Origin of the sequence: Prescottella sp. D32, assembly GCF_037287305.1 — a bacterium.
GTDB lineage: Bacteria > Actinomycetota > Actinomycetes > Mycobacteriales > Mycobacteriaceae > Prescottella > Prescottella equi.
Genome location: NZ_JARBSW010000007.1, coordinates 169596 through 225342, shown reverse-complemented (window position 1 = coordinate 225342; position 55747 = coordinate 169596). Strand labels below are relative to the sequence as shown.

Below are 55747 nucleotides of genomic sequence, written 5' to 3'. Positions count from 1 at the left end.
CCCGCGAGGCTCCCGTGGAACGGACACGCGGGCAGTTCGACGACCTCGCGCGCGGTGCTCGGCCCGCCTTCTGGGAACAGTTGGTAGGTATGGGTATTCCGTCGCTACACCTCGCCGAGGAGTACGACGGGGCGGGCGCGGGCCTGCTCGAACTCGCGGTGGCACTGGAGCAGTCCGGGTACGGGCTGATCCCCGGACCGTTGCTGCCGACGGTCACCGCGAGCGCCGTCATCCAGTCCCACGGGACCGACGCGGCGCGCAAGGCGTTGCTTCCGCGACTGGCCGGCGGCGCCACCGCCGCGGTGGCGCTGGGGACGGGGACCGTCACCCTCGACGGCGATGGCGACGAAGTGGTCGCCGGCGGCGAGACGGTACCGGTGCTCGGTGCTCCGGGTGCCGAGATCCTCGTGCTGGCGGGGCAGTCCGGTGAGCGTCCGGTGTGGTTCGTCGTGTCGGCGAGTGACGCGGGTGTGGAGGTCCTCGCCGAAGAAGGCGTCGACCTGACCCGCGCCCTCGGCCGGGTGCGCCTGTCCGACACCCGGATCCCGGCCGAGAACGTCCTCGGCGCCGGGGCGGACGAGGTCGCGGCGATCGCCGCGGTGCTGCAGTGCGCCGAGGCCGTCGGCGTCGCCCGGTGGGCGCAGGAGACAAGCTTGGCGTACGCGAAGATCCGCGAGCAGTTCGGGCGCCCCATCGGCTCGTTCCAGGCGATCAAGCACAAGTGTGCGCAGTTGTTCATCCGGCTCGAGGTGATGACCAGTTCGGTGTGGGACGCCGTGTCGGCCGCGGACAGCGGCGACCGGAAGCAGTTGGCACTCGCGGCCGCGCGGACCGCGACGGTGGTGCGCCGCGAGGCCGTCGACGTGGTACTCGAGGCGCTCACGCTGCTCGGTGGCATCGGCAACACCTGGGAGCACGACATCCACCTGTACTGGCGACGTGTCGTGAGCCTGCTCGCGCTCGGTGGTTCGCAGGACGCGTGGGCCCGCCGCGCCGGTGAACTGGCGCTGACCACCGAACGGGAAGCGGTGCTGGGGGTTCCGGACCGGCCGGAGTTCCGGGCGGGTGTCGCGGCGACGATCGCCGAGGCCGCAGCACTCGACCCGGTGGCGGCTCGGGTGCTGCTCGCCGATCGGGGGTTGGTCGCGCCGCACTACCCCGAGCCGTACGGCCTGGGCGCCGATACCGCCGCTCAGCTGATTCTCGCGGAGGAGTTCGACCGCGCCGGAGTTCCCCAACCCAGCACCGTCATCGGTGAGTGGGCGTTGCCGTCGATCTTCGAGTACGGCACCGAGGAACAGATGGAACGACTCGTTGTTCCGACGTTGCGCGGCGAGATCATCTGGTGCCAGCTGTTCTCCGAGCCCGGCGCGGGATCCGATCTGGCGTCGTTGACGACCTCCGCCACCAAGGTCGACGGAGGCTGGCGTATCGACGGCAACAAGGTGTGGAACTCGAAGGCGTACGAGGCGCACTGGGGCATCTGCCTGGCGCGGACCGACCGTGACGCCCCCAAGCATCGGGGCATCAGCTTCTTCCTCGTCGACATGTCGGCGCCGGGCGTGGAAGTCCGGCCGCTGCGGGAGGCGAACGGCGACAGCATGTTCAACGAGGTCGTTCTCGACGGTGTCTTCGTTCCCGACGCCGACCTGGTGGGTGCGCCCGGAGAGGGCTGGAAGGTGGCCCGCACGACGCTGGCGAACGAGCGGGTCGCGATGGGAAACACCCCGGTTGCGAGCGGGTACCGCTTCGATCCGGTCGAGGTGGCGCGGACGCTGGACCCGGACACTCGGCACGACGCGCTGCCTGCGCTCGGTCGGATCACGTCTACCACCGGGGCCCTCGATGCGCTCGCGCATCGCAGCGTCCTCAAGCGGCTGTCGGGTCTGAACCCGGGTGTCGAGGCGAGTGCGCTCAAGGCGGCGTCTGCGCAGCACATCACGGATGCGACGGCGCAGGTGCTCGAATGGTTCGGGCCGGAGGCCGCCCTGGGCGGCCTGGGCCCGAACGTCACCGGTGGCGGGCGCGCGGCCAAGGCATACCTTGCCACGCCGAAGCTGCTGATCGGTGGCGGCACGCTCGAAATCCAGCTCAACGTCATCTCGGAGCAGATCCTCGGGCTGCCACGGGAACCACGATGACCGGTGGACTCCTGCGTGGTCGTACCGCGATCGTCACCGGAGCCAGCGAGGGTCTCGGTCGTGCCGAGGCCCTCGCCCTCGCGGAAGCGGGTGCCGACCTGGTGATCAACGCTCGTAGCTCCCGGATCGAAGACGTCGCTGCGGAGATCCGCAGCGACGGCGGGTCCGTCGTGACGTGTGTGGGTGACGTCGGTGAGCAGGCCACCGCGGACCGGCTCGTCGCGCTCGCGGTGGACCGTTTCGGCCGCCTCGACATCCTGGTGAACAACGCCGGCATCATTCGGGACCGGATGGTGTTCAACATGTCCGCCGACGAGTGGGACGACGTGCTGCGGGTCAATCTGCGCAGCACGTTTCTCACGACGCGCGCGGCGACCGACCACTGGCGACGTCGGGCGAAGGACAGTGGGGCGCCGGTCTACGCGCGCATCGTCAACACGTCGTCGGAGGCGTACGCGTCCGGCCCGCCGGGGGCCGCCAACTACGCCGCGTCCAAGGCAGGTGTCGTCGCCCTGACGATGTCCACCGCCCGGGGGTGCGAGGCCTTCGGTGTGCGGGCCAACGCCATCTGTCCCCGGGCACGCACGGCCATGACGAGCGACGTGTTCGGGCCGCGTCCGCAAGGGGGAGACGACCCGCTGTCGGTCGAACACGTTGCGCCGCTCGTCGTCTACCTCGCCTCACCAGCCGCCGAGTCGGTCAACGGTCGAGTACTGGTCGCGTACGGGGACCGGATCGACGTGATGACGCCGCCCGCCGTCGAGGCGAGCCTGCGCTCGGCGTCGCGGTGGAGCCAGGACGAATTGCGCGACGTGCTGGGCGGGTATCTGACGACCCCGTCGCCGGAGCCGGAGTCGGCGGTGACCGGTTGACGATTAGGCTGCCTTCGTGACCGAATCCGTGGCCGTGCCGATGAGCCCCGACGACATGACCGACGCGCAGCGTGCGCGCCGGCGGCACCTGCTCGACACCGTGATCGAGATGCTCGCCGAGACCAGCCCCGACCGGATACAGATGCGAGAGGTCTCGGAGCGGTCCGGGGTGGCCCTCGGGACGCTCTACCGGTACTTCCCGGCGAAGCAGCACCTCCTGGCGGCCGCAATGGTGGCCTGGAACGACATTCTCGCCGAACGGCTGGCGGAGGAACGCGAAACGGGTCGGCTCCGAAATGCGCACGGTTCGGTCCTCGATCGTGTCGTGGACCTCTACACGCGCCAGATGAAGGCATTCCAGCGAGGACCGAACTTCGCACGTCTCGAGGTCGAATTGCAGACCTCCGACGATCCGTACGTGCGAGACACACTCGACGAACGCTCTGCCGCGAACCGGAAGATGCTGTTCGAGCTGATGGAAGGCGTGCCCGCCGAGCGGGCACGCCTCGCGTCGTTGTCGATCGGCAGCACGATGCTCAATTCGCTCGTCCTGTGGACGACCGGCCGCATCGGATTCCCCGAGGCTTTGCGTAACGTTCAGGACGTGTCGCGGCTGGTGCTCGGCGAGTAGCCGGTACGGTTCGACTTCCAATATTGTTCTGCGACAGGACCGGCCGCGCGGGCACCGCGCGGCCGGTCCTGTCGCAGACGTCTTCCGTGTCGTCAGTTCCCGATCGCTGCGGAGGCCGCCCGGCGCTCCATGTTCTCGGCGACCTCGCGCCGCCAGGCGGCGACGGGCTTGGTGGTGTCCATCTCGAACTCGAAACGGTTGGTCATGTCCGGGCTGATGTCGGCGACGTCGACGTAGAACTGCTCGTACCAGCGGCGCAGCTGGTAGACGGGCCCGTCTTCCTCGCACAGCAGCGGGTTCTCGATGCGGGTCTTGTTCTTCCAGATCGCGACGTCCTGCTCGAACCCGATCGCGATGAACTTGGCCATCCCGGCGGCCAGTGCGTTCGCCTTCGCGCCACTGACCGACTCGCTCTGCTTGACCTTGATGCCGTACATGAGGACGAACTTGTTCGGCGAGATCGGGTAGTGGCAGTTGATCAGGATCGAGTCGATGTCGAAATCCGGGTAATGGTAGGTCAACTCGTCGATCATGAAGGACGGGCCGTAGTACGCCGCGACCGAGCTGTTGCCCGTGGAGGCCGCCTGTCCGTCCTTGGTGGGCCGGGCCATGTCCTCGCGTCCGACGCCCTCGTGGAACTGGGTGGCGATGTGGCCCTCGAAGATGTTCTCGAACTTGATCGGGAAGCCGTAGTGCACGTAGAAGAAGTGCGCCATGTCGACGACGTTGTCGATGATCTCGCGGCAGTTGGTGTCGATGGTGATCTGCTTCCACACCCAGTCGGTCCACTCCTCACCGGGGGCGGTCATCTCCGGGATGGTGACCTCGGCCGGCGGCTGGTTGCCCTCGGGGTCGTGCCAGACGAACAGCAGTCCGTCCTTCTCCATCGTGGTCCACGCGCGGGTCTTGGCGAGCGGCGGCACGCGGCGGGCGTAGGGGATGTCGGTGCAGCGGCCCTTGCCGTTCCAGCGCCAGTCGTGGAACGGACACGCCACCGAGTCGCCCTTGATCTCGCCCTGGCTCAGGTCGCCACCCATGTGCCGGCAGTACGCGTCGAGAACCTTCAGATCGCCCTCGCTGTCCGCGAACACCACCAACTTGGTGCCGAAGGCGTGGATCGGATGCGGCTTACCGTCGGTGAAATCCCTGGTGAGGCCGATGCAGTGCCAACCGCGCGCGAATCTTGTCGGCGCCTCGCCGGCCTCGATCATCCGGACCTCGCTGCTGCCTGTCGCTGATGTCGTCATGTGTTTCCCATACATTGGTGGTAATCGGTGGTACTTCCTGCAGGATCAATCGGGGACGCCGAATACACAGTGGTCCCGCGAAGGGCGCCGGCCGCTCGTGAGTCATGCATCTCTGGCGGATACGTCCGGTTCGGACCGGTAGCGATGTGGTTGCAAGGGCACTGTCGCGCGAGAGCGACTCTACAGCAGCGGAATTGGGAATCGCGAAGACCCTTGGCTCTTCCCTGACATGCAGGTGGGGTGAAACGTAATTCTATTTTGCTGGCCGGAACTCGACGTATTAGGTCATATGTCTTGCAAACCTGTGCGTTCATGGTGTTCCATGTCACTGGAACCTGATTCTTTCTTCCGCGAGCCTGCGCGGACCGCGGTCTCGCTCCCCGCCGCACGTGCTGTCACGAGAAGTCGGCGGCCGTCAGCTGCGAACGGCGAAGTCATCACATCGAGAGGACGGATATGTTGCATCGACTTTGGCGCGGTTGGCGCTCGGTAGCTGTCGTGAGCATCGGTGCTCTGGCCTTGACGGCCTGCGCTTCGGCTGACGGCCAGGGTTCCGGCGACTCCGTGAACGCCGGTGGCGCGTACGCGATCGGCTACGTCGGCGATCGTGCCGGCGAGGGCGACCCCGTCGACGGCGGCGTGGTGACCTACGGGTCGTACGGCTTCCCGGCGACGCTGGACCCGACCAAGACCCTGATGGCCGGGTCGACGGGCGGCACCGAGCTGGCCGCGATTTACGACACCCTGGTGCGCTACGACTTCGAGAAGTCGCAGTACGTACCGCAGTTGGCGGCCGGGCTCGAGTCCTCCGACGACGGGCAGGCGTGGACCGTCACGCTGCGTGACGGGGCCACGTTCAGCGACGGGACGCCGGTCGACTCGGCCGCGGTGAAGTGGAGTCTCGACCGCTATGTCGCGGCCAAGCGCGATGTGGCGCAGGTGTGGACGAACTCGGTTGCCGGTGTCGAGACTCCCGACGCGAAGACGGTGGTCATCCGGCTCCAACGCCCGTGGACCGACTTTCCGGTGCTGCTCGCGGCCGGGCCCGGTGTGATCGTGGCGCCGAGCTCGGAAGCGTCGGGTTCGTTCACGCCGATCGGCGCCGGGCCGTTCACCGTCACCCGGTTCGCTCCCAACGAGGTGCTCGAGCTGGCGCCGCGTGCCGACTACGTAGGAGGAAAGCCGCGACTCGCTGGTCTGCGCTTCGTTCCCACGGCCAACGCCCAGGGCATGTTCGAGTCCATTCGCAGTGGCGAGCTCAACGCCGGCTATCTCTACCGGAACACCGAGGTCATCGACAGCGCGATCGACGCCGGCCTCGAGGGCTATCGCGATCTCCAGGGGCTCGGCGCGATCGGAATGATCAATCAGCGCGAGGGTCGTCCGGGTGCCGACGTCCGGGTTCGTCGGGCGATCGCGCTCGGAATCGATCCGGAGGCCTTGAACCAGCGTGTGAACGGCGGAAAGGGACCGGCCGGCTCGGCGATGTTCCCGGAAGGCTCGAAGTGGCACAACGAGGACGTGCAGGGCGTCACCTACGACCCGGATCAGGCGCGGGAGTTGCTGAGCCAGGCCAAGGCTGACGGCTACAACGGCAAGCTCACGTACGTGGCCATCAACGAGGAGGCCTCGCGTCAGGGTGCTCTCGCCGCACAGGCCGCGCTGAACTCGATCGGTTTCGATGTCGAGGTCGCGTATGCCAACAGCGTCACCGACCTGACTCGCCGTGTCTACGTCGATCGGGACTTCGACATCGCCCGCAGCGGTGCGTCGCTCATCGACGCGGCACCGCTGCTCCGCCTGTACGGGTCGCTCGGCAGCACGTCGAGCAACAATGCCGCGGGCTACAACTCGCCCGAGATGGACGCTCTACTGGTGAAGCTGCAGACCGCCGGCAGCGACGACGCGAAGCAGACGGCCATCGACGACATTCAGAAGCTTGCCGACGAGACCGTTCCGTATGCGGTGTGGGCGCCGACCGCCGTGTACACGGCGTGGACGCCGAAGCTGCACGGCGCCAACGTCAGCATCGACAACGTCGTCCTCTTCGACGAGGCCTGGATGGAGCGCTGACGCACTCCCGGTACCGCGTCCACACACTGAGTGATCCACGTTTGGAGGTCTCCATGGCGCGAGTCGATCCCGCCGAGTCAACCGCCGCGACCAGGCCGCGCCGGCGGGTCGCTCCGTCCATGATCGAGCGGATGACCTTGATCATGGACGTCTTCGAAGACCGGTCGACCCGGCTCACCCTCGAGGAGGTGGGGATACGGGCCGGGCTGCCTCGTTCGACGGTGCACCGGATCCTGGACCAACTCATCGGCCTCGAATGGGTGGAGCACGCGTCGTTCGGCTACTGCCTCGGTCGGCGGGCGCGCCGCTTCGGCGGCAGCGTCGACGGTGAGATTCGCGTTGCAGCAGCGCCGTCACTGCACGAATTGCACATGCAGACCGGCATGGTCGTGCATCTTTCCGTGCTCGACGGGGCGGATGGCGTGTACCTGGACAAGAGAGGCGGCCGCTTCGCCTCGAGCCTGCCGTCGCGTGTCGGTGGTCGCGGCGCCGCCTACGCGACGGCAGGTGGCAAGGCGATGCTCGCCTGGCTCGATCCCCGGCGGGTGGACGAACTGTACGGAGAGGGCCTCGCTCGTCGCACCGACAGGACGATCACCGACATCGCGACACTGCATCAGGAACTGAACAGGATTCGCCGACGCGGCGGCGTGGCCTTCGAGCAGGGCGAGTCGGTCCGCGGTGTGGCATGCGTCGGTGCCGCGGTTCGTGGCGTCGCCGGACCGGTTGCCGCAATCTCGCTGTGTGGGGATGCCAGAGGCTCGAACCTCGAACGCGTCGCCCCACTCGTGGTCGATGCGGTTGCGGAAGTCTCGCGGATTCTGGACCCGGAGTTCGGTGACGGTCGGCGGAATCGGCGCGTGACCGGTACCCGCGTCGACACCTGGTCGGCGGATTCGCTGGACCGGCTGGCCTCGATCCAGACCGGCCGATGGGTCTGACCGGGGAGCCACACCGATCGATCCGCACGCCGGAACTTCTCGACCATCGAAGGAGAACAGCATGCCGGTGAACACCGTCCGCGGTCCCATCGACCGCTCGCAACTCGGCCAGACCCTGATCCACGAGCACATCGTCACGGCCGATTGGTCGATGCGAATGGCGTTCGGAGAGAACTACTACGAGCACGACGTGATCGTGGAACGCGCGGTTGCGCAGTTCCTGCGTGCCAGGGAGAGCGGCGTGCGAACGGTGGTCGACGGAACTCCGGTGAACATGGGCCGCGACATCGGTCTGATCCGCGAGGTGTCCGAGCGGACCGGGCTCGAGTTCGTCGTGTCCAGCGGCTTCTACTATCAGGAGGAGGTCTTCCTGAACTGGCGGAGCGAGGACGAGATCCATGCGTGGCTGAGCCGGGAATGCGAGAACGGCATCGCCGGCACCGGTGTGCGACCCGGAATCATGAAGGCGGCCTGCGCCGACGACGGCATCACCCCGATCCTCGACCGGGTGTTCCGGGCCATCGGCAGGGTGGCCGCCGAGCAGCGCCTGCCGGTCTTCTGTCATCACCACCCCGACGTCGGCAACGGCGAAGGGATCCTCGATCTGTTCGAGGATTGCGGCGTCGAGCCGCGTCAGGTCGTACTGGGGCACAGCGGCGACACGAACGATCTCGGCTATCTGGAGACGATGCTCCGTCGAGGCTGTTACCTCGGCATGGACCGGTTCGGGCACTGCGCTGTCGGCAACAGCCTCGCGGCCCGGGTGCGCACCATCGTCGAACTGTGTGCGCGTGGCCACGGCGATCGGCTCCTACTGTCCCACGACCTGGCAACCTACTTCGGAGTCTTCGGATCCTGGCAGGATTTCAAGGACGATGAATCGAACGATCCTGCAGTCGATTTCACGTTCGTCAACCGGCAGGTCGTTCCAGCTCTCGAAGCCTCCGGGCTCGATCCGGAGACCGTGCGTGCCATGCTCGAGGACAATCCGGCCGAGTTCCTGGAGGTCCGCTGATCCCGTCGGGTCGGCAGACCTCCGGAACCGCGTCAGAGACCCAGGGGAATGGCAGCGCCCGAGATCGGGGCGGAGTCGTCCGAGAGCAGGAACGCGATCACCTTGGCGATGTCGGCCGGGGCAACCCAGTTCGCGCGGTCCGAGTTCGGCATCGCCGCACGATTGGCCGGGGTGTCGATCACGCCGGGCAGCAGGGCATTCGACCGGATGTGATCGGCTTTGTACTCGACCGCGATCGACTCCGCGAGGGCGAGGACGGCAGCCTTGGACGTGCTGTAGGCGGTGCCGCCGGGAAACGGCTTCAGGGCGGCCCCGGACGACATCGACACGACCGAGCCGCGCCCGTGGGCGACCAGGTGCGGAAGCCCTTCGCGCAGCACCGCGTACGTGGTCTTCACGTTCAGATCCAGTTGACGGTCGATGGCCTCGGCGTCGGCTTCGTGGGTGCGCGGACCCGACTCGAATCCGCCGACGAGATTGACCAGTGCCGTCAGCGGCGCATCGGAATCACCGGCGGCGAGGGCGACGGCCGCGGAGAGCTCGTTCGGAACCGACACATTGGCGCGGACCAGTTCGAGGCGTTCGTGGTCGTCGAGTCGGGACGCTTCCGACGGCTCGATGAACGGCACCACCACACGCCAGCCGATCGACAGCAGGTGGTTGGTGACGGCGACGCCGAGCGCGCCGGTTCCGCCGGTGACGAATGCTGTTCCAGTCATGTCGGTCCTTCACATGTTCGAGGGGTCGATGCGGTCCGCGCAGCACCGACGAGGGGAGTGTGGACGGCGGGGTGTCAGCGGTGGTCGGAGGCGACCCAGCCGTTGAAGAGGAAGTCGACGAACTCGTCGGCGAGCTTGACGCCGTCGACGTCCGGATCGCCGTCGCACGTGTAGTTCGCGTTCAGCACCGAGCGGAAGGCGACGGCCGCCAGGGCCACGTCCATGTTGCGGAACGTGCCCTCGTCGACGCCCGCCTGGATGATCCGTTCCACCGCGTCGGCCCAGCGCTGGCGCTTTACCTGCACCTCGGCGAGCTGGGCGCCGTTGAGCCGCATCCATTCCCGCTCGAACACCTTTGCGGCGTCCGGGTTGGCCATGGACCAGCGCAGATGGATACGGGCGAGCATCCTGAGCTTGTCGATCGCGCCGACCTCGGAGGCCTCGACCCGTTGCAGTGCGGCCTCGCCGCTCTCCGCGATCTCGCCGACGATCTGGTAGAGCAGGTCTTCCTTGCTCTTGATGTGGACGTACAGGCTGCCGGCATGTACGCCGACGAGAGAACCGATGTCCCGCATCGACGTCCCGTCGTAGCCGCTCTCGGCGAACTGACGCAGCGCGGCCTGGCGGATCCTGGTCAGGAAGGCGGTCTTGGCATCGCTGGGGCGATTGCTCGCCGACTCCCGATCGAGCTTCGACGGCATTCGCACGGCCCTTCTGCGGCGGGGAGCGCGAACGATCGCGCTCGGGTTCCTGTTCGCCAATCATGGCAGGAGAATCGGGCCGCTGCAACAAGCGTTTGGTGTGCACTGTGTCCGGACCCGGTCAGTGAATCGCGTCCACGAGACCCCAGTCCAACGCTGTGCACGAGTCCAATCGGGCTCCCGTCACGAACAGGTGCATCGCACGCCAGCGCCCGATCCGCCGCGGAATGCTCACCGTGCCGCCCGCTCCCGGGATCAACCCCATCTCGACCTCGGGGAGGCGGAACCAGGCGTCGGTACTCGCCACGACACGGCCGGCGAACGCAGGAATCTCGATGCCGCCGCCGACGCAGGCGCCGTGGACGTGCACCTCGATGCGGTCGGCCAACTCGTGGACGAGCAGCCCCGCGCCCGCGCGCGTACGGATCAGATGCGCCAGTGCGAGATCCGGCGTCGTTCCGAACTCGTCGAGGTCGCCGCCGGCACAGAATGCGGGACCGGCACCGTCGAGCACTACTTCGGTGATCGACGGATCCGACATCGCGACGCTCAGCGCCGAGGTGAGCGTGTCCCGGAGCCGGGCGCCGTACGCATTGCGGCGTTCGGGCCGGTTGAGCGTGATCCGCAGACGGTCGCCGTCGCGGGACATCAGGACGGGTTCGCGATCCGGTGCCGGTGGCGGTGGTCGGTCTCCGCGCTCCCCGAGCCAGCGGCCGAACTCGGGGCCGCCCAGCAGCGTCGAATAGGCGAGCGATTCGACGTCGACGGCCGCACGGGTGTCGAGGCCGCCGCTGCTGCGGAGAACCTGTCGCAGGACGACCGCGGCCTGAGGATTCGCGGAGACGCGCGCCGCGAGGTCGTCGACGGCTCGGTCGACGTCGGGAACCGCGACCTCGCATCGGGGGGTGCGGCTGTCGACGTGGTCGGAGTACGTGACGTCGAGCTCGTCCGTGAGCACGGTCCGTGCGTCCGGACGTCCTCCGCTCACCCCGACCAGGATCCGATCCGCGGCACGGGCGCGGCGTGCTGCGGCGGCCAGCACTGCCGCGTCGTCGGACCCTTCCGCGCCGGGACTCAGGTCGACGACCATCATCGGTGTGTCGACGGCCCCGCAGTCGTCGAGCAGCGGCACATCCGCGGCGCCACGGGCGAGCTGGCGGGCCGTGATGCGAGGAGGGTGGAATTCCATTCGGTCCTCGTAGTTCGAAAAGCTTTGTGCAAGTGTTGGGTGCGTGAAGTCTAGAACGAGGTTCTCTGTGGTGACGCCCCTGGCTGCGTCGCGGCAGGTGGACCGGACCCGGGACTGGGCGGAGAGCGGCCTCGTCGCGTTGACCGGTCCCGCCGACGGGCCACCGGTCGTACCGCCGGGGCGGGCCGCGTCGTACGCCCGTGAACTGTCGAGTTGGATCGGTGCGGCCACGGCGGACACCGCGCACCCGGTACGGGTCGACGGCGGCCGTCTGCTGTCCGAGCGCGCCGCGTACACGGGAGGCGTTCGCGGCGGGAACATCTCGGTGGGGCGTCGTTGCCGATTGCTCCCGACCGCTGACGGGTGGGCAGCCGTCTCGTGTGCTCGCCCCGACGACGCCGCACTGCTCGGCGCCCTGGTCGGCCACGACGTCGGCGGTGATCCGTGGCCGGCCGTCGAAATGTGGCTGCGCGAACACTCCGGCTCGGAACTCGCCGACGGCGCGGAGATGCTGGGTATCGCCGCAGCACCGGTGGTCCGCCGTGCATCTGCGCCGACGGCCCCGGCCGAGGCTCGCCCCCGGTCGGTGGAGGGTCTGCTCGTGGTGGACTTCAGCGCGTTGTGGGCGGGACCGCTGTGCTCACACCTGCTCGGTGCGGCGGGAGCGCGGGTGATCAAGGTCGAGACACCGAATCGACCGGACGGCGCGCGATTCGGGGATCGTGGGTTCTACGACCTGCTGCATTCGGGTCACGAGTCGGTGGTCCTGGACCCGGACACCGAGTTCGGACGCCGTGCCCTGGCGCTGCTCGTGGATGCCGCGGACATCGTCGTCGAGGCGTCACGGCCGCGCGCGCTGGAACGCTTCGGGCTCGACGCGACGGCGGCCTGTGCGGCCGGGACCACGTGGGTCTCGATCACCGCGCGTGGACGCGACTCGCCGACAGTCGGATTCGGCGACGACGTCGCCGCGTCGAGTGGCTTGGTGGCCGCTGACGCCGCCGGGGCGCCGATGTTCGTCGGTGACGCGATCGCCGATCCGCTCACCGGGCTCACCGCCGCCGTCCGCGCGATGAGCGAACCGCCCGGTGGCGGCCCCGGCCACCTGTGGGAGGTCGCGATGTCGGAGGTGGTCGCCTCGACGCTCGTCGACGTCGCGGAACCGCAGCCCCGGGTCCGCCGTCGGGGCGACCGCTGGGTGGTCGACGGCGCTTCCGGTGAAGTCGACATCGCCGAACCCCGGCGGCGGGCCGGAGCTTTCGCGCCCGCACCGGCAGCCGGACGGGACACCGAGCGGGTGCTGCGTGAACTGGAGAAGCGTGCATGACGGCCGAGTTCGTCATCCGTAATGCGGAGGTGGAGGGTCGGCCCGGCGTCGACGTGAGACTCCGGGCGGGCCGCATCTGCGAGGTGGGGACGCATCTGTGGCGCCGCGGCGTGGACTGGCTCGATGCTCGCGGAGGAGCCGTACTGCCCGGGTTGGCCGACCACCATCTGCACCTGCATGCGTTGGCGGCGGCCCGGGCCTCGGTTCGGTGTGGTCCGCCGGATGTCCGGACGCCGGATGGGCTACGGCAGGTACTGGGCGGTTTCGACTCTGCGCAGGACTGGGTTCGCGGCGTCGGCTATGTCGAAACCGTCGCAGGGGACCTGGACGCGAACGCCCTGGACCGGTTCCACGCCCGCAGGCCGGTGCGCATCCAGCATCGCAGCGGTGCGATGTGGATCCTCAACAGCGCCGCGATCCGCGCAACGGGTCTGGCCTCGGTGGAGCACCCTGGGATCGAGCGCGGCCCGGAGGGGCGACCAACCGGCCGCATCTTTCGCGCTGACGACCTGCTCAGAACCCTGCTCCCCGCAACGGGCCCGCCTCGACTGCACGGCGTCGGTGCGGATCTCGCGCGGCTGGGTCTCACGGCGGTCACCGACGCCACCCCCGACCTGGGCGCCGACTCGCTGACGGCACTGGTGGACGCGTCGAGATCGGGTCACATTCCCCAACGGTTGCACCTGCTGGGCGTGCCACTCGGCGACGACGTGAGTGGTGGCGACGGCGAGCGGGTCACGGTGGGGCCGTACAAGATCGTGTTGGCCGATTCCGGGATGCCCGACCTCGACGGTTTGGCCGAGACGATCAGGCGCGTGCGGACCGCCGGACGGGCCTTCGCGGCGCACAGCGTCAGCCGGGAATCGTTGGCGGTGCTGCTCGCGGTCCTGAGCGACGTCGGTTGCGTTCCGGGGGACCGGATCGAGCACGCCTCCATCGTCCCCGCGGAGGTCGTGGCCGATCTGCGACGTCACGGGCTGACCGTCGTGACCCAACCCGGCTTCGTCGCGGACCGCGGCGAGGACTACCGCGCCCGGGTGGACGAGCGCGACCACCCGGATCTCTACCGATGCCGCACGCTTTTGGAGGCCGGGGTGCCGGTGGCGTTGTCAAGCGATGCGCCCTACGGCCCGCTCGATCCGTGGGCGGTGATCCGAGCCGCCGCCACCCGGAGAACCGATTCCGGAGCGGTGTTCGGTGCCGCGGAGCGGGTCGGTACGGCGGCGGCACTCGCGGCGTATCTGGGTCCCGCGGAGCAGCCCGGTGGCCCGCCACGGCGGGTGCGCCCGGGCGCTGTGGCGGACCTCGTGGTCCTCGACGTTCCGCTTCGCACGATGCTCGATACGCCCGATTCCGGTGCTGTCGGAACGGTTCTCGTCGACGGTCTCGTGGTGCATGCGAAATGACCTGGGCTGCGACGCGCATCGCCGCGGTGTTTGACGTAGCTCACATCGGGCTGCAATAGTGCTTGCAACAAACGTTTGCTCGGATTCTCGCCCGGGCTGATCCACGCGGGCAACGACGTCGTCACCGTGTGCCCGAAAGCATCGCTCTCGAACAGAACATCAAGGAGTCAATCTCATGCAGTTGCGTGTCGGAGCCCGGTTGCGGAGCACCACCTCGGCGGCCGAACTGATCGTGATCCGGATTCCCGCAGAGGATGTCGACATCCGCTGCGACGGTGCGCCGATGGTCACCCCGGAGCAGGCGGCAGACCCGGTGGGGACCACGAGCGGCGAGCTCCAACTCGGCAAGCGCTACTGCAACGCCGACGGCACCGTCGAACTGCTGTGCACGAAGCCCGGGAGCGGCGTGCTCACGGTCGACGGCGAAACGCTGGGTGTCAAGGCGCCCAAGGCGATGCCCGCCTCGGACTGAGGAAGACGATGAACATCCTGACACTGCTGGAGATCGCCGCCGATGCGGACGGCGACCGAATCGCCATCGGGGACAAGCGCGACGGGCTCAGCTACAGCCGCCTGCTCGAGCTGGCCCGCAGGTTCGCAGCCGACCGTGCCGATACCACCGCGCAGACGGTGCTGTACGGCGCGACCGCCGGGGCGGCCTTCCCGATCGCACTGTTCGGCGCGGCATGGGCCGGAATCCCGTTCGCACCGATCAGCTACCGACTGGCCGACGAGCCTCTCCGTGGGCTCGTGGCGGGTCGGGCGCCGGCCCTCCTGGTCGCGGACGGCGCCGTCGCCCGGATCGGAGGCCTGGTGGACGGCGTCGAGACCGTCGAGCCCGGGGTGCTGGTCGAGAGGCTCGGCGCCGCGGTCGCGGCCGAGATTCCGCCGGCCGACCAGGACCCGGAGGCCCCGGCAGTCCTCCTGCACACCAGTGGGACCACCGGCCCGCCGAAGATCGCCATCCTGCGTCACCGGCACCTGGTGTCGTACGTACTCGGCGGCACCGAGCTGTTCGGCGCGGGGCCCGACGAGGCCGCCCTCGTCAGCGTCCCGCCCTACCACATCGCAGGTGTCGCAGGACTGCTCACAGGTCTCTACAGCGGCCGCCGGATCGTGCAGATGCCGAACTTCGACCCACGCGAATGGGTGCGCCTCGTGCGCGAGCAGGAGATCACCCACGCAATGGTCGTGCCGACGATGCTCGCCCGCATCGTGGACGTGCTGACCGAGGACGGGGGCGGCCTCCCGTCGCTGCGTCACCTGTCCTACGGCGGAGGCCGCATGCCGCTGCCCGTCATCGAGCGGGCCCTCGGACTGCTGCCGGACGTCGACTTCGTCAACGGCTACGGTCTCACCGAAACCTCCTCCTCCGTAGCCGTTCTCGGACCTGCCGAGCACCGTGCCGCAGTCTCGTCCTCGGACCCTGACGTCCAGCGACGGCTGGGGTCGGTCGGCCTACCGGTTCCGGACGTCGAGATCGTGGTGCGCGACGACGCCGGACGCGACGTTGCGCCGGGTGAGCGCGGCGAGCTGTGGGTGCGGGGCGCGCAGGTGTCGGGGGAGTACTCCGGTGCCTCGCTACTCGACTCCGACGGATGGTTCCGTACCCGCGACGGCGGCTGGATCGACGACGGGGGATACGTCTACGTCGAGGGGCGCCTCGACGACGTGATCGTCCGTGGCGGGGAGAACCTGTCACCCGGCGAGATCGAGGACGTGATCGGCGAGCATCCCTCGGTCGAGGACGTCGTCGTGTACGGCGTTCCGGACGACCAGTGGGGCGAGATCGTCGTCGCCGCCGTCGTGCCGCGTCCGGAAGGTGTGCTCACCGCGGACGAGATTCGCGCCTGGGTGGGCGCCAGACTGCGGTCGTCCCGCGTACCGGCGTTCGTCGAGTTCCGAACGGACGTGCCGCGCAACGACTTGGGCAAGGTCCTGCGACGCGTCCTGCGCGACGAGTTCGTGCCCGCCACTGTCTGACCGAGATCGAGAGGAGCCACAGTGCAACAGCCGAAGACAGTGCAACAGCAGAACGCACCGCAATCGTTGCTCGCCGATTTCCGGGTGGTCGACTTCACGACGGGACTCGCGGGACCGTACTGCACCAAGATGCTCGTCGACGCGGGCGCCGATGTCGTCAAGATCGAGAGCGATCCGGCCGGGGATTCGTTCCGGCGCAGGAACCGCTACCGCGGACAGACCGACGGCGCGCTGTTCCAGTACCTCGCCGCCGGTAAGCGTTCGATCCGGGGGACGGTACGGGACGAGTATGTGCGCGCGTTCGTCGCGGGCGCCGATCTCGTGGTCGAGTCCGGCGAGCTGACGATCGACGACATCGAGCTGATCCGCTCGACCACGCCCGGAGTGGACATCTTGTCGATCACACCGTTCGGGAGAACCGGACCGTGGGCCGGCTTGCCCGCCACCGACTTCACACTCCAGGCCCTCGCGGGTTCACTGGCGATTCGTGGGCCGGAGGGGCGGGAACCGCTGCAGGCCGGTGGCCGCCTCGGTGAGTGGATCGCCGGATCGTACGCGGCGGCGACGGCACTCGGCCTGTGCGTCGGAACGCGACGTCGTGGCCGCGGCGGTGAGTGGGCCGATCTGTCGATGCTCGAATCCATGTGCATCGCAATGGCTCTCTACCACCCGGTGACGGCGACGTTGTCCGGAGCGCCGGGCCGCCGCACGGCCCGGACGGTGGAGATCCCTTCTGTCGAGCGATGTCTCGACGGTTACATCGGCTTCTGCACGATCACCGCTCAGATGTTCCAGGACTTCCTGATCATGATCGACCGGGCCGAGTTACTGGCCGACGACTCGATCGTCGATGTGCGCCGACGCCAGGAACGCTACGCGGACTTCCAGTCGATGATCGAGTCCTGGACGTCGACCATGCCGGCCGACGCGATCCACGAGATAGCCGGTGCCATGCGAATTCCCGTGTCGCCGATCGAAACGCCGGAGACTGTCACCGAGAACGCGCACTTCGCCGAGCGCGGCGTGTTCGTCGAGAACCCCGCGGGTTTCGTCCAGCCGCGACGGCCGTACCTCGTCGACTCCGTGGTGCCCGGTGCTGTCGGCCGCGCGCCACTCGTGGGCGAGCACGACGGCGCAGAGCCGTGGACGCCACGGGTACAGCCGGACAGGCCGCTCGGCGACGCGGACGCTGCACCACTGGCCGGCATCAGGATTCTCGATCTCACCGCGTTCTGGGCGGGCCCCGCCGCGACCCAGGTACTCGCCGGGATGGGCGCCGAGGTGATCAAGGTCGAGTCGGTACAACGGCCGGACGGCATGCGGTTCACCTCGACCAGATCCCCGGGCGAGGCGGCCTGGTGGGAGGCGGGCGGCGTGTACCAGGGCGCGAATGCCGGCAAACTCGGTGTGACACTCGACCTGAGCCGCCCCGAGGGCGTCGACGTCCTGCTGGAGATGGTTCGCCACGCGGACGTCGTGATCGAGAACTTCTCGCCCCGCGTGCTCGACAATTTCGGGCTCACGTGGGATCGGCTGCGCGAGACGAATCCGGCCGTGGTGTTCGTGCGGATGCCGGCCTTCGGTCTGTCCGGTCCGTGGCGGGATCGCACCGGGTTCGCGCAGACGATGGAGCAGGCGACGGGCCTGTCGTGGATGACCGGCTACCGCGACGGCAGCCCGATGGTCCTCAAGGGTCCGTGCGATCCGGTCGCGGGGCTGCACGCCGTGGTCGCGACCCTGTCGGCCCTCGAATACGCGCGGGCCGAGGGCCGGGGCTGTTTCGTCGAGGTGCCGATGGTCGAGAGCGCGTTGAACGTGGCCGCCGAGATGGTGATCGAGTACAGCGCCAACGGAAAATCGCTCTCCCGTGACGGCAACCGCGGTCCGGACTCCGCGCCTCAGGGCGTGTACCGGTGTGCGGGCGGAGCGGACGACTGGCTCGCGCTCGCAGCCCACGACGACGCGCAGTGGACCGCGATCACCGCCGTGCTCGACCTGCCGGACAGTGTGCTCGACGCCGACTTCGACACCGCGGACGGCCGTCGCCGGCATCACGATCGCCTCGACGAATTGCTCACCGAGTTCTGTGCAGGGCGCGACGTCGACGAACTCGCGGCTGCGCTGACTGCACGGGGCGTCCCGGCCGCGCGTGTGGTCGATCCGAGCCGGATCCTCGAGAACCCGCAGGCCCGGCACCGCGGATTCGCGGAGAAGGTCGACCATCCGGTGTTCGGGCCGCTCGAGATCCCCGGCCTTCCCGCGGTGTTCGCGGCGCGGAAGGAACCGGCGTTCACGACGGCCGCGCCGATGCTGGGACAGCACAACGACGAGGTGCTCACCGCGCTGGCCGGGCTCGATGCGGCCCACCTCGAAGATCTGCGCGACAGCAACGTGATCGGCGACCGTCCCCTACATCTCTGACACTCGACAGGAGTACTCGATGTGAGTGCACATCCCTTCCGCGACGTGGTGATCGTCGCCGCCTACAACACCGAGCAGGCCCGGGTGTTGGACGGCCACAACAGCTTCACCATCAGTCTCGACGCGGCGCGGGGCGTCATCGCCCAGTCCGGTATCGACCCCACCACGATCGACGGCGTGTACAGCAAGACCGCGCCCCAGCTCATCTACGCACTGGGCCTGGGCCCGGTGTGGAACGCGAACAACCCGGGCGGTATCACCGGCGTGCTGCATGCCGCGAGTGTCGTGGCGGCCGGGCTGTGCGAGACCGTGCTGGTCGCCGACGGGGAGGCCGGCCGGTACACCGAACGCGAATCCACCGCCCCGTGGACGCGACCGTCCAACGAGTTCGTCGCCCCCTTCGGTCTGTACACGGCCTCGGAGTTCGCCCTCATTGCTCGGCGGCACATGCATCGGCACGGTACGACGTCCGAGCAGATGGCGGCGGTGGCGGCCCGGATCCGCAACAACGGCAACATCAATCCCGATGCGATCTACTACGGGCGCGGCCCCTTCACCGTCGACGACATCCTGGCGTCGCGAATGATCGCCGACCCGTTCCACCTGCTCGACTGCGCAATGACCTCGGAGGGCGGTTGCGCACTCGTCGTCACCACCGCCGAGCGCGCGAAGGACCTGCCCGGCACGCCCGTCTACGTCCTCGGCGGCGGACTCGACCACATGGGGCCCTCGTACCAGCACGCACCCAGTTGGGATCTCGGCAGCCGCTCGTCGGACATCCCCAACGGCTACGTCGGGCGGCGGGCTGCCCGCACCTCGTTCGCGATGGCCGGCCTCACGCCCGCCGACGTCGACGTGGCCGAACTGTACGACCCGTTCTCGTTCGAGATCATCCGCCAGTTCGAGGCTTTCGGCTTCTGCGGTGACGGTGAGGGCGGTGAGTGGGTCGTCGAGAACGTCACCGGGGACGACCCGCGGCTGCCCATGACGACCGACGGCGGACTGATGTCCTACAGCCACGGCGGCGGCATCGTGCAGCTCACCCAACGCATCGCGCGGGGCGTGCACCAACTCCAGGGCGTCTGCGAGACCAATCAGGTCGACGACGCCCAGGTGGTGCTCTGCAGCAACGGCGGAGCCGGCGCCTTCTTCACCGACGTCCTGCTACTGGGAAGTGAACGACCATGAGCGAGAACACCATCACGACCTTACTGGCGCCCCAGCGGGCGGGAATTCCACTGCCCGAGCCCACCGTCCTGTCGAAGCCGTTCTGGGACGGATGCGTCGCGGGAGAGTTGCGGTACCAGCGCTGCACGGCGTGTGGACACGCCGAGTTCGACCCGAACAAGCTGTGCCGCGGCTGCGGGGCGGACAGCCTCGAGTGGCAGGTCGGCTCCGGTCGCGGCACCGTCTACAGCTACACCGAGGTGACCAGGCCGCAGACGCCGGCCTTCACGAGCCCCTACGTGGTGGTCATCGTCGAGCTCGACGAGGGCTACCACATGGTGTCGAACATCATCGGGTGCGCGCCCGCCGACGTCCGGATCGACATGCCTGTCGCGGTGGTGTTCCACGAGATCGAAGAGGGCGTCGTACTGCCGTACTTCGCGCCCGCTCACTCGGGGATGAACGGATGAGCGACAACGATATTCCGCACGTCGCCGTCGTCACCGGCGCCAGTCGCGGCATCGGCCGGGCCATCGCACGGCGGTTCGCCGCCGACGGCATCCGCGTGCTGGCCGTGTCACGTTCCATGCGCGCCGGCGACGGTCGTCTGCAGGGGTCGCTCGAGGAGACCGTCGCGCAGATCCGAGCCGACGGCGGCACCGCGCAGCCTCTGGTGTTCGACCTCGGCGATCCGGACGGCGACCGCGCGTCGGTGATTGCCCACGCCGAAAAGGTTTTCGGTGCGCCGGTCGACATCCTCGTCAACAACGCCGCGGCCACACGGCACTTCGACCAGTTGTACGGCGAGATGACTCGGGAGTCCTTCTACGATTCCGTGGAGACGAACGTCTGGGCCGGGTGGGACCTGGCGACCGCGGCGGTGCCCGGCATGCGGCAGCGGGGGGCCGGGTGGATCCTGAGCATCTCGTCGACCCAGGCGGGGCCGCGCAAGGGTCCGCCGTTCGCCCCGAACTCGACGTTCGGTGCGTGCCTGTACGGCGGCACCAAGGCGATGATCGACCGGATCACCACCGGCGCCGCGATGGATCTCTACGACGACAACATCGCGGTCAACACGCTGGCCCCGGAGTATTCGATCGCCACCGAGAACGCGCTCACCGTGCCCGGCGTCACCACCGGCAACTCCGAACCGGAGGAGACCATCGCGGAGGCGGCACTGGCCCTGTGCACCGGAGACCCGAAGGTGCTGACGGGGAGGATCACTCGCAACCTCGGCCTGCTGGTGGAGCTCGACCGTCCGGTCCGCACGCTCGACGGCGCCTCGCTCCTACCGGGATGGCAGCCCGCCGACATCGACAAGACTCGCATCCGCCCGGGCTACCTGTCGGCCGTCCTCTGACCCGAAGACCCATCCGCTCGTTCCGCGGACACCACGCACATCTCTTGCAACAATCGTTTGTTACAGACTTCTACAGGAGGCACCCCCATGCCACTCCAGCCTTGGATGAAGCTCGTCTCGGTCGACGACCACCTCATCGAGCACCCCACCGTGTGGGCCGATCGCCTACCGACCAGATACCTCGAGGCCGGCCCGCGCATCGTCGAGGAGCCCTCACCGTCGGGCGGTGCGCCCATGCAGGTATGGAACTACCAGGGCAAGCGCTTCCCGGCGATTGGACTCAACGCGGTGGCGGGCAAGGATCCCGAGGACTTCGGGATGGAACCGGTCCGCTACTCGGACATGATCCCGGGTTGCTACGACCCCAAGGCGCGTCTGGCCGACATGGACCTCGACGGCGTGTGGGCGCAGACCTGTTTCCCGTCCTTCCCGCGTTTCGCGGGTGCTCTCTTCACCGTGGAGAGCACCGACATGGAGTTGGCGCTGCTGAGCGTCAAGGCCTACAACGACTACGTCCTCGACGAGTGGTGCGCCGCCGCGCCGGACCGCTTCATCCCGGTGATCATCTTGCCGCTGTGGGACATCGCGGAGTGCGTCGACGAGATCCACCGGACCGCGGCGAAGGGTGCCAAGGGCATCACGTTCCCGGAGGATCCGGTCCCGCTGGGGCTCCCGTCGTACTACACCGACCACTGGGACCCGGTCTTCGCGGCCGCGCAGGAGACCGGGATGCCGCTGTGCATGCACTTCGGTTCCTCGGGCCGCCCGCCTGCCACGGCGGAGGAGGCGCCGTACGCCGTGACCATCTCGCTGTACGCGACCAACATGATGTCGTCGACCTCGCACCTGCTGTTCTCGCCGGTGTTCCACAAGTTTCCGAATCTCAAGGTGGCGCTGTCCGAGGGCAACATCGGCTGGGTGCCCTACATGCTCGAGCGCATCGACGCGGTGTGGGAGCGCCATCGCCACTACCAGAACGTCGTGCAGGATGTGGTGCCGTCGACGCTGTGGTTCCGGAACATGTACGGCTGCTTCATCGACGACGACTTCGGGCTGAAGAACCGGCATGTCGTCGGCATCGACAACATCACGTGGGAATGCGACTACCCGCACTCGGACTCGTACTGGCCCAACAGCCGCAAGCACGCCGAATTCCGGTTTCAGGACGTGCCGGACGACGAGGTCGTCAAGATCGTCGAGACCAACGCTCGCCGGCTGTTCAACTTCTACGACGACGGGGCGAAGGCGTGAGCTCGCCCGACCCGTTCGGGTGGCAGCAGCCGCCGATCACGCCGATGACGGCGGAGGAGCGGATCGAGGCCGACGACTGGGTCGAGCAGGATCTGCTCACACGGGACCTCGCGTCCGAACGCCTCGACGCGGTCGTCACGCAGGCCACCGCCGAGTTGGCGTATCTGGAGACGTCGGGGGCATCGACCGAGGCGATCGATCTGGTGCGCCGGCGCATCGCGGCGGCGGCCGCGTCCCGCAAGTTCGTGGAGGAGGGCTGACCATGGCGTCCACGCCGTCGAGGGCAACCGCGCTGGTGCAGACCGGTCCGCGGGAGGTGCGTTTCGAGCAGTTCCCGCTTCCGGTCCTCGAGCCCGGTGCGGCGCTACTGCGGGTCGAGGCGAACGGGCTGTGCGCCAGCGACATCGATTCGTGGGAGGTGAAGCACTCGGCATACGAACCCGGGGTGTCGCCGTTCCCGCGGATCAACGGTCACGAGATCGTCGGCATCGTCGAGGACGTCGGCGTCGGCGCGCGCTCGGACGGGGTGCGAGTCGGTGACCGGGTGGCGGTCAACCCGTTCCTCGGGTGCGGCCGGTGCGATGCCTGCCGGGAGGGCGCGATCATCCGCTGCGCCGGTTGGCCGTTCCGCCCGAATGCGTACGGATACATCCCCACCCGGCACGCGCCGGCGCTGTGGGGCGGGTATTCGACGCACGTCTACATCCACCCGAACACGATTCTGCACCCGTTCCCGGAGAGCACCGACCCGTTGGACGCCACGCTGTGGAATCCGTTGGCTGCCGCGATCGACTGGGCGGTGACGACCCCCGGTACGACGATCGGGACGAGCATCGCGATCCTCGGCTGCGGCCAGCGTGGGTTGGCGGCCGTCGTCGCGGCCAAGGCCGCCGGCGCCGACACGATCCTCGCGACCGGACTGTCACGGGATCGGCACAAGCTGGATCTCGCAAAGGAGTTCGGTGCCGACGTCGTCGTCGACGTGGAGACCGAGGACCTGCGGGACGCGGCGCACCTGACGACCGGTGGGCGCGGATTCGACGTCGTGCTCGACACGTCGCCGCACGCGACCGGCCCGTTGCTCGACGCCCTCGACATCGTCCGCACCGGTGGCACGGTGGTGTCGGCAGGACTGAAGACCCGGCCGATCGAGAACTTCCCGATCGATCTGCTGACACTCAAGAACATCCGTCTGATCGGGTGCGGGGGGTCGAGCGTCCAGTCATACCAGCAGGCGGCCGGTATCGTCGCGTCCGGCCGCTTCCCGCTCGGCCGCATGCGGACCCACGTCCTCGGGTTCGATCGCCTCGAGTACGGCATCGAACTGCTCCGCGGCGATCACCCCGAGGAACGGCCGATCAACATCGTGATCACCCCGACCATGAGCGACGCCTGACAGTTCCGGTTCCGTCCCGCGCGCGAATTCGTCTCCCGCGCGCGCAATCGAGCGCGCGACGGGTCAGTTTGCGCGCGGGACGAGCGGTGCTACTCGCAGGCGATCCCGTCGTTGTCGCGATCGAGGTGCGGTGCGTATCCGGTCTGCCCGCGGTAGATCGGCGTGACGCCGGCGTTGCGTGCCTCGGTGCAGTTCTTGTAGCCGACCTGCGGGCGCGGCGTCTGCGGGGCAGGCGCTGCCTGGGGAGCCGGGGCCGGGGCCGGGGCGGGAGCCGGGGCCGGAGCCGGAGCAGGGGCCGGGGCGGGAGCCGGCGCTGCGAGCGGCGGTGCGGCGACCGGAGGAAGCATCGGACCGAGCGCGTCGGCGGATCCCGTGGGGATCAGACCGACGATCTCGCGCGGCAGGAAGTCCTGGATCGTTCCGGCGCGCATGACGGGTGCCGGCGGAAGCAGCGGCTGAACAGCATCGGCGACGAACTGCGGGATTGCATTGGCGACTGCGGGCGGCAGGAAGTCGTGAACTGTCGATGCCGACGCGATCGCCGGTGCAGCGACGGAAACCGCGGCGCAGCCGACGAGAGAGATCGTGAGCGTGCGAATACGCATGGGAACTCGATTCGTGGAAGATGCCGCGGGAGTCCACGGCGTCGTGATGATGTGACAGGACTGTCTACCGTAGAACCTTTCGGTTGGTTTGTTCGGGGTATTGCGACGCGTGGCCAGAACCTTGGGGTATAACTTCGGCCGTTGACCAAAACGCGCCACCGGATCGGTGGTCGGATCCGGGGGAGCTTTCGATGACAACGTCAGGTGTTCGTGTCGTGCGCGAAAATAGGAGCGTCGGGGTGGCGGTAGCGCTCGGGATCGGCGTGGCTGTCGCCGGATCGCTTTCGGCTTGCGGGTCGTCGGACGACACGACCGCGGCGGCGCAGGCAACGACGACCGCCACTGTCGCCGTGCCGGCGACATCGCTCGCCCCGCCGGTGTCCGCTTCGGTCGTCGCGCCCTCCCCGACGGTGCCTGCCCCGGCGTCTGCACCGGCGTCGGTCTCCGCCCCGACGCTCGTGCCCATGCCGAACGTGATGTGCATGAATCTCCAGGACGCGCAGGACCTCATCCAGGAGAACGGCGTCTTCTTCTCCCGGAGCGCAGACGCCTCGGGTAAGGGGCGCAACCAGGTCGTCGACTCGAACTGGATCGTCGTCGGTCAGACCCCCGCCGTGGGTGCGCTGATCGGTGAGGGTGATGCCGTGCTGTCCGTGGTGAAGATCGGCGAACCGAACCCCTGCTGACGGCAGCGGATCCCTACTGGTCGTCGAGATCGTCGAACAGTGACGGTTGGATGGGCTCCTCGACCGGCCGAGGACGCTCGGTCTTGTTGTCGGGCAACTCGTCTCGACGCGGATCCGGAGCCTCGGCCGGAGTTTCGGCCGGCGTCGGCGGCGGATCGCCGACGGTCGCCGGTGACGGCGCCGCCGGGAAGTGCAGGACGCCTCCGAAGTGCGACGCGAACTCCTCGTCGACCCCGTTCAGGAAGTCGCCGAGGTGTTCGATCATGTCGGCGAGATGCTGCGGTACGAACGGGTCGGCGAGCATGTCGATCATCACCCGGAGCCGGTCCTCGTACAGTGCGAAGCGCAGGTACGGCCAGCGGCGGTTGAGGTCGGTGACGAGTTCCGCGGCGCGGGTCCGCCCGCTGATGTCGCGCACCAGGGGTGCCCACAGCTGGATCTCGGGCGCGGCCTCGTTCGCGATCACCAACGCGAGGGCCGCGCCGAACCGGAGCACGATGTCGCCGTCCTGATCGCGTTCGGGTTCGTGGCCGAGGATGTCCGCCACGGTCCGGGCGATCACCTCGCGCAGATGGTCCGTGTCGCGCGGCCGGATCGCCAGGTAGCGATCGAGGGGAGCGGGGCGCGGCGTCGGATCGGGCGTCTCCCCGGGCACGGGTTCGGCGTCCGCACCGAGATGATGCAGCGTCAGGAAGCTGGGGTGCGGAACGTCCCATGTGTCCCGGAAGACCGCGACGATCATCGCCGCGAGCTGATCCGCCCACCGCGACGCCTTCTCGACGAGGAGCGCGGGTTCGTCGCCGATGTCGAAGTCCTCGAACTGCAGAGGTGGTTCGACCGGGTCGGGCTGGATCCAGCCCTGGTCGAGCAGGCGTGCGCGATCGGTGCCGGACAGCCGTCGTCGCGGCGGCAACTGGAGGTCCGTCGGAATCTCGCAGCGGACGAGCGGGTCACCGGGGGCGGCCGTCACCCGGCACTGCACGAAGGGAAGGCGACCGTCGGCGTCGTCCGTCTCGGAACTGGTCTCGAGTACCAGTTGGTCGTCGACGGATGCTGTGGCAATACGGTCGGCAAGGCGTGAACGGAAGGAACCCCAAGCGTCGTCGAGTGCGCGATCGAAGTCGTTTCCGGCAGATCTGTTCGAGAACTCGGACACAGCAATACGGTATCGCGCCCGTCGAGTGGAAATCGAAGCGGCGGTCCGGGGGCCCCGTCCCGACTGATCGGAGCCGAATGTGGGTTTGTCCGCTCCTTCGCCTAGTGTGCCGAATCGAGTTCGATACTGGGAGGTATGTAATGCGCGTCGGCGTTCGAAAGTGGCGAGGAGCCCGTGCCGGTTCCGTGGCGGGGCTGGGAGCGGCGGCGATGGCGCTGGTTCTCTCCGCAGGCACCGCGACGGCGGCACCGAATGAGGGGAGCGCCTCCGGCAGTCTCGGCTCGGGAAGCCTGGGAAGCCTCGGGAGCCTCACCGGAAGCTCGGGCGCCGGCAGCGTCAGCTCGGGGTCGTCGATCCCGGAGTCGCTGCAGGAGGACCCGGGGCCGCCGCCCGCGGTGCGCGACGACATCACCACCGCCGCGATCGTCGGTGAGAAGCCGCTGTCGAACCAGGCCGTCCAGCTCACGATCGCGTCGCCGGCGCTGCGCCGGGAGGTGACGGTACAGGTGCTGCTGCCGGCGGACCGGTCGGCGCCGCGCCCCACGCTGTACATGCTCGACGGCGTGAGTGCCCGGAACAACGGCAGCGGCTGGATGAGCGCGGGACTCGGTGACGCGCCGGGGTTCTTCGCGGACAAGGACGTCAACGTCGTCCTGATCAACGGCGGACGGGCCAGCCTCTACACGGACTGGGACGAGATCGATCCCAAGCTCGGCCTGAACAGGTGGGAGACCTACCTCACGCAGGAACTGCCGGGACTGATCGACGCCAAGCTGAAGACCAACGGGGTCAATGCGATTGCCGGCAACTCCATGGGCGCGCAGTCCGCCGTCATGCTCGCTCACCGCCATCCCGAGCTCTACCGCGGTGTCGCGGCGTTCAGCGGCTGCTATTCGACGAGCGATCCGCTGGGACGGCTGGTTCTGCAGACCACGGTCACCTCGCAGGGCGGCGACCCGACCAACATGTGGTCGGATCCGGACGGACCCGAGTGGCTGTCGCACGACTCCGTTCGCAACGCCGAGCAGCTGCGTGGCAAGCCGATCTACCTGTCGGTGTCGAACGGGCTGCCCGGAGAGTTCGAGGAGGGCTCGGACGATGCCCGCCGGCTGTACCTCGGCGGAGCGATCGAGGCCGCCACCAACGTGTGCACCCGGATCTTCCAGGCGCGTCTGGAACAGCTCGACATCCCGGTGACGGTCGACTACGCGGGTGCCGGGGTCCATGCGTGGGACTACTGGCGTCTCCAGCTTCCCAAGTCGTGGCCGACGCTCGCGAAGGCGCTCGGCCTGTCCTGACGCGACCCGATCAGCCGGTGACGGCCTGGACCGAAAGCTGGTTCAGGCCGTCACCTGTCTTCGAGCACCCGGTGGACGCGTACGGGACGAAGATCGAGCCGGTGTCGTTGGGCGGGTACACGCGCAGACCCGCGACCGGGGTGGGCGCGCAGGTGTCCGCAGGGTAGTTCTGCACCTCGACCGCGCGCACCATCGCGGTGGCGGTCGCGTCCGGGGCGAGCGTGACGGCTCCGGCGGATTCTCCGGAGCGGGTCGCAGCCGCCCCCACCTGAGCGCCGTCGGCGCCGCCCTGCACGTAGGAGACACCGGGGAACCCGTCGAGCGCGCACGTCCGTCCGCCGACGTTGGTGAAGACGAGAGGGAGCTCGGTCGACCCGGCGGCACCCTGGCCCTGCCCGAGCGTCAGGCGCAGCTCGCTCACGGCACAACCGGCCAGCTGGGCCGGCGCGGTGGCGGCCGCCGCGGCAGCGGTAACCGACGCGGCAGCGGTTACCGACGCGGCGGCGGTGGGAACCGCGTCCGCGGTGCCGCCCTCGTCGCTGCCGCAGGCTGCGGTGGTGAGCAGGGCGGCGATGCCGACGGCGCCGAGGGTGCGGATCAGGACGGGGTTTCGGGACATCGCACGCACTCCTGGCAGTCGTCGGTTCGATTCCTGTGAATATCGCACGCGGGCGCAGTCCCCGCAGATCGGCTCGCGGAACGGCCGGCCGGGCCCATCACGATCGGACATCTGATCGTCACGTCGTGTAGCCCGCCTGTAACAGCAGGTCACCTAGCGTATACGGCGACGTATACATGGTTGGGCCGCCCTGCGCGGCCCGTGCGAGAAAGCGGCCAACGATGACGACATTCGACGCCAGCACCCCCACCGAACGCGCACGGGCGGCCTTCGCGCGCATCGCCGAGTGCGGCCGCCCGGAGGTGTGGATTCACCTGCGGCCCCAGTCGGACGTCCTCGCCGACGCCGCCGCGGTGGAGCGGAGAGTCGCGAAAGGGGAATCGCTGCCGCTCGCCGGCACGGTGTTCGCCGTCAAGGACAACATCGACGTGGCCGGGTTGCCCACCACGGCGGCCTGCCCCGAGTTCGCCTACGTCCCCGACGTGTCGTCACCCGCGGTGGACCGGCTCGTCGCCGCCGGCGCGGTGCTCGTCGGCAAGACGAATCTCGACCAGTTCGCGACCGGACTGGTCGGCACCCGCAGTCCGTACGGCGTCGTGCGTGCCGCGCACCACCCCGACCGGGTGTCCGGTGGTTCGAGTTCGGGGTCCGGGGCCGCGGTGGGGCTCGGACTGGTGGACTTCGCCCTCGGCACCGACACTGCGGGCTCGGGGCGCGTGCCCGCTGCGTTCAACGGTGTCGTCGGTATCAAGCCCACGCTCGGACTGGTGCCGACGCGGGGCGTGGTGCCGGCGTGCGCCGACTTCGACTGCGTCACCGTCCTGGCACCGACGGTGAGCCTCGCGGGGCTAGCGATGTCGATCATGATCGGCCCCGACGTCGACGATCCCCGCAGTCGGGCCTGGCCGGCCGACGTCGTGCTCGCGGCCCCACTCCGTCCTCGGATCGGGGTCCCGGTCGAGGACCAGCTGGACGTGCTCTCCGAGAGCTACCGCCGCAGTTTCGCGGCGACCGTGGCACAGGCCGAGGATGCCGGTCTCGACATCGTGCGAGTGGACATCGCCCCGCTGCTCGCAGCCGCGCGCCTGCTCTACGATGGCGCCCTGGTCGCGGAACGATTCGACGCGGTAGGAGAGTTCGTGACCGCGAACCCCACTGCGGCGCTGGACCCGACGGTCGCGGCGATCGTCCGGGGATCGGCCAAGCACGCGGCGCACGAATTCGTCCGCGACACGGGTGTTCTGGTGACGGCCAAGCACTTCGCCGCCGAACTGTTCGACGGCGTGGAGGCGCTGCTGCTACCCACGACGACCGAGCATCCTCTCGTCGACGACGTGCTCGCCGATCCGGTCGAGATCAATCGCAGACTCGGCACCTTCACCAATTTCTGCAACCTGCTCGACCTGGCATCCGTCGCGGTTCCGGCGCCGGGGGAGCCCGGGGAGTCGTTCGGTGTGATGACCGTGACGCCGGCGTTCGGCGACCAGGTCGCGCTCGACGTGGCCGCCCGGATCGTCGCCGGCGAGACCGCGGTCGTCGCTCCGGACGAGGGCGTGCGGCTGGCGGTGTTCGGCGCACACCTGCAGGGACAGCCGTTGCACCACCAGTTGGAGTCGTTGGGAGCGCGATTCGAGCGGGCCGTCGCCACCACGGACGACTACCTCATGGTGCGACTGGACTCCGAGCCGCCCAAGCCCGGTCTGGTGCGGGTGTCCGAGGGCGGAGCGGGACGGTCGCTTCCGGGTGAGCTGTACCGCATCTCGCGCGCCGGTCTCGGCACCTTCCTGGCTGCGCTCCCGGAACCGATGGCGCTGACGGCGATGACCCTTGCCGACGGAACCCCTGCCGTGGGCTTCACCTGCACCCCCGCGGCGGCGGCGACGGGAGCCGACATCACCGAGTTCGGCGGCTGGCGCGCGTTCCTCGCGGGCATCCCCGCGTGACGCCGAGGTAACGCGGTCGGGGCCTCCAGGGCGGATCGTTAACACTGCGAACACAATGCGGACCACACCGCGTAATCGCGCCGAACGACAGTATTCGTGAGCGGATACAGCGTCGTATACCGGCTCGCTGCAGTGCATTTCGACCCATCTCGATCCCAGGAGGCCCCCATGCCCCTTCGCCAGCCCCGGTGGTTCGCCATCGTCGCTGCCGCGATAGCGGTGCTGTTCACGACGGCATGCAGCAACATCGATTCCACGTTCGCGGCCCGGCCCGCCGGTGGCGGCGATCGAGCCGACGTCGTCAAGGTCGGGACGCTGCGGGGGCAGCCCCACCTCTTTCACCCGTTCTTCTACGAACGCTTCGCTCCCGAGGGCACTGCGGTCGATGTGGTCGTGTTCGACAGCTCGCCAGACATCAAGAACGCCCTGGTCAGTGGAGCCATCGACTTCGGCGTCGCGGGCGTTCCCGCCTTCCTGGCAGGTTCGGCTGCGGGACAGGATGTTCGACTCGTCGCGTCGGCGGCCGACGGGGGCACCGGTATCGTCGCGGCACCGGGTATCGAGTCGGTCGACGACCTGCGGGGGCAGAAGGTCGGATTCCCACTCGGTTCCTCGCAGGAGATCCTGCTCCGCCTGACGCTCGCGCGCCTCGGCCTCGACCCGGGCCGGGATGTCCAGTTGGTCAACCTCCCGTTCTCGGACATGGCGAAAGCCCTCGCCACGGGCCAGATCTCGGCGTTCGCCTCGGCGGAACTGGGACCGGCGACCGCGATCGAGGCGGGCGCGCACAGTCTCGTCTCGCCGTACGACACCCCGGTGGGCCGGGTGAACATCGGACTGGCCACGACACAGCGCACGATCGACGCGAAACCCGAACTGGTGCAGAAGATCGTCGACACCCACGTCCGGACGGCCGAGTTCATGGACGCCGATCGCGACGCGTGGCACGGCGGTGTGGTCGAGGAGTTCGGCCTGAACCCGGCCGTCGCGGCGACCGCGATCGCCAACATCTGGCCTCGATCGGATCTGTCGGCCGACTACCGCAGCCAGGTGGCCGCCCTGACCCGGCAGATGGTGGTGCTGGGACAGATTCCCGTAGAGCCCGACCTCGGCGAGTTCGTCGACGACTCGTTCCTGAAGGAGTCCGCAGATGCTTGACGCAACCACTGTGAAGAAGAAGGCCGCCGTCCTCTACGGCCTGCCAGCGCTCGTTCTGCTCGCCGGCTTCTGGAGCCTCGGCGTCCGTTTCGGATGGACTCTCCCGCTCGGCATCCAGATGCGTTTCCTGCCACCGCCCGGCGAAGTGGCCGGTCGGATGTGGGACGTGGCGGTGGGCGGCGTCCACGACGACGCCTACAGCGGATCCCTGTGGCGTCACCTCGCCGCGAGCACCCTGCGCGTTCTCAACGGGTTCCTGCTCGCGGCCGCACTCGCCATCCCGCTCGGCGTGCTGATGGGACGCTTCGGCCCGGTACGCCGGGCACTCGAGACGACCGTGAACCTGGTGCGCCCCATCCCGGTGACGGCGTGGGCCCCGCTGACGCTGCTCATCATCGGTTACGGCGACCGTTCCACGATCTTCCTCATCTTCGTCGCGGCGTTCTTCCCGATCCTGCTCAACACGACCGTCGGCGTCGCGCAGGTGCCACCGCGACTGCTCGAGGCGGCGGCCATGCTCGGCACCCCCAAGGCGAAGACGCTCTACAAGATCGTGATTCCCAGTGCCATGCAGAGCATCACGAGCGGCCTGCGAATCGCGCTCGGCCTCTCGTGGGTGGTCCTCGTCGTCGGCGAGACCGTGGGCATCTCGACCGGACTGGGCGCCATGATCACCCAGGCTCGCGACATGAGCCGCACCGACCTGATCATCGCGGGCATGGTCTTCATCGGCCTCGCCGGCTTCGTCACCGACCGTTTCATGGGGTGGCTGCTGCGGGTCGCGACCCGCGGACGCCCCGGACTGTCCTGACCGACAGCACGCTTCCCACGACGAAAGGACCATCATCATGTCGAACGCAGTAGCGGATCCCGGTACGAATCCCGCCGCGACGAGGGCCGCCGACATCGTCATCCGTGATCTCGCGAAGCAGTACGGCGAAGGCCCGGCGGCCGTGCAGGCGCTGGCCGGGGTAGACCTCACCATCGAGTCGGGTGAGTTCGTGTGTCTGGTCGGCGCGAGCGGCTGCGGCAAGAGCACGCTGCTGCGGATGCTCGCCGGGTTCGAATCGCACAGCGGGGGAGAACTTCTGGTCGGTGGCATCCCGGTCGCCGGCCCGGGACCCGATCGTGGCGTCGTCTTCCAGGACTACGGACTGTTCCCGTGGATGTCGGTCCGTGAGAACGTCGCCTACGGACCGCGGCAGCGTGGCCTCGGCCGTGCGGAGTCGAACACCCAGGCGGACAAGTACATCCGCGCAGTGCAGCTCGAGCGGTTCGCCGATCAGTACCCGCACCAGCTCTCGGGCGGCATGCAGCAGCGAGTGGCGATCGCTCGGGTGCTCGCCAACAATCCGGCCGTGATGCTCATGGACGAGCCGTTCGGCGCCCTCGACGCGTTGACCCGCACCACTCTCCAGCACGAGCTGGCCCGGATCCAGCGGGCCGAGGGGACGACGGTCATCTTCGTCACGCACAGCATCGAGGAGGCGGTGTACCTGTCGGATCGGGTCGTCGTGATGACCGGCGGCGCGTCGCACGGCGTGCCCGGCCACGTCCGCGACGTCGTCGACATCGATCTGGGCTCCGACCGCGACGTCACGTCGGTGGCGTTCAATGATCTCGAGCGTCGCATCGCGGCGATGGTCCACGAATCGATCCACTGACGGGGAGAGGTAGGCGAGAGGACATGACCACCGCCGGAGAATCTGTCATCGGTCTGGGCGAGCGGGTGTACCGGGAGTTGCGCGAGCAGGTCATGAGCGGGCAAATCCCTGCGCATGCACGCCTGGTCGAGGGGCGGCTGTGCGAGGCGCTCGGGGTGTCGCGGACGCCGTTGCGCGAGGCGCTCGTCCGGTTGCACTCGGACGGCATCGTGACCCGACGCGAGGACGGCTACTACCCGCTGTTCCCCGACCTCGACTCGATCCGGGACCTGTACGAGCTGCGGGTCACGCTGGAACTACGGGGGATAGCCCGGCATCTGGAGAAGCCGGCGAACTCCGAACTACGGATCGACCGGCCGCTACTCGAGGCGGTCCGCCGACGATGGCTGGACCTGCAAGCGGATCCTCCGGAGCCCTCACCCGACATCGTCCAACTGGACCAGCAGTTCCACGTGGACCTGTCGACCGCCGCAGGGAATCCGGCGCTCACACGGGCACTGACGACAGTGAACAGTCAGATCCGGCTGGTGCGGATGTACGACTACCAGACACCGGAGCGCGTGGACGCGACGGTCACGGAGCACCTCGCGATCGTCGAACGGATACTGGACGGGGAACTCTCCGAGGCTCTTGCGGCGCTGCACGCGCACGTGGGCGGTTCGCTGGACGTCGTCGAGCAACGGGCCGTGCGGGCGATCACCGCTCACGCACTGCACGGTCGGCGCTGACGGCCGCCGTCCGAACACAGACGAGCCGCCTTCCCTCGCGTGACGGAAGTCACGGGAGGGAAGGCGGCTCGTGGTGCGTTCGGGGTGTCTCCTACTGCGCTTCGGCGGCCGCCAGGCGAGCCAACATGCGGTCGAGGACGGATCCGTCCGGGCCCAGGTCGTCGAACCGGGACGAGCCGTCGGCCTGCGTGGTGACGGCGACCGGTGTGAGGCTGCGCGCCAGGTCGCTGCGGCGTCGAACGGATTCCAGGATCGCGGCGTCCAGGTCGAGAATCTCCTGCTCGAGGCGGTCGAGCGTGGCCGTGTCTGCATCTCCGGTCGACCCGGTGGCGTGAATGGCGAACGATTCGGTCTGAACGGACACATCGTCTCCTTTGGTCTCGTGCGCGCAGGGCCGCCGCTGCGACGCTGTACATAGTTAGTCGCGGAAGCGGTCTATACGTTACGTCCGGTACACCGCCGATGCATGGCACGAGGGGCGGCGTACAGTTGCACTGTGCAACAGGAAACGACGGCCGACGAGGTGGCGGCGGTGCACGCCGAACTGGTCCAACTGGCGCGCGAACTGGTGGCCGGAGGACGCGAAGCTCAGGGCGGTCCGTCGTTCGCCCAGCACTCGGTCCTCTCGTTCGTCGCCCGCAATCCCGGTTGCCGCGCCACCGATATCTCCGACGCGTTCGGCGTCAATCGTTCGACCGTTTCGCGTCAGCTGCGTGGGTGCCTGGACTCGGGCTGGGTGCGATCCGAGGTCGGCCCACTCCGGGCCGGCTATCCACTTCACCTGACGGACCAGGGCACCGCGGTACTGGCATCGGCGGACCGCCGGCGTCTCGACGAGGTCCGTGCCCGGGTGGACGGCTGGTCACCGACCGAAATTTCCCAGTTCGCGAGCATCCTGCGACGGTTCCGCACAGCGCAGGCACCGACGCCGCTCGCCGAGCCCTTCCAGCGAGATGGAGATGACGCACATGCGTGAGTACGGCGCCCGATCCCGATTCACCATCGGCGCAGACGAATCGATCGTCCACACCGTCTTCGAACACGCGCGCCGCAGTCCGCAGCGCGTGTTGTTCTCGCGGCCGATCGCAGACGAGTGGGTCGACGTCACCGCGGCCGAGTTCGCGGACCTGGTCACCGGCGTCGCGAAAGGGCTGGTGGCGTCCGGGGTTGCGCCGGGTGACCGCGTCGTTCTGCTCTCGGCGACCCGATTCGAGTGGACCCTGTTCGACTTCGCGATCTGGGCCGCCGGCGCGGTGTCCGTACCGATCTACGACTCCTCGTCGCCCGAACAGGTCCAGTGGATCGTGGAGGACTCCGGAGCGGTCGTGGCGATCGTCGAGCGGGCGCAGCACGCCGCGGGATTCGCGGATGCCGGACCGGATCTCACCCGAGTTCTGCAGATCGAGGATCGGGCGGTCGAGAAGCTGATCGCCGAGGGCGCCGGCCTGGCCGACGACGTCGTGCGGCAGCGGATCGCGGGGGTGAGCGCCGACGATCTCGCCTCGCTCGTCTACACCTCGGGGACCACCGGCCGGCCCAAGGGGTGCATCCTCACGCACCGGAACTTCCTGTCCGAGGTGCGGGGAATCCTCGTCGCGTCGATCGGCGAGGTGGCGCGGCCGGGGAATCGCATGCTCACCTTCCTCCCGCTCGCGCACGTCCTCGCGCGAGCGGTGTCGCTGGCCATGTTCGAGGCCGGCGGAATCCAGGCGCACTGGTCGAACTTCGGTACCGTCGCCGAGCAGTTCGAGAGGTTCCGCCCCAACGTGATCCTCGGTGTGCCAAGGGTATTCGAGAAGGTGCGGGACAGCGCGGCGCACACCGCCTCCAAGGGTGGCCCGATTGCGCGGGCGGCTTTCGCATTCGCGGAGTCCACCGCGATCGAGTACAGCGAGTCCCTCGACGCCGGTGGGCCGTCGTTCCTGCTGAAGGCACGCCACGCACTCGCGGATCGTCTGGTGTTCCGCAAGCTCCGGGCCGCGATGGGAGACGAATGCTGGTGGGCGATTTCGGGCGGCGGGGCTCTGATGCCCCGGCTCGGACACTTCTTCCGGGGCGCGGGTATTCCCATCTTCGAGGGATACGGACTCACCGAATCGACAGCGGCGCACTGTGTCAATGTGCCGGGCGAGCAGAAGATCGGCACGGTCGGACGCCCGATGAGTGGCAACTCGGTGCGGATCGCGGCGGACGGCGAGATCGAACTCGCGGGCGGCGTCGTGTTCGGGGGTTACTGGCGCAACGAAGAGGCGACGGCGGACGTCTTCGACGACGGCTGGATGCGGACCGGCGATCTGGGTGAACTCGACGACGACGGCTACCTGATTCTCACCGGACGGAAGAAGGATCTGCTGGTGACGGCGGGCGGGAAGAACGTCTCGCCGGGGCCGCTCGAGGATCGGCTCCGCTCGAACGCCCTGATCTCGCAGGCCGTGGTGGTGGGGGACGGCAGGCCGTTCATCGGGGCACTGCTCACACTCGACCCCGAGCCGTTCGAGAACTGGAAGGCGTCGAACGGCAAACCCGCGTCGGCCAGCGTGGCGGACCTCGCCGACGACCCCGATCTCCGTGGGGCCCTGCAAGCGGTGGTGGACGACGCCAACGCGAGCGTGTCCCACGCGGAGGCGATCAAACGGTTCGCGGTCCTTCCGCACGATCTCACCGAGGAGTCCGGCGAACTCACCGCCACTCTCAAGATCAAGAGGAACGTCGTCTCGGAGCGTTTCGCCGACCAGATCGCCTCCATCTACCGCTCCCGCTGAACCCGTGCGGCTAGCTCCTGGCGACCAGTGCCGGGAGTCCCTCGGCTGCGGTGGTGCGCCACGAATACTGCACGTGCGGGCTCAGATCCGTCGCCTGCGGGTTGATCTCCACGACCGTGGCGCCCGACCCGATTGCGCGCAGCGGCAGACCCGCCGCCGGATACACCACGCCGGACGTGCCCACGACCACCATCAGGTCGCACTCGTCGACGGCGTTCTCGGCCCGCTCCCACGCGTCCGTGGGCAGCGCCTCGCCGAACCAGACCGCCCCGGGGCGGACGGAACCGCCGCAGCGCGTGCATTCCGGCGGAGCCACCGGGCCGGTGGGCTCGGCGTCGAGGCCGCCGTCGGACGGGTGCGGGGCACCGCAGTCGCCGCAGCGCGGGGCGAAGAGGCTGCCGTGCAGATGCGCGGCCACCTCGCTGCCCGCCCGCTCGTGCAGGTCGTCGACGTTCTGCGTCACGATCTCCACCGGGGTGTGCCGGGCCCACTCGGCCACGGCCCGGTGGCCGGCGTTCGGTTGCACCCGGCGCACCAGGCCGGTCCGCCACTGGTACCACGCCCATACGAGGCCGCGGTCGCGCTCCCACCCCTCCGGGCTCGCGAGCTGCTCGGGTGAGAATCGCTCCCACAAGCCGGTCTGCGCGTCCCGGAACGTCGGAATGCCACTCTCCGCGGAAATTCCGGCGCCGCTGAACACCACGACCTTCCGTGCAGCGCGGGCCGCTTCGAGAATTGCCGGGTCGACAGGGGAGACAGTCATACTGCCGATTGTCCGCGTCCACGGCCGGCTCGTCCGCACCCGACTGTGCCGTGTCGCGACGATCGGGTTGAATCGACGCATGGCTACGAGCGCGTGGAACCGATGACCGGCGAGTTGCTGCCGCACCCCGGCACGGGGGAAATGTTCACGTCTCCGGTGCCGCCCGGCACCGGCTGGCCCGGCGATCCGGCGGACGAGCAGACACCCGTGGCCCACTCGGCGGCGGACGTGGTCGCGTTGGCAGCCGACGCGAAGAACCTCCTCGACATCGACGCTCGGATCAGCGTGTGCCGCGCGTGCCCGCGACTGGTGGAGTGGCGTGAGCGCGCGGCGGAAACCAAGCGCGCGTCGTTCGCGAACCAGCCGTACTGGGGCCGGCCGGTCACCGGTTTCGGCGGCGACTTCGCGAAGCTGCTGATCATGGGTCTGGCGCCGGCCGCGAACGGCGGCAACCGCACGGGCCGCATGTTCACCGGTGACCAGGCCGGCGACTGGCTGTTCCGTGCGCTGCACCGGGCGGGACTCGCGACCCGGGCCGAGGTCGACCACGCGGGTGACGGGCAGAAGCTGTTCGGCGTGCGGATGCTCTCGGCGGTACGGTGCGCGCCGCCCGAGAACAAGCCGAGTATCGAAGAGCGGGACTGCTGCGCGGGCTGGCTCGACGCCGAGTTCGCCCGGCTCCTGCCGTTCGCCCGGGCCGTCGTCGCGCTCGGCGCCTTCGGCTGGGACGCGACGCTCGGGGCCGTCCGGCGCTCCGGCGGCACCGTCCCCACCCCGAAGCCCAAGTTCGGGCACGGGCAGATCGCCGTCCTGCACACAGCGGACGGCAAGCCGCTGAACGTGATCGGCTGCTATCACCCGAGCCAGCAGAACACCTTCACCGGACGGCTGACCGAGCAGATGATCGACGACGTCCTGTCCCGGGGGCAGGAACTCGCGGGCCTCGGCTGGGCCTGCGGCGGCTCCGGGCGCTGACGGCGCTCCGAACACCCGGTGCACGACTGTGACGCATACGTCCTCTGAGTGGGACGGCAGCTTGAATCACACCCCGTAGGGGTGGCTACCATCACACACCACGTCGAATGCCGTTGGAGGTGTGCATGAGTCGCGAGGTCCCCGAACCCGCAGTTCAGATGGGTTATGTCGTGGCGGACCTCGACGCCGCCATCGACCACTGGGTGACGCACGCCCACGTCGGACCGTGGACCGTGTTCCGTGGCGTGACGCTGAACGGGCGCTACGCGGGCGCCGACACCGTCGTGACCATGGACGTCGCGATGGGTTACACCGGCGACCTCCAGATCGAGCTCATGCAGATCACGTCGTCGACGTCCTCGCCGTACGCGAACTCCGCCGGCGAACCGCTCGTCGGACCCCACCACATCGCCTGGATCACCGACGATCTCGATGCAGCGCTCGCCGACGCCCGTGGCCGCGGACTCGACGAACTCTTCGTGGCCGAGGGTCCGGGGACGCGCGTCGCATACGTGCATTCGCCCGGGCAGCCGGGCGTCGTCTTCGAATACATCCAGAGCGCCGGCATGCGCGAGATGCTCGCCTACGGCATCGAGCAGGCCCGCACCTGGGACGGATCGAACCCCGTGCGCCCGATCGGCTGATCGCGGCGCTCCTCCCCGGGGCCACCCGGCCCCAACCGACTTCCGCATCGACAAGGCGGAGAACCCAATCCGGCGGCGCCGGGAAAGGCTGAACGATGGTCAACTGGAACGAAGAATGTGACGTGTTGGTGGCCGGGTCGGGCGCCGGTGGCGTCACCGGCGCGTACACCGCGGCTCGCGAGGGCCTCGACGTGATCCTGGTCGAGGCGACGGACAAGTTCGGCGGCACCACCGCGTACTCCGGTGGCGGCGGGTTCTGGTTCCCGGCCAACCCGGTGCTCAAGCGCGCCGGCACCGATGACACGATCGAGGACGCGCTCGAGTACTACCACGCCGTCGTCGGCGACCGGACCCCGCGCGAGCTGCAGGACACCTACGTCAAGGGCGGCGCTCCGCTGGTCGAGTACCTCGAGCAGGACGAGAACCTCAAGTTCGAGATGCTGCCGTGGCCCGACTACTACGGCAAGATGCCGAAGGCCCGCAACGACGGCCAGCGCCACACGATGCCGACGCCGCTGCCGATCTCCGAGGTCGGTGACCTGCACAAGCTCGTCCGCGGACCGCTCGACTTCGACCGGCTCGGCGCCGACCTGCCCGAGATGCTGATCGGCGGCCGCGCGCTCGTCGGTCGCTTCCTCAAGGCGATCGGCAACTACCCGAACGCGAAGCTGAACCTCAACACCCCGCTCGTCGAGCTGGTGGTCGAGGACGGCGCCGTCGTCGGCGCGCTCGTCGAGCGTGACGGCGAGCAGGTCGCGATCCGCGCCCGCAAGGGCGTCATCCTGGCGGCCGGCGGCTTCGAGGGCAACGACGAGCTGCGCCAGAAGTACGGCGTCCCCGGTGTCGCGCGCGACACGATGGGTCCGTGGGGCAACGTCGGCCAGGCGCACCAGGCCGGTATCGCCGTCGGTGCCGACACCGACCTGATGGACCAGGCGTGGTGGTCGCCGGGCCTGACCCACCCGGACGGACGTTCCGCGTTCGCGCTGTGCTTCACCGGCGGCATCTTCGTCAACGACGACGGCAAGCGCTTCGTCAACGAGTACGCGCCGTACGACCGCCTCGGCCGCGACATCATCGCGGGCATGGAGGACGGCTCGGTCACGCTGCCGTACTGGATGATCTACGACGACAGGCAGGGCCAGCGGCCGCCGATCGCGGCCACCAACGTCTCGATGGTCGAGACCGAGAAGTACGTCGACGCGGGCCTGTGGCACACCGCCGACACGCTCGAGGAGCTGGCCGGAAAGATCGGCGTCCCGGCGGAGAACCTGCTGGCAACGGTAGAGCGGTTCAACGCGATGGCCGCCAACGACGTCGACGAGGACTTCGGTCGCGGCGACGAGGCGTACGACCGGGCGTTCACCGGCGGCGGCCCGGCGCTGATCCCGATCGAGCAGGGTCCGTTCCACGCTGCCGCGTTCGGCATCTCCGACCTCGGCACCAAGGGCGGTCTGCGTACCGACACCGCGGCGCGGGTGCTCGACACCTCGGGCAACCCGATCCCCGGTCTGTACGCGGCCGGCAACACCATGGCGGCCCCGAGCGGCACCACCTACCCCGGTGGCGGTAACCCGATCGGCACCTCCATGCTGTTCAGCCACATCGCCGCGATGAACATCGCCGGCAAGTAGGCCGAAACGCACTCACGCGCCCCGCTGCCGGTTTCCCGGCGGCGGGGCGCGTGGCGTTTCGACGGCTGTCGATCGTTCGGCGGCTCAGCTGTCCGTCGGCTCAGCTGTTTGTCACGGTGAATCCCTTGCCGACCGGGTTCGACTGGGCCTCGATACCACCCAGAACCGCGGCGATGTCGACGAACTCGAACGGGGCCCGGGTCATGCCCACGAGCTGTGAACCGTTGACGAACGCGGGGCCGCCGGAATCGCCGCCGTTCGCGGTGACGAACGAACTGATCCGCTGTGCTTCCTGGCCGTAGATAGGTCCGCAGGTCAGACCCGTCCGCACGCCGGCCTTGCACAGCATGCCGTCCGGATGCGCCGGCCCGAGGCTGTCGATCCGCGCCTCCGGCCCGTCCGACGAGAGCACCGCGTCCGGATTCAGCTCGATCACCACGTAGTCGATCCGTGGGTCGCGGTAGGCGACGGTTCCGATCGGATCGCCGGTGCCGGACGGCCCGAAGCGGTAGACCGTGGAGCCGTCCGGGAAATCGGTGGCGCCTCCTGCGGCCGCGGAGACGCAGTGCCCCGCCGAGATGGCGATCTTGTTGCCCAGGGCGTCGGTGCCGACGACGCCGAGGGTGCAGTACTCCTGGTTCTGCATCGGATTCGACGGGCCGGCGTCCGGCTTCGCCGTCCATCCGATGCCGTTCGACACCGTGCCGGTAGCCGTTGCCGTGTCGGTTGCCGCCGCCGCGGCGGGAGCGAACGCCGGGGCGAGCGCAGCGCATGCGGCGAGGGCGGTGAGCAGAACGCGTTTCGTCATCGTGAACTTCCCTGTCGGGTGGGCGGCACCCGGGTTATGGAGGTGAGAACCGGCGAGGGAGGCGATCGGCCTCATCCGTGCGCCATAACGGAAGCGTAACGAGGAAGTCTCGATCCGTCGAGAGTTCTGCAGTCTTTGTCTCGAACGCGCATGAACCGACCAGTTCCCTTGTGTGGGAAACTATTTCGTGGATTCGAGAGTGGCGACCGTCCGGTACCGGATCAGTCGACGGCCTCCTGCTCGGCCAGTGCCCGCCGGGATTCGTTGTGCAGGACCTCGATGAGTTCGCGTTCGACGGCCGCGAACTCCGGCGACGTCACGATCGGCAGTTCCCGCGGCCGCGGCAGGTCGACGACCACCTCGCGGCGCACGGTCGCGGGGCGCGCGGACAGCACGATCACCCGGTCCGACAGGAACACCGCCTCGCGCACGTCGTGCGTGATCATCAGGACGGTCCAGCGATACTGCTGCCAGACGTCCTGCAGCCAGGTCTGCATCTCGGTGCGGGTGAGCGAGTCCAGCGCGCCGAACGGCTCGTCGAGCAGCAGGACCGAGCGGTCCTGGACGACCGTACGCAGCAACGCCGCGCGCTGCCGCATCCCGCCCGACAGCTGGTGTGGCCGGGCGTCCTCGAAGCCCGCGAGCCCGAACCTCGGGAACAGCTCGGCGGCGCGGGCGCGGGCCTGCTTCTTCGGGAGCCGCTGGACCTCGAGTCCGAGCGCAGTGTTCTCCAGCACGGAGCGCCACGGGAACAGCAGATCCTTCTGCGGCATGTGCGCGCACGTGGGTGCGGACACCGATCCCGAATCGGGGGAGTCGAGACCTGCGACGATCCCGAACACGGTGCTCTTGCCGCAACCACTGGGGCCGATCACTGAGACGAACTCGCCCTGCCGTACGGCGAGGTCGATGCCGTCGAGCACCCGCCTGGTGCCGAACGACTTGGTGACGGTCGCCAGCTCGACGACGGGGACCTCAGCCACGACGTTCCTCCCGCCCGGGTTGCTGGATCCACGGCGCGACGACCCGTTCGATCGCGAACGTGCACAGGTACAGGGCGACACTGATGGTCGCGGTCACCAGGACGGCCGCGAGTACCAGGTCGGTGCGGAACGAGTTCTTCTGCACGCTCATGTAGATGCCGAGTCCGGAACTCGCGCCGACATACTCGGCGAACACGGCGCCGACGACCGCGTAGGTGACGCCGATGCGCAGCGCCGTGAAGAACCGGGGGAGGGCCGACGGCAACCGCACGTACCGGAACTGCTGCCACTTCGACGCGCCCATGCTGCGCAGCAGCGCGCCGGCCTCGCGATCGGCCGAGGCGAACCCCTCGATGAGCCCGATCGCCATCGGGAAGAACGTCGCGAGCGCGATGACCAGGACCTTGGGCAGCAGGCCGAAGCCGAACCAGATGATCATCAGCGGCGCGATCGCGATGATCGGCAGGGTCTGCGACACCACGAACAGTGGCACGAAAGCCCTTCGCAGCCAGGGCGAGAAGTCGACCAGGATCGCGAGCGCCCACGCCACGACCAACGAGACCGCGAACCCGATCAGCGTCACCTGCAGCGTCGCCCAGGCGTGCACGGCGATGTCGTCGCGGTGGGCCCAGCCCTGCTCGAGCACGCGGCCCGGCGACGGCAGCACCTGAGGGCGGATCCCGCTGATCGTCACGTAGATCTGCCACGCCGCGACGAGCGCGAGTGCGACCACCACCGCCGGAAGTAGCCGGCGGACCGGGCCGGCGGTGGTCGTCGCGTCGCGCTTACGGGGTCGCGAGGTACTCATCGGTGAAGTACGTCGACCAATCCGGTTCCGCCGTCAGTGGTTTGCCGTCGGGGCCGGCGAGCAGTCCGTGTTCGTACAGGAATCCCGAGTACCCGGCCCACTGCTCCCGCGTCTGAGTTCCGACCCGGCCGGATGCGTCCTTCATGTAGTCGGCCGCCAGCATCCGCTGGCTCTCGACCACCAACTCCTCGTCGCTGAAGACCCCCGGGTTCGCGTCGATGAGGGCCTTCGCGCCGCGGTCCGGATCGTCGGCGGCCACCTGGTAGCCGCGCTGGAGTGCCTGCACGAACTTGCGGGCCTGCTCGGGGTGTTCGGCGAGCCACTTCTCGTTGCCGTTCACGACGATCGCGTAGGCGTCGGGGAACCCGAAGTCGGTGTAGTGGAAGTAGCGCATCGGGGTGCCGCGGCGCGCCGCCTCGACGCCCTCCCATGCGAAGTACGACACCGTGAAGTCGGCCTGCCCGCCGTACACGGCTTCGTACGCGGAGGTCCCGAGCACGACGGTCTCGAAGTCGCCTGTGCCGCCGTCGTTCCGGATCACCTGGCGCAGCGTCTCCCGCTCGCCCGGGTCGCCGAAGCCGGCGTACGTCTTGCCGTCGAGATCCCTCGGGCTCGCGAGGTCGGCGCGGTCGGCCTTCACCCCGATGCCGGTGGCCCAGTGCTGCAGCGGCGCGAGGACCGACACGGTCTGCGCACCGGCGGCGCGGGAGAACGTGGCCGAATCCTGGAAACTGGTGCCGAATTCGGCGTTGCCGGCGTCGACGAGGGTGTCGGGCGAGGTGTTGTTGTACGGCAGCACTTCGACGTTCAGGCCCGCGTCCGCGAAGTAGCCCTCCTGCAGCGCGACGTACAGCCCGGTGTGGTTGGTGTTCGGAGTCCAGTCGAGTGCGAACCGGATGGTGTCGCCGGAATCGTCGGAGCCCCCGCACCCGGTGAGGATGCTCATCGCGGACGCGACGATCGCCGACGTGGCCAGGACGCGGCGCAGCCGCGACATCGACGTCACGACGCGGGCCAGGGCTGCGGGTTCAGGGCGGTGTCCCAGAACATGAATTCGTACCGGGTCGCGACGACGAACGCGCGGATCATCGCCTCGCGCTGTTCGGCGGTCGCGGCGTCCGCGGCCGCGTCGACGAGGCGCCGGGCGGTCGCCACGGACTCGTGGAAGGCCGGGTCGTCGTACGTGGTGACCCACTGCGCGTAGGGGTGCGAGGGGTCGGCGGCGAGCACCTCGTGCGCGTCGGCGGCCAGGCGTCGTCCCACCTCGGCGTAGATCCAGAAGCACGGCAGGACCGCCGCGGCCGCCACCGGGTACGACTCGGTGGATGCGGTCGCGGTCAGGTACGACACGTATCCCAGGCAGGCCTGCGAGTGCTCGGCCGCGGTCGCCGCCCGGGGCAGTACCCCGCTGCTCAGCAGGCCCTCGTGCAGTTCCGTCTCGACGACGGCGGCGGTTGCCGCCGACGTCGCCCAGAAGGCGGCGGTCTGCGGATCCGGTGCCTTGACCGCCAGGAGCGCCAGGGCTTTGGCGTACTCGGCGAGGTACAGCGAGTCCTGCTCGATGTACGTGCGGAACACGTCGAGCGGCAGTGTGCCGTCACCGAGTCGGCGCAGGAACTCCATGTCGTCGATCGCGGCACGCAGCACCGCGGTGCGGTCCCACAGCAGATCGGTGAACCGCGCGCCGTCGGCGGCGGAGTGGACAGTTGTGTCATGGACAGGCGTAGTCATCGCCTTGACATCCCTTCGTCAGCATTACCTGATGCAGGTTCCCGGGTGTGATCTCAGCCCCGCCCGTGCGGAGCACCCCGTGTCAGTGAACGAGCCGACCTTAGCACCGCAGGATTGGTACCTTGGCAATCGGTCGGCAGCCCCGGTCGATGGCCTGCCGGCGGTGAGGAGGGCCGCGCGATGGAAGCTGTGGAGATCGCCTCGGCGCAGGCGCCGGGAAGCCTGGTGATCGAGGCTCCGTGCGGCCCCGTTCGCGGGTATGCCGACGGTTCGGTTTTCGTGTGGAAGGGAATCCCCTACGCGGCTCCGCCCGTGGAAGACCTGCGCTTCCGTAGCCCGGTTCCCGCGTCACCCTGGAGCGATGTGCTCGATGCGGCCGCCTTCGGGGCCATGGCGCCGCAGGGCCACGACACGTCGGTGCCGCTCGACCCGACGATGCGGATCGACGAGGACTGTCTGACGGTCAACGTGTGGGCGCCCCGGCCGGACGGGACCTCGCGTCCGGTGATGGTGTGGATCCACGGCGGCGCCTACTGTCTGGGTTCGTCCGCGCAACCGATCTACGACGGCCGGCTGCTGGCCGAGCGCGGCGACGTCGTGCTGGTGACCTTCAACTACCGGCTCGGGACGCTCGGGTTCCTCGATTTGTCGTCGTTCTCGACCGCGAGCCGGACATTCGAGTCGAATCTCGGCCTGCGGGACCAGATCGCGGCGCTCGAGTGGGTGCGAGACAACATCGCCGCGTTCGGTGGCGACCCCGACGAGGTGACGGTGTTCGGCGAGTCGTCCGGCGGCGGTTCGATCACCACCCTGATGACGGTGCCACGGGCGGAAGGACTGTTCCACCGCGCGATCGCGCAGAGTCCGCCGTCGACGTCCGTCTACGGCGCCGAGCGGGCAGCTTCCGTCGCGGCCCGCTTCCTCGAGATCCTGGACCTGCCGGGCGACCGGATCGGCGACCTCGCCGCCATGCCGGTCGAACACTTGGTGAAGGCCGGCGATCTCCTGGTGAACGAGGTGCCCACGAAGGTGCCGGGCACGTTGGCAATGGCGCCGGTGGTGGACCGCGATCTCGTTCCGCACTATCCGGTCGCCGCGTTCCAGAAGGGGTACTCGCACCGGATCCCGCTCATCATCGGTTCGAACCGGGACGAGGCGTCGATCTTCAAGTTCATGCGCTCGCCGCTGTTGCCGGTGAGCCCGGAGGCGGTGCAGCAGATGTTCGCCGGTCTCGCCGAGGACAACCCGGGGCTGTCGCCGCTCCGGCTCGCGGAGATCGTCGCCGCCTACCCGGCAAGCGCGAAAGCGCGAGGAGTGCTGGCGATCTCGCGCGACGCGGCGTTTCGAATGCCCGCACTCTGGGTGGCCGACGCGCACAGCCGGCACTCGCAGACCTGGGTGTACCGCTTCGACCACGCCACTCCGCTGCTCAAGGCGGCGCGGGTCGGTGCGGCACATGCGACCGAGTTACCGTACGTGTTCGGAAATTTCGGCACACTGAACCCGGACCCCACGTTCTGGCTGGGTGGTCGCAGGGGTGCGATCGAGGTGTCGGGCCGCATACAGCGTCGCTGGCTCGCCTTCGCCCGCCACGGTGTCCCCGCCGCGCTCGACGGCTCCAAGCACTGGGCGCCGTACAGCGAGGAGAACCGGTCGACGCTCCTGATCGACGGGCACGACAGCCTCGTCGTGGACCCGGACCGTGCGATGCGGGTGGCGTGGGGCGACGAGGCGATGGGGTTCAGCTAGCAGATTACGGCGCCTCGAAGCGATTCCAACTGCGCACCTCGTCCACCGGTCGGCGCGACGCGGGCTTGAAGTCGGTGCCGAGTGTGTATGCCACGGGAAAGAGTCCCACCTGTGTGTAGCCGTCCGGGATTCCGAGCAGATCCGCCATCCGGCGCTCGCGGAGCAGGTGCACGGTCGTCCATGCCGAGCCGAGCCCGCGGGCCCGCAACGCGAGCATGAAACTCCACACCGCGGGGATCACGGAGCCCCACCGGCTGGCCTGCATGAAGACCTCCATGCCGCGGGCATCGTCCTTCAGCACCGGGACGGCGAGGGCTGGGACCTCGTGCAGATGTTCGCCGAGGTATTCGACGGACGGCCGGATCCGACCGGACTGGGCGGGATCGGGATTGCGCATGTTCGTCCGACCCATCGCGTCGGCCAGACCCTCGCGGTACAGATCGGCGACCTGCGCGCGCACCGCAGGATCGTCGACGATCACCCAGTGCCACAGTTGGCGATTGGATCCGTTGGGTGCCTGCAGGGCCAGCCGGAGGCACTCGTCGATCACCTCACGCGGCACGGGGCGGGAGAAGTCGAGGCGCTTGCGGACCGTGCGGGTGGTGGTGAGGGCAGTTTCGAGATCCACGAGAGGCAGTCCTTTCGTCCGTCCGCAACGATCGTTGCAGGCGAACGGACCATACCGCCGGGGGTCGGTCAGTGCTCGTCGGGCGCGACTCCGAGCTTCTCGCACGCCGCGCGGTACAGCGCGACCACTTCGGTGCGGATCGACGCGCGGTCGGTGACGGGGCCGAGCCACGGCACCCGCACCGTCCGGTCGACGCCGTCGACCTCGGCGACCCACTCGCCGGACCGCCCGTCCAACCCGGTCATGCGGGCGGCGGTGGCGTCGGGCTCCGCGAAGGCACGCACGATGAGCAGATTGTCCTCGGTGTGGTCGCCGTTCATGTGGCCGATCACGGCGGTGACGACTGCGGCGTCGATGGTGGTCATGACGGGGAGCCTAACCGCACCGTCGGCGGCTTCCGGTCGGCGTCGAGCTCGCGCAGCACCGGCAACGCGAAGCACACCGCCGCGACGGCGACCACCGGGATCGCGAGTGCGAAGAACGTGGTGCGGATGCCGAGCTGGTCGATGAGCGGTCCCGCCAGCAGGTAGCCGAGCGGCCCGGCCGCGTACGCGGTGGAGGTCATCACCCCGACGACGCGGCCGCGCATGTGTTCGGGACTGCGGGTCTGCATGGCCCAGTTGGCGATCGGTCCCACCGGCCCGTACACGAGACCGATCACGACGGACAGCGCCAGCAGTACCCACAGCGGTGGCAGGAACGCCATGCCGATCATCGCGAGACCGAGCCCGGTGACCGCGACGAGCATCAGGTTCCGGCGCCTGAGGTAGGGCGCCAGCGCCCCGTAGGACAGTGCGCCGACGAGCCCGCCGATGCTCATCGCCATGAGCACCCAGCCGAGCTGGGCCGGTTCGCCGCGGTCGGTGAAGTACTTGGGAAACAGCACGGATTCGATCGGCATGTACAGCGCGACGATCACCATGTCCACGAGCGCGAGGGTCCGCAGCAGGCGGTCGCGCCACACGAAACGCAGGCCCTCCAGCGTGCCCGACCACATCGACTTCGGGCGGGTCTCGTGATCGGGTCGCCCGGAGTGCTCGAGCCTGAGGAACGCGATCGTGACGATCGACAGGACGAAGCACACCGCGGTCACCCACAGTGTGCTCTCGGGTCCCACCAGCGCGATCAGTACACCGCCGATACCCGGCCCCACCAGGTACGCGACGTTGTAGTTGGCCTCGTACAGGCTGTTGACGCGGTCGAGTCGCCAGCCCGCGGCCTTCGTCGCCGCAGGCAGCATCGATTCCCGAGCGGAGATGCCGGCGGGATCGAACGTCGCCCCGAGGGCGGCCAGCGCCGCGAGCACCGGGACGGACAGCCCGACCGTGCCCGCGGCGATAGGAATCGCAGCCACCGAGAGTGCGGACAACGCGTCGGACACCAGCGAGGTGGGCCGCCGTCCGAATCGATCGACCACGGTGCCGGAGAACAGGCTCGCGAGCAGCAGTGGCAGCGTGGCGGCGCCCGCGACGATCGCCGCGTCGGTTGCGCGACCGGTCTGTTCCAGCACCAGCCACGGTAGGGCGACGATCACGATGCCGTTGCCGGTCGCCGAGAACAGCGTCGCGACGTTGAGCAGGATCAGCGGCGTGAGTCGTCGGGTCGTCGTCTGGTGGGGGGTACTCACGGCGCGGGCTTTCGGTCGATCGGGCGTCGCTGTCGAAGCTAACAGCGCGGCCGGAATCCGCGCGAGCGGTTTTCCGGCCGCGCCATCGCGCGTTCCCGCTCCTATTCGCGGGTCCCGATCGCCGTCACCGGGTCCTGGCGCATCGCGGTCCGCGTCGGAATCGCGATCGCGACGAGCCCCAGCAGGACCGTCACTCCGAGGATGAGGGCGTAGACGCGCGGGTCGACGCTCGGGATCGGACGGCCGGACACCGCGGCCGCGACACCCGCGAGCGGGGGCAGCGCGATGAGCGATCCCACCACGGCCGCGACGGTCACCACGATCACCGACTCGGCGCGCATCATGCCGCGCACCTGCCGACTGCTCGCGCCGACGAGTCGCAGCAGCGCGAACTCTCGGCCTCGCTCGGCGGTTGCGAGTACGAGGGTGTTCACCACCGCGACGGCGAGGTAGCCGAGCAGGACCGCGAGTGCCACGATGCTCACCCAGGCTTGCGTGCGGCGCTGCTCCTGCCCGGCGGCGGCGAACTCGGCGCGATCGGAGACCACGACGCCGCCCGTCGCGGTGATCGCGGCCCGGGCCTCGTCGACGCGGCCTGGTTCGGCGGCGACGAGGAGCATGTCGGTCAGTCCTGTGGTGGTGTGTGCCAGCACCTGCGGGGTAGGGAGTGTGACGTCGCCGAAGCCGAGTCCGCGGCCGTACGTCGCGATCACCGTGGGGGTGACGAGTGTGCCGTCGCCGAGTCGCAGTGGCACGGTATCTCCCACACCCGCGCTCATGGAGAATGCTGCGTCGGTGCTGAGGGCGACGGTGCCCTCGCGCAGCTGTCCGAGGTCGCCGTCGCGGACGTCCAGGTCGAGGGTGGAGTCCGTCGCTGCGGGATCGATGCCCTGGACCGGGTACGGGTCGGTGGACGGCGAATCGCCACCGGTCGTGAACAACGCCTGCGTCCGGGTGATCGGATTGGCCGCGCGCACAGCGGGTTCCGCTTCGATTGCGTCGACGAGGTCGGCAGCGAGTCCGGCGGGAGCGGTGACGACGAGATCGGCGGTGATGCCCGCGCGGGACTGGTGGTCGGCGGCCGCGGCGACGGTGTCCTGCGTGAACAGCTGGACCGAGCCGATCGCGATGGCGAGTGCCAGCGGGGTGATGGCGGCGGCGAGACGGCGGGCCCGGGCCCCGGAGTTGGCGGCGGCCAGCACGAGCGCGGGCGACGCGCTGCGGCGCAGCGGTCCGCCGAACACTCGGACCGCGCCGCCGACCAGCATCGGGCCCAGCAGCGCCACCGCGATCACCAGCAGGACGGCGGAAGCACCCGCGCCGGCCAGCGCGGCCTGTCCGGGCAGCACTGCCGGGAGCATCGACGTGGCCAGACCTCCTGCGCCGAACACGAGCCCCGTGACGAGTCGGCCCTTACCGATGGAGGACGGCTCCACAGCCGACTCCCGCAGCGCCTCGGTGGGATCCAGACGGGCCGGACGTCGGGCGGCGACCGCCGCGGCGATCCGCGCGGTGACGACGGCCAGCAGAACCCCGACCACGGCCGGGAGCGGGCTGTACGCGAGCGCGAAATCCGACGACAACACACCGGCCTCGGCGAACTGTGCCCCGAGAACCTGTGCGAGCGCATAGCCGGGACCCGCACCGAGCAGCGCGGCGATGCCGGCGACCAGCAGCACCTCGCTGCCGATCAGGCGATGCACGTGGCCCGGTGTGGCGCCCATCGCGCGGAGCAACGCGAACTCGCGTCGGCGCTGCTGGATCGACAGCGACAGCGTGCTCGCCACCACGAACATCGCGATGAGGATGGCCAGGCCCGCGAACGATCCGGACAGCATCATCAGTTCGCTGCGGGCCGCACCGGCGTCGAGATATTCGACGTCGCCGCGAGCGGTGCCGGTGTAGGTGCGCACGTCGAGGCCGGGCAGGTGGTCACGGACCCGGGCGGCCAGCGCGGCGGCATCGGTGCCCCCGTCGGCGAGCACACCCACCGCGGCGACCCGGTCGCCGTGCGGCCACAGCCCGCGGATCCGGGCATCGGACACGAACACCGCCGGTTGCCGGTCGGCCGGTTCGGCGTCGGGTGCCGCCGCGATGCCGACCACCGCGTACTCTTCGCCGATCCCACCGTGCCGCAGCGTGATCCGATCACCGACGGTGCCCGGCCCGGTCACGACGACCTCGTCCGGCGACACCGGCGCCCGGCCGGACGTCAGCGTGTACGGCGCGAGGACGCTCGATGCCCACCCGTGCGCGTCCAGCGGTGCGCCGGCGTCGGTGGTGAGGGGAACGCCGAGGTCGGCGACGGCGACGCGGACCCCCGGCATTGCGGCGAGTTCGCCGACGACGGACTCCGGCAGCAACGCCCGTTCGACGTACGGCTGGTCGATGTCCTCGCGCACGTCGAGGGCTTGCGCCGCCCCGACCACGACGTCGGCGCCCGCGTAACGGTGCGGGGCGACGCCGCCCCGGATTCCCGATTCGAACAGCACGCCGAGCGCGCACGTGAGGAGCGCGGCGCAGAACACCGCGACGAACACGGCCGCGAAGCTACCGCGTCGGGCGCGGATGTTGGCGCGCGCCAGGGTCCGCAGACGAGGCCCGGCCACGTTCACCACTCCCCGAGGTGGGTCATGTGGTCGGCGACCGCGGCGGGGGTGGGGGAGTCCATCCGTCCGACGAGCCGACCGTCTGCGAGGAACACCACTCGGTCCGCGTGGGCGGCGGCGACCGGATCGTGCGTGACCATGACGATCGTCTGCCCCAGCTCGGTGGTGGTGCGGCGCAACAGGTCCAGCACCTGACGGCCGGTGCGGCTGTCGAGCGCCCCGGTGGGCTCGTCCGCGAACACCGCGTGCGGCTGGGTGATGAGCGCGCGCGCGATGGCGACGCGCTGCTGTTGACCACCGGACATCTCGGCCGGGCGGCGGTGCCGCTTGTCGGCGAGTCCGACCGCGTCCAGGACGTGATCGAGATGCGCCCGGTCGGCGGTGCGCCCGGCGAGCAACAGCGGCAGCGTCACGTTCTGTTCGACCGTGAGCGCCGCCATGAGGTTGTACGCCTGGAATACGAACCCGATGTGATCCCGCCGGAAAACGGTGCGTGCCTTGGGTTTCAGCGCACTAATCTCGGTGTCGCCGAGCCACACCGAGCCGCGGGTGGGCTGGTCGAGGCCGGCGGCACAGTGCAAAAACGTGCTCTTGCCCGAACCGGACGGGCCCATGATCGCAGTGAAACTGCCGGGCGCGAGGGTGAGGCTGACGTCGTCGAGTGCGGTGACCCGGGTGCGCCCCGAGCCGTACGTTCGGGTGACGTCGGTGAGACGGACGGCGGCCCGTGGCGGGCTCTCGACGAAGGGTGGGCTGGAAGCGAAGGAGGACATGGAAGGAACGCTATGGAGCGGCGGCTTCCCGGAACATCCCGTGCGATACCCGATCGATGGTGTAGCTGGCTCCACCCCGGCGGTTCAGGACCTGCCGGACGCGGTCCGCGCGTTGCGGCCTGCCAGCCGGGCGAACGCGTCGACGAGTGCCGGCGGTCCGACGACGTCGATGTCGGTGTCGAAGCGGTTCAAGCCGGCCGCGAGGGCCACCCACGACCAGGATCCGAGTTCGAGGCCGCATCGGTCGGGGCCGAGATCCTCGACGACGCCGTCGCCCGCGAAGGGCACGACGTCGGACGCCGGCCGATGAAGGACGACCTTTCCGCGGCACGGCCACCCGTCCACGTGGGACGACCCCTTGAAGCCTGCGGAGACGAACGCGGCCACGTCGGCCCCGGGGACCTCGCGGGGCGTGAAGCGAGGTCCGGTGGGGATGCGTGGACTGATGCGGTCGGCTCGGAACACGCGCCAGGCCTCGCGCTCGAGATCCCACGCGACCAGGTACCAGCGCCGATTCGACGTCACCAGGTGGTGCGGCTGCACACGTCGCGGCGGTGACGGCTCGCGGGTGCGGGCGCCGTCGGCGTTCGCGTAGTCGAAGCGGAGCGTCTCGCGCGCACGGATCGCCGTGGAGATCGCCACCAGCACATCGGCGGCCACCGGGTCGTCGTCCCTCGGGCCGTTTCCCGCCGGGATCGCCGTGAAGTCGAGTACGTCGAGCCGGTGGCGCAGGCGGGTGGGGAGCACCTGTCTCACCGTGGTCAGCGCGCGGATCGCGGCCTCCTCGATCCCGACGCCGGTCTCGGCAGCAGCCTGCAGGGCCACCGCCAGCGCGACGGCCTGGTCGTCGTCGAACAGCAGTGGCGGGAGTTCGCTGCCGGCGTCCAGCCGGTAGCCGCCGGTGGGCCCCATCGTCGCGTGGATGGCGTATCCCATCTCCCGCAACCGGTCGATGTCCCGGCGCACCGTCCGGGGGCTGATGTCGAGCCGCTGGGCCAGCGTGGAACCCGGCCAGTCCCGGCGCGTCTGCAGAAGCGACAGCAACGCGAGGAGTCGGGACGTGGCCGCTGTCATGTCTTCGATCGTAAGTTCCTTGTAGGACGGAATCCGACCTATACCCCTGGGAGGGTCGGTGCGGTCAGGGGCAAGCCCGCCACGTTCTCATCCAGGAGCAGACATGAGCATCACCACGACCACTCACCTCAACTTCGGCGGCGACGCCCGCGCAGCCCTCGAGTTCTACCGGACCGTCTTCGGCGGCCATCTCACGATCGCGACCTACGGCGACCTCGGGATGCCGCGGGAGGCGCCCGGTGCCGACGCCGTGGTCTTCGGCCAGATCGAGACCGGAGACGGCTTCCGGGTGATGGCCTACGACATTCCCGGCCGCGCGGGCACCCCCGGGGCGGCCGGGGGATCCACCCGCCGGGAGAACGGGACCACCGTCACCGATCAGCCGTTCTTCGTGTCCGTGCGCGGACAGACGCTCGACGAGGTCCGGGACTACTGGGACCGGTTGGCGGTGGACGCCCGGATCGTCGAACCGCTCGCCGCGGCGGCTTGGACGCCCGGCTTCGGCATGCTCACCGACCGGTTCGGGGTCACCTGGATCCTCGACGTCGCGGCCGATCGAAGTGCCCGACCGATGGTGTAGCGGGCTGTACCGACATCGGGTGGACGGTGCGGCATGCTGGACCGATGACGTGGAGCGAACGACTGAGGGTGCGATGGGGCGCCGTCCGCTTCCTCGCGGTGGAAGCTGCCGCCGCGCTCGTGTCGTTTGCGTTCGTGTTCGTCGGTCTGGTGATCGCCGCGACGCTGATGCTCATCGTGGGCTGGCTCGCGCTGCCGTGGTACCTGCGGGCGTTGCGCTGGTGGGCCGGGTCGGCGCGCCAGCGGGCCGGCCGATATGCCGGGACGGTGGTGGGGGAGCGGTACCCGCCGATACCGAACCGGCCGGGCTTCGACGACCTGCGGCGTCTGATCGTCGCGCCGTCCACTCGACGCGACTTCGCGTGGGTCGCGGTGCACTCCATCGCGGCCCTGACGGCGGGCCTGCTGGCGATCGCGCTGCCGCTCGCGGCACTCAACACCTTGGCGATTCCCTTCTACTGGTGGGCGTTACCGCCCGACGAGCCGGTGAGCAGCATCTACCCCGTGACGTCGTGGTGGGGTGCCGCGCCGATGCCGTTGTTCGCCGTCGGCTACGCGGTACTGGCCTGGTGGTCGATCCCGGTGATGGCGCGGGGTATGTGTGCGCTCGCCTCGCGGTTGCTGTCCCCGCGGCGGGAAACCGAACTGTCCGAGCGGGTCTCGGCGCTCACCGCGAGCCGCGCCGCGGCGCTCGACGCGCATGCCGCCGAGCTGCGACGCATCGAACGCGACCTGCACGACGGTGCCCAGAACCGGCTGGTCGCGGTCGTGATGATGCTGGGGTTGGCCGAGCGCTCGTTGCGCGTTGCGCCGGAACAGGCTCTGCCGCAACTGCTTCGTGCGCAGGACGCGGCGTCGGACGCGCTGTCGGAGCTGCGCACCCTGGTGCACGACATCTACCCGCCCGTGCTCGACGAGCTCGGTCTGGGCGGTGCGGTCTCCGCGCTCGCTGGCCGTAGCGCCGTGTCGTGCGTGCTCGACGTCGACGGGCTGCGGCGTGCCCCGGCCGCCGTCGAGGCCGCGGCGTACTTCGTGGTCGCCGAGGCTCTCACCAACGTCGCCAAGCACAGCGGCGCCGAGCGGGTCCAGGTGACCATCGCGACCCGCGACGACGAGGGCGGCGCGACGATGGTGATCGACGTCGTCGACGACGGCGTCGGCGGTGCGGTGGAGCGGCCCGGTAGCGGATTGGCGGGGATCCGGCGGCGCGTGGCAGCGTTCGAGGGGACTGTGACGTTGGACAGCCCATTCGGTGGGCCGACGAGACTCGAGGTGGAACTACCGTGCGGATTCTGATCGCCGAGGACGACGCCCTGCTGCGGGAGGGGCTCGCGCTCCTGCTGGGCAGCGTCGGGATCGAGGTGACGGCGGCGGTGGACGACGCGGAGAAGTTCCTGGAATCGTTCGAGTCCGATCCGCCCGACGGCGCGGTCCTGGATGTGCGGATGCCCCCGACTTTCACCAACGAGGGACTGAAGGCGGCGATCGAGGCCCGGCGTCGGCGGCCGGGGTTCCCCGTGCTGGTGCTGTCGGCGTACGTCGAGGACCGCTACGCCGGTGATCTGCTCTCCGGAGGTGCGGGCGGGGTCGGCTATCTCCTCAAGGAACGGGTCGGCAAGGTCGAGGAGTTCGTCGACGCCCTCCGGCGCGTCGTCGGCGGCGGCACCGTGATGGATCCCGAGGTGATCTCCCAGCTGATGAGCCGGCGGCGCGCCGACGATCCGATTCGAAGCCTCACGCCGCGCGAATCCGAGGTGTTGGGACTGATGGCCGAGGGTCTCGGCAACGGCGACATCGCGCGCCGGTTGGTGGTGAGCGACACCGCGGTGAGCAAGCACATCGGCAACATCTTCGCCAAGCTCGGGCTCGCGGCGTCGGACAGCGGGCATCGCCGCGTCCTCGC

54 protein-coding genes and 1 riboswitch (2 of these 55 only partly in view) are annotated in these 55747 nt (G+C 69.2%); of the genes, 33 read left to right on the top strand and 21 right to left on the bottom strand.

All coding sequences use genetic code 11. The features are described 5' to 3' along the window. The 3 genes in view from PSS76_RS23810 to PSS76_RS23800 are tightly spaced (at most 40 nt apart) and all read left to right on the top strand, a layout consistent with a single transcriptional unit that may run on beyond the window. On the top strand, positions 1–2141 hold the 3' portion of the coding sequence (locus PSS76_RS23810; protein WP_069856047.1) for an acyl-CoA dehydrogenase family protein. 61 nt of this gene lie to the left of the window's left edge; the window shows 2141 of its 2202 coding nt (coding positions 62–2202); its start codon lies beyond the left edge, outside the window; the stop codon is at positions 2139–2141. Continuing rightward, positions 2138–3013, top strand: a complete 876-nt coding sequence (locus tag PSS76_RS23805; RefSeq protein ID WP_069856046.1) for an SDR family NAD(P)-dependent oxidoreductase — start codon at positions 2138–2140, stop codon at positions 3011–3013. The genes PSS76_RS23810 and PSS76_RS23805 overlap by 4 nt, the downstream gene beginning before the upstream one ends. Positions 3014–3053: 40 nt before the next feature. Beyond that, positions 3054–3644: a TetR family transcriptional regulator gene (locus PSS76_RS23800; RefSeq protein WP_069856351.1), complete on the top strand. Its 591-nt coding sequence runs from the start codon at positions 3054–3056 to the stop codon at positions 3642–3644. A gap of 92 nt (positions 3645–3736) precedes the next feature. On the opposite strand, the gene PSS76_RS23795 is transcribed toward PSS76_RS23800, so the two are convergent. Continuing rightward, positions 3737–4891 carry a 3-ketosteroid-9-alpha-monooxygenase, oxygenase component gene (locus PSS76_RS23795; RefSeq protein ID WP_037084432.1) on the bottom strand — a complete coding sequence of 385 codons (1155 nt, stop codon included), beginning with the start codon at positions 4889–4891 and terminating at the stop codon, positions 3737–3739. A 498-nt stretch (positions 4892–5389) separates the two neighbouring features. On the opposite strand from PSS76_RS23795, the gene PSS76_RS23790 reads away from it, so the two are divergent. From PSS76_RS23790 to PSS76_RS23780, 3 genes are all read left to right on the top strand, one after another. Then, positions 5390–6964 carry an ABC transporter substrate-binding protein gene (locus PSS76_RS23790; protein ID WP_337456727.1) on the top strand — a complete coding sequence of 525 codons (1575 nt, stop codon included), beginning with the start codon at positions 5390–5392 and terminating at the stop codon, positions 6962–6964. Positions 6965–7017: 53 nt separating this feature from the next. Next, the gene (locus PSS76_RS23785; RefSeq protein ID WP_084979082.1) at positions 7018–7905 is read left to right on the top strand and encodes an IclR family transcriptional regulator; all 888 of its coding nucleotides are present in this window, start codon (positions 7018–7020) and stop codon (positions 7903–7905) included. 61 nt (positions 7906–7966) lie between these two features. Then, positions 7967–8920, top strand: a complete 954-nt coding sequence (locus tag PSS76_RS23780; protein WP_084979081.1) for a phosphotriesterase family protein — start codon at positions 7967–7969, stop codon at positions 8918–8920. Positions 8921–8952: 32 nt separating this feature from the next. Here the strand turns inward: PSS76_RS23780 and PSS76_RS23775 are convergent, their stop codons facing one another. The 3 genes from PSS76_RS23775 to PSS76_RS23765 form a co-directional block, all read right to left on the bottom strand. After that, positions 8953–9639, bottom strand: a complete 687-nt coding sequence (locus PSS76_RS23775; protein ID WP_064058104.1) for an SDR family NAD(P)-dependent oxidoreductase — start codon at positions 9637–9639, stop codon at positions 8953–8955. A gap of 74 nt (positions 9640–9713) precedes the next feature. Further along, positions 9714–10340, bottom strand: coding sequence for a TetR/AcrR family transcriptional regulator (locus PSS76_RS23770; RefSeq protein WP_005514313.1), 627 nt, complete (start codon positions 10338–10340; stop codon positions 9714–9716). A gap of 121 nt (positions 10341–10461) precedes the next feature. Further along, a complete protein-coding gene (locus tag PSS76_RS23765; RefSeq protein ID WP_337456725.1) occupies positions 10462–11529 on the bottom strand; it encodes an enoyl-CoA hydratase/isomerase family protein in 1068 nt (355 codons plus the stop codon). Positions 11530–11596: 67 nt separating this feature from the next. Between PSS76_RS23765 and PSS76_RS23760 the strand changes: the two genes are divergently transcribed. The 11 genes from PSS76_RS23760 (at position 11597) to PSS76_RS23710 (ending at position 23840) form a co-directional block, all read left to right on the top strand. Continuing rightward, positions 11597–12856 carry a CoA transferase gene (locus PSS76_RS23760; RefSeq protein WP_084986005.1) on the top strand — a complete coding sequence of 420 codons (1260 nt, stop codon included), beginning with the start codon at positions 11597–11599 and terminating at the stop codon, positions 12854–12856. Beyond that, positions 12853–14262 carry an amidohydrolase family protein gene (locus tag PSS76_RS23755; protein WP_221278571.1) on the top strand — a complete coding sequence of 470 codons (1410 nt, stop codon included), beginning with the start codon at positions 12853–12855 and terminating at the stop codon, positions 14260–14262. Before PSS76_RS23760 ends, PSS76_RS23755 begins: the two co-directional genes overlap by 4 nt. A gap of 175 nt (positions 14263–14437) precedes the next feature. Beyond that, entirely contained in the window at positions 14438–14734 is a 297-nt protein-coding gene (locus tag PSS76_RS23750) for a hypothetical protein (protein ID WP_022594972.1), read from the top strand. A gap of 8 nt (positions 14735–14742) precedes the next feature. After that, positions 14743–16245 (top strand): class I adenylate-forming enzyme family protein, encoded by a 1503-nt coding sequence (locus tag PSS76_RS23745; protein WP_337456721.1) that lies wholly within the window; start codon positions 14743–14745, stop codon positions 16243–16245. A gap of 21 nt (positions 16246–16266) precedes the next feature. Beyond that, positions 16267–18666 (top strand): CaiB/BaiF CoA-transferase family protein, encoded by a 2400-nt coding sequence (locus PSS76_RS23740; RefSeq protein WP_337456720.1) that lies wholly within the window; start codon positions 16267–16269, stop codon positions 18664–18666. Positions 18667–18687: 21 nt separating this feature from the next. Beyond that, positions 18688–19854 (top strand): thiolase family protein, encoded by a 1167-nt coding sequence (locus PSS76_RS23735; RefSeq protein ID WP_084968952.1) that lies wholly within the window; start codon positions 18688–18690, stop codon positions 19852–19854. Beyond that, positions 19851–20303, top strand: a complete 453-nt coding sequence (locus PSS76_RS23730) for a Zn-ribbon domain-containing OB-fold protein (RefSeq protein ID WP_064058110.1) — start codon at positions 19851–19853, stop codon at positions 20301–20303. The genes PSS76_RS23735 and PSS76_RS23730 overlap by 4 nt, the downstream gene beginning before the upstream one ends. Further along, positions 20300–21193 (top strand): SDR family NAD(P)-dependent oxidoreductase, encoded by an 894-nt coding sequence (locus tag PSS76_RS23725; RefSeq protein ID WP_013415481.1) that lies wholly within the window; start codon positions 20300–20302, stop codon positions 21191–21193. Before PSS76_RS23730 ends, PSS76_RS23725 begins: the two co-directional genes overlap by 4 nt. Positions 21194–21280: 87 nt before the next feature. Next, the gene (locus PSS76_RS23720) at positions 21281–22444 is read left to right on the top strand and encodes an amidohydrolase family protein (RefSeq protein ID WP_013415482.1); all 1164 of its coding nucleotides are present in this window, start codon (positions 21281–21283) and stop codon (positions 22442–22444) included. Then, positions 22441–22704 carry a hypothetical protein gene (locus PSS76_RS23715; RefSeq protein WP_005514298.1) on the top strand — a complete coding sequence of 88 codons (264 nt, stop codon included), beginning with the start codon at positions 22441–22443 and terminating at the stop codon, positions 22702–22704. Before PSS76_RS23720 ends, PSS76_RS23715 begins: the two co-directional genes overlap by 4 nt. Positions 22705–22706: 2 nt before the next feature. After that, a complete protein-coding gene (locus tag PSS76_RS23710) occupies positions 22707–23840 on the top strand; it encodes a zinc-dependent alcohol dehydrogenase (RefSeq protein WP_084968953.1) in 1134 nt (377 codons plus the stop codon). 89 nt (positions 23841–23929) lie between these two features. Here PSS76_RS23710 and PSS76_RS23705 read toward each other — a convergent pair whose 3' ends face one another. Beyond that, complete coding sequence (locus PSS76_RS23705) at positions 23930–24445, bottom strand: excalibur calcium-binding domain-containing protein (protein WP_315850064.1); 516 nt, start codon at positions 24443–24445, stop codon at positions 23930–23932. A gap of 64 nt (positions 24446–24509) precedes the next feature. Then, positions 24510–24929, bottom strand: a complete 420-nt coding sequence (locus tag PSS76_RS23700; RefSeq protein ID WP_236733836.1) for a hypothetical protein — start codon at positions 24927–24929, stop codon at positions 24510–24512. Between PSS76_RS23700 and PSS76_RS23695 the strand changes: the two genes are divergently transcribed. Further along, a complete protein-coding gene (locus PSS76_RS23695; RefSeq protein ID WP_236723293.1) occupies positions 24928–25131 on the top strand; it encodes a calcium-binding protein in 204 nt (67 codons plus the stop codon). The two genes, PSS76_RS23700 and PSS76_RS23695, sit on opposite strands and share 2 nt — an antisense overlap. Positions 25132–25144: 13 nt before the next feature. Here PSS76_RS23695 and PSS76_RS23690 read toward each other — a convergent pair whose 3' ends face one another. Further along, complete coding sequence (locus tag PSS76_RS23690; RefSeq protein WP_064077356.1) at positions 25145–26287, bottom strand: T3SS (YopN, CesT) and YbjN peptide-binding chaperone 1; 1143 nt, start codon at positions 26285–26287, stop codon at positions 25145–25147. Between the two features lie 140 nt (positions 26288–26427). On the opposite strand from PSS76_RS23690, the gene PSS76_RS23685 reads away from it, so the two are divergent. Then, entirely contained in the window at positions 26428–27585 is a 1158-nt protein-coding gene (locus tag PSS76_RS23685; RefSeq protein ID WP_064077357.1) for an alpha/beta hydrolase, read from the top strand. A gap of 10 nt (positions 27586–27595) precedes the next feature. Here the strand turns inward: PSS76_RS23685 and PSS76_RS23680 are convergent, their stop codons facing one another. Then, a complete protein-coding gene (locus PSS76_RS23680) occupies positions 27596–28204 on the bottom strand; it encodes a DUF4232 domain-containing protein (protein ID WP_064077363.1) in 609 nt (202 codons plus the stop codon). A 221-nt stretch (positions 28205–28425) separates the two neighbouring features. On the opposite strand from PSS76_RS23680, the gene atzF reads away from it, so the two are divergent. The 5 genes from atzF (at position 28426) to PSS76_RS23655 (ending at position 33697) form a co-directional block, all read left to right on the top strand. Further along, on the top strand, positions 28426–30147 hold the full coding sequence (gene atzF, locus PSS76_RS23675; RefSeq protein ID WP_337456719.1) for an allophanate hydrolase: 1722 nt from the start codon (positions 28426–28428) through the stop codon (positions 30145–30147). A gap of 168 nt (positions 30148–30315) precedes the next feature. Next, positions 30316–31305 carry an ABC transporter substrate-binding protein gene (locus PSS76_RS23670; RefSeq protein WP_337456718.1) on the top strand — a complete coding sequence of 330 codons (990 nt, stop codon included), beginning with the start codon at positions 30316–30318 and terminating at the stop codon, positions 31303–31305. After that, positions 31298–32116, top strand: coding sequence for an ABC transporter permease (locus PSS76_RS23665; RefSeq protein WP_049799454.1), 819 nt, complete (start codon positions 31298–31300; stop codon positions 32114–32116). The genes PSS76_RS23670 and PSS76_RS23665 overlap by 8 nt, the downstream gene beginning before the upstream one ends. Positions 32117–32153: 37 nt before the next feature. Continuing rightward, the gene (locus PSS76_RS23660) at positions 32154–32969 is read left to right on the top strand and encodes an ABC transporter ATP-binding protein (RefSeq protein ID WP_064077359.1); all 816 of its coding nucleotides are present in this window, start codon (positions 32154–32156) and stop codon (positions 32967–32969) included. Between the two features lie 23 nt (positions 32970–32992). After that, positions 32993–33697, top strand: a complete 705-nt coding sequence (locus tag PSS76_RS23655) for a GntR family transcriptional regulator (protein ID WP_064077360.1) — start codon at positions 32993–32995, stop codon at positions 33695–33697. 91 nt (positions 33698–33788) lie between these two features. Here the strand turns inward: PSS76_RS23655 and PSS76_RS23650 are convergent, their stop codons facing one another. After that, positions 33789–34061 carry a chorismate mutase gene (locus PSS76_RS23650; RefSeq protein ID WP_337456717.1) on the bottom strand — a complete coding sequence of 91 codons (273 nt, stop codon included), beginning with the start codon at positions 34059–34061 and terminating at the stop codon, positions 33789–33791. Between the two features lie 102 nt (positions 34062–34163). Here PSS76_RS23650 and PSS76_RS23645 point away from each other — a divergent pair, with 102 nt between their 5' ends. After that, positions 34164–34673 (top strand): MarR family winged helix-turn-helix transcriptional regulator, encoded by a 510-nt coding sequence (locus PSS76_RS23645; RefSeq protein ID WP_005514280.1) that lies wholly within the window; start codon positions 34164–34166, stop codon positions 34671–34673. Then, positions 34666–36459, top strand: coding sequence for an AMP-dependent synthetase/ligase (locus tag PSS76_RS23640; RefSeq protein ID WP_205317376.1), 1794 nt, complete (start codon positions 34666–34668; stop codon positions 36457–36459). Before PSS76_RS23645 ends, PSS76_RS23640 begins: the two co-directional genes overlap by 8 nt. Positions 36460–36469: 10 nt before the next feature. Here the strand turns inward: PSS76_RS23640 and PSS76_RS23635 are convergent, their stop codons facing one another. Continuing rightward, positions 36470–37222 (bottom strand): NAD-dependent deacylase, encoded by a 753-nt coding sequence (locus PSS76_RS23635; RefSeq protein WP_337456716.1) that lies wholly within the window; start codon positions 37220–37222, stop codon positions 36470–36472. 102 nt (positions 37223–37324) lie between these two features. Here PSS76_RS23635 and PSS76_RS23630 point away from each other — a divergent pair, with 102 nt between their 5' ends. From PSS76_RS23630 to PSS76_RS23620, 3 genes are all read left to right on the top strand, one after another. Beyond that, complete coding sequence (locus PSS76_RS23630) at positions 37325–38197, top strand: uracil-DNA glycosylase (protein ID WP_337456733.1); 873 nt, start codon at positions 37325–37327, stop codon at positions 38195–38197. Between the two features lie 125 nt (positions 38198–38322). Beyond that, a complete protein-coding gene (locus PSS76_RS23625; RefSeq protein WP_337456715.1) occupies positions 38323–38841 on the top strand; it encodes a VOC family protein in 519 nt (172 codons plus the stop codon). A 95-nt stretch (positions 38842–38936) separates the two neighbouring features. Then, on the top strand, positions 38937–40475 hold the full coding sequence (locus PSS76_RS23620; RefSeq protein ID WP_064058119.1) for an FAD-binding protein: 1539 nt from the start codon (positions 38937–38939) through the stop codon (positions 40473–40475). 100 nt (positions 40476–40575) lie between these two features. On the opposite strand, the gene PSS76_RS23615 is transcribed toward PSS76_RS23620, so the two are convergent. From PSS76_RS23615 to PSS76_RS23595, 5 genes are all read right to left on the bottom strand, one after another. After that, a complete protein-coding gene (locus PSS76_RS23615) occupies positions 40576–41283 on the bottom strand; it encodes a chymotrypsin family serine protease (RefSeq protein ID WP_081185366.1) in 708 nt (235 codons plus the stop codon). Between the two features lie 221 nt (positions 41284–41504). Next, positions 41505–42266, bottom strand: a complete 762-nt coding sequence (locus PSS76_RS23610) for an ABC transporter ATP-binding protein (RefSeq protein ID WP_084968955.1) — start codon at positions 42264–42266, stop codon at positions 41505–41507. Continuing rightward, complete coding sequence (locus tag PSS76_RS23605) at positions 42259–43074, bottom strand: ABC transporter permease (RefSeq protein ID WP_084986011.1); 816 nt, start codon at positions 43072–43074, stop codon at positions 42259–42261. The genes PSS76_RS23610 and PSS76_RS23605 overlap by 8 nt, the downstream gene beginning before the upstream one ends. Continuing rightward, positions 43052–44080, bottom strand: a complete 1029-nt coding sequence (locus tag PSS76_RS23600; protein WP_404314210.1) for an ABC transporter substrate-binding protein — start codon at positions 44078–44080, stop codon at positions 43052–43054. Before PSS76_RS23600 ends, PSS76_RS23605 begins: the two co-directional genes overlap by 23 nt. Further along, positions 44077–44805 (bottom strand): TenA family protein, encoded by a 729-nt coding sequence (locus tag PSS76_RS23595; protein WP_005514266.1) that lies wholly within the window; start codon positions 44803–44805, stop codon positions 44077–44079. Before PSS76_RS23595 ends, PSS76_RS23600 begins: the two co-directional genes overlap by 4 nt. Further along, positions 44799–44895, bottom strand: a riboswitch (TPP riboswitch). It overlaps the preceding gene by 7 nt. Positions 44896–44985: 90 nt before the next feature. On the opposite strand from PSS76_RS23595, the gene PSS76_RS23590 reads away from it, so the two are divergent. Continuing rightward, complete coding sequence (locus tag PSS76_RS23590) at positions 44986–46554, top strand: carboxylesterase/lipase family protein (RefSeq protein WP_081122415.1); 1569 nt, start codon at positions 44986–44988, stop codon at positions 46552–46554. A 4-nt stretch (positions 46555–46558) separates the two neighbouring features. Here PSS76_RS23590 and PSS76_RS23585 read toward each other — a convergent pair whose 3' ends face one another. The 6 genes from PSS76_RS23585 to PSS76_RS23560 form a co-directional block, all read right to left on the bottom strand. Continuing rightward, positions 46559–47182: a nitroreductase family protein gene (locus PSS76_RS23585; RefSeq protein ID WP_084846379.1), complete on the bottom strand. Its 624-nt coding sequence runs from the start codon at positions 47180–47182 to the stop codon at positions 46559–46561. Between the two features lie 68 nt (positions 47183–47250). Then, positions 47251–47547, bottom strand: coding sequence for a DUF2470 domain-containing protein (locus PSS76_RS23580; RefSeq protein WP_084846380.1), 297 nt, complete (start codon positions 47545–47547; stop codon positions 47251–47253). Then, entirely contained in the window at positions 47544–48809 is a 1266-nt protein-coding gene (locus tag PSS76_RS23575; protein ID WP_145239212.1) for an MFS transporter, read from the bottom strand. Before PSS76_RS23575 ends, PSS76_RS23580 begins: the two co-directional genes overlap by 4 nt. A gap of 101 nt (positions 48810–48910) precedes the next feature. Next, positions 48911–51418 carry an FtsX-like permease family protein gene (locus PSS76_RS23570; RefSeq protein ID WP_337456713.1) on the bottom strand — a complete coding sequence of 836 codons (2508 nt, stop codon included), beginning with the start codon at positions 51416–51418 and terminating at the stop codon, positions 48911–48913. Positions 51419–51420: 2 nt separating this feature from the next. Beyond that, on the bottom strand, positions 51421–52191 hold the full coding sequence (locus PSS76_RS23565; RefSeq protein ID WP_064058126.1) for an ABC transporter ATP-binding protein: 771 nt from the start codon (positions 52189–52191) through the stop codon (positions 51421–51423). 84 nt (positions 52192–52275) lie between these two features. Next, positions 52276–53265 (bottom strand): helix-turn-helix transcriptional regulator, encoded by a 990-nt coding sequence (locus PSS76_RS23560; protein WP_337456712.1) that lies wholly within the window; start codon positions 53263–53265, stop codon positions 52276–52278. A 103-nt stretch (positions 53266–53368) separates the two neighbouring features. Here PSS76_RS23560 and PSS76_RS23555 point away from each other — a divergent pair, with 103 nt between their 5' ends. The 3 genes in view from PSS76_RS23555 to PSS76_RS23545 are tightly spaced (at most 44 nt apart) and all read left to right on the top strand, a layout consistent with a single transcriptional unit that may run on beyond the window. Then, positions 53369–53845: a VOC family protein gene (locus PSS76_RS23555; protein ID WP_005514255.1), complete on the top strand. Its 477-nt coding sequence runs from the start codon at positions 53369–53371 to the stop codon at positions 53843–53845. A gap of 44 nt (positions 53846–53889) precedes the next feature. Next, positions 53890–55140 (top strand): sensor histidine kinase, encoded by a 1251-nt coding sequence (locus PSS76_RS23550; protein ID WP_337456711.1) that lies wholly within the window; start codon positions 53890–53892, stop codon positions 55138–55140. Next, positions 55128–55747: the 5' portion of a response regulator gene (locus PSS76_RS23545; RefSeq protein ID WP_005514250.1), read on the top strand. Its footprint extends 25 nt past the window's final position; 620 of the gene's 645 nt are visible here — the first part of the coding sequence; its start codon is at positions 55128–55130; its stop codon lies off the right edge, out of view. The genes PSS76_RS23550 and PSS76_RS23545 overlap by 13 nt, the downstream gene beginning before the upstream one ends.

What these genes read in the sequence shown, in the direction of transcription:
- PSS76_RS23805 (WP_069856046.1), top strand. Translation starts at nt 2,138, where the DNA reads ATGACCGGTGGACTCCTGCGTGGTCGTACCGCGATCGTCACCGGAGCC.
- PSS76_RS23800 (WP_069856351.1), top strand. Translation starts at nt 3,054, where the DNA reads ATGAGCCCCGACGACATGACCGACGCGCAGCGTGCGCGCCGGCGGCAC.
- PSS76_RS23795 (WP_037084432.1), bottom strand. Translation starts at nt 4,891, where the DNA reads ATGACGACATCAGCGACAGGCAGCAGCGAGGTCCGGATGATCGAGGCC.
- PSS76_RS23785 (WP_084979082.1), top strand. Translation starts at nt 7,018, where the DNA reads ATGGCGCGAGTCGATCCCGCCGAGTCAACCGCCGCGACCAGGCCGCGC.
- PSS76_RS23780 (WP_084979081.1), top strand. Translation starts at nt 7,967, where the DNA reads ATGCCGGTGAACACCGTCCGCGGTCCCATCGACCGCTCGCAACTCGGC.
- PSS76_RS23775 (WP_064058104.1), bottom strand. Translation starts at nt 9,639, where the DNA reads ATGACTGGAACAGCATTCGTCACCGGCGGAACCGGCGCGCTCGGCGTC.
- PSS76_RS23770 (WP_005514313.1), bottom strand. Translation starts at nt 10,340, where the DNA reads ATGCCGTCGAAGCTCGATCGGGAGTCGGCGAGCAATCGCCCCAGCGAT.
- PSS76_RS23765 (WP_337456725.1), bottom strand. Translation starts at nt 11,529, where the DNA reads ATGGAATTCCACCCTCCTCGCATCACGGCCCGCCAGCTCGCCCGTGGC.
- PSS76_RS23755 (WP_221278571.1), top strand. Translation starts at nt 12,853, where the DNA reads ATGACGGCCGAGTTCGTCATCCGTAATGCGGAGGTGGAGGGTCGGCCC.
- PSS76_RS23750 (WP_022594972.1), top strand. Translation starts at nt 14,438, where the DNA reads ATGCAGTTGCGTGTCGGAGCCCGGTTGCGGAGCACCACCTCGGCGGCC.
- PSS76_RS23745 (WP_337456721.1), top strand. Translation starts at nt 14,743, where the DNA reads ATGAACATCCTGACACTGCTGGAGATCGCCGCCGATGCGGACGGCGAC.
- PSS76_RS23730 (WP_064058110.1), top strand. Translation starts at nt 19,851, where the DNA reads ATGAGCGAGAACACCATCACGACCTTACTGGCGCCCCAGCGGGCGGGA.
- PSS76_RS23725 (WP_013415481.1), top strand. Translation starts at nt 20,300, where the DNA reads ATGAGCGACAACGATATTCCGCACGTCGCCGTCGTCACCGGCGCCAGT.
- PSS76_RS23720 (WP_013415482.1), top strand. Translation starts at nt 21,281, where the DNA reads ATGCCACTCCAGCCTTGGATGAAGCTCGTCTCGGTCGACGACCACCTC.
- PSS76_RS23710 (WP_084968953.1), top strand. Translation starts at nt 22,707, where the DNA reads ATGGCGTCCACGCCGTCGAGGGCAACCGCGCTGGTGCAGACCGGTCCG.
- PSS76_RS23705 (WP_315850064.1), bottom strand. Translation starts at nt 24,445, where the DNA reads ATGCGTATTCGCACGCTCACGATCTCTCTCGTCGGCTGCGCCGCGGTT.
- PSS76_RS23695 (WP_236723293.1), top strand. Translation starts at nt 24,928, where the DNA reads ATGAATCTCCAGGACGCGCAGGACCTCATCCAGGAGAACGGCGTCTTC.
- PSS76_RS23700 (WP_236733836.1), bottom strand. Translation starts at nt 24,929, where the DNA reads ATGCACATCACGTTCGGCATGGGCACGAGCGTCGGGGCGGAGACCGAC.
- PSS76_RS23685 (WP_064077357.1), top strand. Translation starts at nt 26,428, where the DNA reads ATGCGCGTCGGCGTTCGAAAGTGGCGAGGAGCCCGTGCCGGTTCCGTG.
- PSS76_RS23680 (WP_064077363.1), bottom strand. Translation starts at nt 28,204, where the DNA reads ATGTCCCGAAACCCCGTCCTGATCCGCACCCTCGGCGCCGTCGGCATC.
- atzF (WP_337456719.1), top strand. Translation starts at nt 28,426, where the DNA reads ATGACGACATTCGACGCCAGCACCCCCACCGAACGCGCACGGGCGGCC.
- PSS76_RS23670 (WP_337456718.1), top strand. Translation starts at nt 30,316, where the DNA reads ATGCCCCTTCGCCAGCCCCGGTGGTTCGCCATCGTCGCTGCCGCGATA.
- PSS76_RS23665 (WP_049799454.1), top strand. Translation starts at nt 31,298, where the DNA reads ATGCTTGACGCAACCACTGTGAAGAAGAAGGCCGCCGTCCTCTACGGC.
- PSS76_RS23660 (WP_064077359.1), top strand. Translation starts at nt 32,154, where the DNA reads ATGTCGAACGCAGTAGCGGATCCCGGTACGAATCCCGCCGCGACGAGG.
- PSS76_RS23655 (WP_064077360.1), top strand. Translation starts at nt 32,993, where the DNA reads ATGACCACCGCCGGAGAATCTGTCATCGGTCTGGGCGAGCGGGTGTAC.
- PSS76_RS23645 (WP_005514280.1), top strand. Translation starts at nt 34,164, where the DNA reads ATGGCACGAGGGGCGGCGTACAGTTGCACTGTGCAACAGGAAACGACG.
- PSS76_RS23640 (WP_205317376.1), top strand. Translation starts at nt 34,666, where the DNA reads ATGCGTGAGTACGGCGCCCGATCCCGATTCACCATCGGCGCAGACGAA.
- PSS76_RS23635 (WP_337456716.1), bottom strand. Translation starts at nt 37,222, where the DNA reads ATGACTGTCTCCCCTGTCGACCCGGCAATTCTCGAAGCGGCCCGCGCT.
- PSS76_RS23630 (WP_337456733.1), top strand. Translation starts at nt 37,325, where the DNA reads ATGACCGGCGAGTTGCTGCCGCACCCCGGCACGGGGGAAATGTTCACG.
- PSS76_RS23625 (WP_337456715.1), top strand. Translation starts at nt 38,323, where the DNA reads ATGAGTCGCGAGGTCCCCGAACCCGCAGTTCAGATGGGTTATGTCGTG.
- PSS76_RS23620 (WP_064058119.1), top strand. Translation starts at nt 38,937, where the DNA reads ATGGTCAACTGGAACGAAGAATGTGACGTGTTGGTGGCCGGGTCGGGC.
- PSS76_RS23615 (WP_081185366.1), bottom strand. Translation starts at nt 41,283, where the DNA reads ATGACGAAACGCGTTCTGCTCACCGCCCTCGCCGCATGCGCTGCGCTC.
- PSS76_RS23605 (WP_084986011.1), bottom strand. Translation starts at nt 43,074, where the DNA reads ATGAGTACCTCGCGACCCCGTAAGCGCGACGCGACGACCACCGCCGGC.
- PSS76_RS23595 (WP_005514266.1), bottom strand. Translation starts at nt 44,805, where the DNA reads ATGACTACGCCTGTCCATGACACAACTGTCCACTCCGCCGCCGACGGC.
- PSS76_RS23590 (WP_081122415.1), top strand. Translation starts at nt 44,986, where the DNA reads ATGGAAGCTGTGGAGATCGCCTCGGCGCAGGCGCCGGGAAGCCTGGTG.
- PSS76_RS23580 (WP_084846380.1), bottom strand. Translation starts at nt 47,547, where the DNA reads ATGACCACCATCGACGCCGCAGTCGTCACCGCCGTGATCGGCCACATG.
- PSS76_RS23565 (WP_064058126.1), bottom strand. Translation starts at nt 52,191, where the DNA reads ATGTCCTCCTTCGCTTCCAGCCCACCCTTCGTCGAGAGCCCGCCACGG.
- PSS76_RS23560 (WP_337456712.1), bottom strand. Translation starts at nt 53,265, where the DNA reads ATGACAGCGGCCACGTCCCGACTCCTCGCGTTGCTGTCGCTTCTGCAG.
- PSS76_RS23555 (WP_005514255.1), top strand. Translation starts at nt 53,369, where the DNA reads ATGAGCATCACCACGACCACTCACCTCAACTTCGGCGGCGACGCCCGC.
- PSS76_RS23550 (WP_337456711.1), top strand. Translation starts at nt 53,890, where the DNA reads ATGACGTGGAGCGAACGACTGAGGGTGCGATGGGGCGCCGTCCGCTTC.